52 protein-coding genes (1 of these 52 running past the window's edge) are annotated in these 56,458 nt (G+C 73.4%); 27 read left to right on the plus strand and 25 right to left on the minus strand.

All coding sequences use genetic code 11. The annotated features are described in order from the left end of the window. Positions 1 to 558 carry the 5' portion of a peptidyl-tRNA hydrolase gene (locus ACH4LD_RS05735; protein WP_398054378.1) on the minus strand. Its footprint begins 162 nt before the window's first position, so the window shows 558 of its 720 coding nt (coding positions 1-558); the start codon lies at positions 556 to 558; its stop codon lies beyond the left edge, outside the window. 146 nt (positions 559 to 704) lie between these two features. On the opposite strand from ACH4LD_RS05735, the gene ACH4LD_RS05740 reads away from it, so the two are divergent. The 3 genes from ACH4LD_RS05740 to ACH4LD_RS05750 all read left to right on the plus strand — a co-directional run bounded on the left by ACH4LD_RS05740 (position 705) and on the right by ACH4LD_RS05750 (position 2,808). Then, positions 705 to 1,145 carry a DUF6086 family protein gene (locus ACH4LD_RS05740; RefSeq protein ID WP_398054377.1) on the plus strand — a complete coding sequence of 147 codons (441 nt, stop codon included), beginning with the start codon at positions 705 to 707 and terminating at the stop codon, positions 1,143 to 1,145. Positions 1,146 to 1,228: 83 nt separating this feature from the next. Beyond that, entirely contained in the window at positions 1,229 to 2,140 is a 912-nt protein-coding gene (locus ACH4LD_RS05745) for an ATP-binding cassette domain-containing protein (RefSeq protein WP_398054376.1), read from the plus strand. Continuing rightward, on the plus strand, positions 2,137 to 2,808 hold the full coding sequence (locus tag ACH4LD_RS05750; RefSeq protein WP_398054375.1) for an ABC transporter: 672 nt from the start codon (positions 2,137 to 2,139) through the stop codon (positions 2,806 to 2,808). Before ACH4LD_RS05745 ends, ACH4LD_RS05750 begins: the two co-directional genes overlap by 4 nt. Here ACH4LD_RS05750 and ACH4LD_RS05755 read toward each other — a convergent pair. The 9 genes from ACH4LD_RS05755 to zapE form a co-directional block, all read right to left on the minus strand. Continuing rightward, positions 2,800 to 2,979 (minus strand): hypothetical protein, encoded by a 180-nt coding sequence (locus ACH4LD_RS05755; RefSeq protein ID WP_398054374.1) that lies wholly within the window; start codon positions 2,977 to 2,979, stop codon positions 2,800 to 2,802. The genes ACH4LD_RS05750 and ACH4LD_RS05755 overlap by 9 nt on opposite strands. Positions 2,980 to 2,996: 17 nt before the next feature. After that, on the minus strand, positions 2,997 to 3,836 hold the full coding sequence (locus ACH4LD_RS05760) for a polysaccharide deacetylase family protein (RefSeq protein ID WP_398054373.1): 840 nt from the start codon (positions 3,834 to 3,836) through the stop codon (positions 2,997 to 2,999). A 95-nt stretch (positions 3,837 to 3,931) separates the two neighbouring features. After that, the gene (locus tag ACH4LD_RS05765) at positions 3,932 to 5,455 is read right to left on the minus strand and encodes an FAD-dependent oxidoreductase (RefSeq protein WP_398054372.1); all 1,524 of its coding nucleotides are present in this window, start codon (positions 5,453 to 5,455) and stop codon (positions 3,932 to 3,934) included. 260 nt (positions 5,456 to 5,715) lie between these two features. Continuing rightward, on the minus strand, positions 5,716 to 6,573 hold the full coding sequence (locus tag ACH4LD_RS05770) for a PPK2 family polyphosphate kinase (RefSeq protein ID WP_398054371.1): 858 nt from the start codon (positions 6,571 to 6,573) through the stop codon (positions 5,716 to 5,718). Between the two features lie 41 nt (positions 6,574 to 6,614). Beyond that, entirely contained in the window at positions 6,615 to 7,484 is an 870-nt protein-coding gene (locus ACH4LD_RS05775; protein ID WP_398054370.1) for a slipin family protein, read from the minus strand. Positions 7,485 to 7,587: 103 nt separating this feature from the next. Further along, on the minus strand, positions 7,588 to 9,066 hold the full coding sequence (locus ACH4LD_RS05780; RefSeq protein WP_398054369.1) for a SulP family inorganic anion transporter: 1,479 nt from the start codon (positions 9,064 to 9,066) through the stop codon (positions 7,588 to 7,590). An 8-nt stretch (positions 9,067 to 9,074) separates the two neighbouring features. After that, positions 9,075 to 9,653, minus strand: coding sequence for a carbonic anhydrase (locus ACH4LD_RS05785; protein ID WP_132783188.1), 579 nt, complete (start codon positions 9,651 to 9,653; stop codon positions 9,075 to 9,077). A gap of 78 nt (positions 9,654 to 9,731) precedes the next feature. After that, the gene (locus ACH4LD_RS05790; protein ID WP_398054368.1) at positions 9,732 to 10,112 is read right to left on the minus strand and encodes a hypothetical protein; all 381 of its coding nucleotides are present in this window, start codon (positions 10,110 to 10,112) and stop codon (positions 9,732 to 9,734) included. Between the two features lie 225 nt (positions 10,113 to 10,337). After that, positions 10,338 to 11,441: a cell division protein ZapE gene (gene zapE / locus ACH4LD_RS05795; protein WP_132783186.1), complete on the minus strand. Its 1,104-nt coding sequence runs from the start codon at positions 11,439 to 11,441 to the stop codon at positions 10,338 to 10,340. Positions 11,442 to 11,478: 37 nt separating this feature from the next. On the opposite strand from zapE, the gene ACH4LD_RS05800 reads away from it, so the two are divergent. From ACH4LD_RS05800 to ACH4LD_RS05835, 8 genes are all read left to right on the plus strand, one after another. Continuing rightward, entirely contained in the window at positions 11,479 to 12,432 is a 954-nt protein-coding gene (locus ACH4LD_RS05800) for a pyrimidine reductase family protein (protein WP_398054367.1), read from the plus strand. A gap of 164 nt (positions 12,433 to 12,596) precedes the next feature. Further along, positions 12,597 to 13,070: an indole-3-glycerol phosphate synthase gene (locus ACH4LD_RS05805; RefSeq protein ID WP_207928202.1), complete on the plus strand. Its 474-nt coding sequence runs from the start codon at positions 12,597 to 12,599 to the stop codon at positions 13,068 to 13,070. 158 nt (positions 13,071 to 13,228) lie between these two features. Next, complete coding sequence (gene murC, locus ACH4LD_RS05810) at positions 13,229 to 14,620, plus strand: UDP-N-acetylmuramate--L-alanine ligase (protein ID WP_398054366.1); 1,392 nt, start codon at positions 13,229 to 13,231, stop codon at positions 14,618 to 14,620. Between the two features lie 15 nt (positions 14,621 to 14,635). Next, on the plus strand, positions 14,636 to 15,043 hold the full coding sequence (gene msrB, locus ACH4LD_RS05815; RefSeq protein ID WP_398054365.1) for a peptide-methionine (R)-S-oxide reductase MsrB: 408 nt from the start codon (positions 14,636 to 14,638) through the stop codon (positions 15,041 to 15,043). Between the two features lie 72 nt (positions 15,044 to 15,115). Beyond that, entirely contained in the window at positions 15,116 to 16,411 is a 1,296-nt protein-coding gene (locus ACH4LD_RS05820; RefSeq protein WP_398054364.1) for a PP2C family protein-serine/threonine phosphatase, read from the plus strand. Between the two features lie 253 nt (positions 16,412 to 16,664). Continuing rightward, entirely contained in the window at positions 16,665 to 17,798 is a 1,134-nt protein-coding gene (locus ACH4LD_RS05825; RefSeq protein WP_398054363.1) for an ABC transporter ATP-binding protein, read from the plus strand. Further along, complete coding sequence (locus tag ACH4LD_RS05830; RefSeq protein WP_103811593.1) at positions 17,795 to 18,448, plus strand: ABC transporter permease; 654 nt, start codon at positions 17,795 to 17,797, stop codon at positions 18,446 to 18,448. The genes ACH4LD_RS05825 and ACH4LD_RS05830 overlap by 4 nt, the downstream gene beginning before the upstream one ends. Further along, complete coding sequence (locus ACH4LD_RS05835) at positions 18,445 to 19,113, plus strand: ABC transporter permease (RefSeq protein WP_103811594.1); 669 nt, start codon at positions 18,445 to 18,447, stop codon at positions 19,111 to 19,113. Before ACH4LD_RS05830 ends, ACH4LD_RS05835 begins: the two co-directional genes overlap by 4 nt. 3 nt (positions 19,114 to 19,116) lie before the next feature. Here ACH4LD_RS05835 and ACH4LD_RS05840 read toward each other — a convergent pair whose 3' ends face one another. The 4 genes from ACH4LD_RS05840 to ACH4LD_RS05855 are packed head-to-tail and all read right to left on the minus strand — an operon-like array spanning position 19,117 to position 23,380. Then, complete coding sequence (locus ACH4LD_RS05840; RefSeq protein WP_103811595.1) at positions 19,117 to 19,719, minus strand: ATP/GTP-binding protein; 603 nt, start codon at positions 19,717 to 19,719, stop codon at positions 19,117 to 19,119. Beyond that, complete coding sequence (locus ACH4LD_RS05845; protein ID WP_207928230.1) at positions 19,706 to 20,122, minus strand: DUF742 domain-containing protein; 417 nt, start codon at positions 20,120 to 20,122, stop codon at positions 19,706 to 19,708. Before ACH4LD_RS05845 ends, ACH4LD_RS05840 begins: the two co-directional genes overlap by 14 nt. Before the next feature lie 28 nt (positions 20,123 to 20,150). Next, on the minus strand, positions 20,151 to 20,627 hold the full coding sequence (locus ACH4LD_RS05850) for a roadblock/LC7 domain-containing protein (protein WP_103811597.1): 477 nt from the start codon (positions 20,625 to 20,627) through the stop codon (positions 20,151 to 20,153). Continuing rightward, a complete protein-coding gene (locus ACH4LD_RS05855) occupies positions 20,624 to 23,380 on the minus strand; it encodes an ATP-binding protein (protein ID WP_398054362.1) in 2,757 nt (918 codons plus the stop codon). The genes ACH4LD_RS05850 and ACH4LD_RS05855 overlap by 4 nt, the downstream gene beginning before the upstream one ends. 289 nt (positions 23,381 to 23,669) lie before the next feature. Here ACH4LD_RS05855 and ACH4LD_RS05860 point away from each other — a divergent pair, with 289 nt between their 5' ends. Together ACH4LD_RS05860 and ACH4LD_RS05865 are read left to right on the plus strand one after the other, a co-directional pair. Beyond that, entirely contained in the window at positions 23,670 to 24,632 is a 963-nt protein-coding gene (locus ACH4LD_RS05860; protein WP_398054361.1) for an ABC transporter substrate-binding protein, read from the plus strand. Positions 24,633 to 24,812: 180 nt separating this feature from the next. Further along, positions 24,813 to 26,798 carry an aromatic amino acid lyase gene (locus tag ACH4LD_RS05865; protein ID WP_398054360.1) on the plus strand — a complete coding sequence of 662 codons (1,986 nt, stop codon included), beginning with the start codon at positions 24,813 to 24,815 and terminating at the stop codon, positions 26,796 to 26,798. Between the two features lie 166 nt (positions 26,799 to 26,964). On the opposite strand, the gene ACH4LD_RS05870 is transcribed toward ACH4LD_RS05865, so the two are convergent. Continuing rightward, entirely contained in the window at positions 26,965 to 27,420 is a 456-nt protein-coding gene (locus ACH4LD_RS05870; RefSeq protein ID WP_132783178.1) for a TerB family tellurite resistance protein, read from the minus strand. 181 nt (positions 27,421 to 27,601) lie between these two features. Here ACH4LD_RS05870 and ACH4LD_RS05875 point away from each other — a divergent pair, with 181 nt between their 5' ends. Beyond that, complete coding sequence (locus tag ACH4LD_RS05875; protein WP_132783177.1) at positions 27,602 to 27,970, plus strand: metalloregulator ArsR/SmtB family transcription factor; 369 nt, start codon at positions 27,602 to 27,604, stop codon at positions 27,968 to 27,970. 351 nt (positions 27,971 to 28,321) lie between these two features. Further along, positions 28,322 to 28,501: a Sec-independent protein translocase subunit TatA gene (tatA, locus tag ACH4LD_RS05880; protein WP_103811603.1), complete on the plus strand. Its 180-nt coding sequence runs from the start codon at positions 28,322 to 28,324 to the stop codon at positions 28,499 to 28,501. Positions 28,502 to 28,527: 26 nt separating this feature from the next. Here tatA and ACH4LD_RS05885 read toward each other — a convergent pair whose 3' ends face one another. The 3 genes from ACH4LD_RS05885 to ACH4LD_RS05895 form a co-directional block, all read right to left on the minus strand. Next, positions 28,528 to 29,520, minus strand: coding sequence for a sporulation protein (locus tag ACH4LD_RS05885; RefSeq protein ID WP_398054359.1), 993 nt, complete (start codon positions 29,518 to 29,520; stop codon positions 28,528 to 28,530). A 288-nt stretch (positions 29,521 to 29,808) separates the two neighbouring features. Then, positions 29,809 to 30,270, minus strand: a complete 462-nt coding sequence (locus ACH4LD_RS05890; protein WP_398054358.1) for a DUF6114 domain-containing protein — start codon at positions 30,268 to 30,270, stop codon at positions 29,809 to 29,811. Further along, the gene (locus tag ACH4LD_RS05895; protein WP_398054357.1) at positions 30,264 to 30,959 is read right to left on the minus strand and encodes a DUF6230 family protein; all 696 of its coding nucleotides are present in this window, start codon (positions 30,957 to 30,959) and stop codon (positions 30,264 to 30,266) included. The genes ACH4LD_RS05890 and ACH4LD_RS05895 overlap by 7 nt, the downstream gene beginning before the upstream one ends. A gap of 637 nt (positions 30,960 to 31,596) precedes the next feature. Between ACH4LD_RS05895 and ACH4LD_RS05900 the strand changes: the two genes are divergently transcribed. Then, positions 31,597 to 32,247 carry a Tat pathway signal sequence domain protein gene (locus ACH4LD_RS05900; RefSeq protein ID WP_103811607.1) on the plus strand — a complete coding sequence of 217 codons (651 nt, stop codon included), beginning with the start codon at positions 31,597 to 31,599 and terminating at the stop codon, positions 32,245 to 32,247. Positions 32,248 to 32,265: 18 nt separating this feature from the next. Here ACH4LD_RS05900 and ACH4LD_RS05905 read toward each other — a convergent pair whose 3' ends face one another. Next, positions 32,266 to 33,228: a lytic polysaccharide monooxygenase gene (locus ACH4LD_RS05905; protein ID WP_398054567.1), complete on the minus strand. Its 963-nt coding sequence runs from the start codon at positions 33,226 to 33,228 to the stop codon at positions 32,266 to 32,268. Between the two features lie 442 nt (positions 33,229 to 33,670). Here ACH4LD_RS05905 and ACH4LD_RS05910 point away from each other — a divergent pair, with 442 nt between their 5' ends. Next, on the plus strand, positions 33,671 to 34,318 hold the full coding sequence (locus ACH4LD_RS05910) for a ScbR family autoregulator-binding transcription factor (protein WP_132783172.1): 648 nt from the start codon (positions 33,671 to 33,673) through the stop codon (positions 34,316 to 34,318). A 22-nt stretch (positions 34,319 to 34,340) separates the two neighbouring features. Next, entirely contained in the window at positions 34,341 to 35,561 is a 1,221-nt protein-coding gene (locus tag ACH4LD_RS05915) for a damage-control phosphatase ARMT1 family protein (RefSeq protein ID WP_398054356.1), read from the plus strand. Here ACH4LD_RS05915 and ACH4LD_RS05920 read toward each other — a convergent pair. Continuing rightward, a complete protein-coding gene (locus tag ACH4LD_RS05920; protein ID WP_398054355.1) occupies positions 35,538 to 36,803 on the minus strand; it encodes a cytochrome P450 in 1,266 nt (421 codons plus the stop codon). The genes ACH4LD_RS05915 and ACH4LD_RS05920 overlap by 24 nt on opposite strands. Continuing rightward, positions 36,800 to 37,600 carry an alpha/beta fold hydrolase gene (locus tag ACH4LD_RS05925; protein ID WP_398054354.1) on the minus strand — a complete coding sequence of 267 codons (801 nt, stop codon included), beginning with the start codon at positions 37,598 to 37,600 and terminating at the stop codon, positions 36,800 to 36,802. Before ACH4LD_RS05925 ends, ACH4LD_RS05920 begins: the two co-directional genes overlap by 4 nt. Before the next feature lie 152 nt (positions 37,601 to 37,752). On the opposite strand from ACH4LD_RS05925, the gene cyc2 reads away from it, so the two are divergent. From cyc2 to ACH4LD_RS05950, 5 genes are all read left to right on the plus strand, one after another. Beyond that, the gene (gene cyc2, locus ACH4LD_RS05930; RefSeq protein ID WP_398054353.1) at positions 37,753 to 39,906 is read left to right on the plus strand and encodes a germacradienol/geosmin synthase Cyc2; all 2,154 of its coding nucleotides are present in this window, start codon (positions 37,753 to 37,755) and stop codon (positions 39,904 to 39,906) included. A 115-nt stretch (positions 39,907 to 40,021) separates the two neighbouring features. Next, positions 40,022 to 41,896 (plus strand): O-aminophenol oxidase PhsA, encoded by a 1,875-nt coding sequence (gene phsA, locus ACH4LD_RS05935; protein WP_398054352.1) that lies wholly within the window; start codon positions 40,022 to 40,024, stop codon positions 41,894 to 41,896. A 141-nt stretch (positions 41,897 to 42,037) separates the two neighbouring features. After that, positions 42,038 to 42,601, plus strand: a complete 564-nt coding sequence (locus ACH4LD_RS05940; RefSeq protein WP_398054351.1) for a PDZ domain-containing protein — start codon at positions 42,038 to 42,040, stop codon at positions 42,599 to 42,601. A 211-nt stretch (positions 42,602 to 42,812) separates the two neighbouring features. Continuing rightward, entirely contained in the window at positions 42,813 to 43,940 is a 1,128-nt protein-coding gene (locus ACH4LD_RS05945; RefSeq protein ID WP_398054350.1) for an aminopeptidase P family protein, read from the plus strand. A gap of 52 nt (positions 43,941 to 43,992) precedes the next feature. Next, positions 43,993 to 44,928: a phosphotransferase gene (locus ACH4LD_RS05950; protein ID WP_398054349.1), complete on the plus strand. Its 936-nt coding sequence runs from the start codon at positions 43,993 to 43,995 to the stop codon at positions 44,926 to 44,928. An 88-nt stretch (positions 44,929 to 45,016) separates the two neighbouring features. Here the strand turns inward: ACH4LD_RS05950 and treZ are convergent, their stop codons facing one another. Next, on the minus strand, positions 45,017 to 46,762 hold the full coding sequence (gene treZ, locus ACH4LD_RS05955; RefSeq protein WP_398054348.1) for a malto-oligosyltrehalose trehalohydrolase: 1,746 nt from the start codon (positions 46,760 to 46,762) through the stop codon (positions 45,017 to 45,019). 177 nt (positions 46,763 to 46,939) lie between these two features. Here treZ and ACH4LD_RS05960 point away from each other — a divergent pair, with 177 nt between their 5' ends. Together ACH4LD_RS05960 and ACH4LD_RS05965 are read left to right on the plus strand one after the other, a co-directional pair. Next, entirely contained in the window at positions 46,940 to 47,491 is a 552-nt protein-coding gene (locus ACH4LD_RS05960) for an FHA domain-containing protein (RefSeq protein ID WP_398054347.1), read from the plus strand. A gap of 110 nt (positions 47,492 to 47,601) precedes the next feature. Next, positions 47,602 to 48,015 carry an SSI family serine proteinase inhibitor gene (locus ACH4LD_RS05965; protein ID WP_398054346.1) on the plus strand — a complete coding sequence of 138 codons (414 nt, stop codon included), beginning with the start codon at positions 47,602 to 47,604 and terminating at the stop codon, positions 48,013 to 48,015. Positions 48,016 to 48,500: 485 nt separating this feature from the next. On the opposite strand, the gene ACH4LD_RS05970 is transcribed toward ACH4LD_RS05965, so the two are convergent. Both ACH4LD_RS05970 and lpdA read right to left on the minus strand, forming a co-directional pair. After that, the gene (locus ACH4LD_RS05970) at positions 48,501 to 49,751 is read right to left on the minus strand and encodes a M14 family zinc carboxypeptidase (protein WP_398054345.1); all 1,251 of its coding nucleotides are present in this window, start codon (positions 49,749 to 49,751) and stop codon (positions 48,501 to 48,503) included. A 137-nt stretch (positions 49,752 to 49,888) separates the two neighbouring features. After that, the gene (lpdA, locus tag ACH4LD_RS05975) at positions 49,889 to 51,382 is read right to left on the minus strand and encodes a dihydrolipoyl dehydrogenase (RefSeq protein ID WP_398054344.1); all 1,494 of its coding nucleotides are present in this window, start codon (positions 51,380 to 51,382) and stop codon (positions 49,889 to 49,891) included. A gap of 100 nt (positions 51,383 to 51,482) precedes the next feature. Between lpdA and ACH4LD_RS05980 the strand changes: the two genes are divergently transcribed. Beyond that, positions 51,483 to 52,409, plus strand: a complete 927-nt coding sequence (locus ACH4LD_RS05980; protein ID WP_398054343.1) for a LysR substrate-binding domain-containing protein — start codon at positions 51,483 to 51,485, stop codon at positions 52,407 to 52,409. A gap of 232 nt (positions 52,410 to 52,641) precedes the next feature. Next, a complete protein-coding gene (locus ACH4LD_RS05985) occupies positions 52,642 to 53,397 on the plus strand; it encodes a dienelactone hydrolase family protein (RefSeq protein WP_398054342.1) in 756 nt (251 codons plus the stop codon). Positions 53,398 to 53,545: 148 nt separating this feature from the next. Here ACH4LD_RS05985 and treY read toward each other — a convergent pair whose 3' ends face one another. Then, complete coding sequence (gene treY / locus ACH4LD_RS05990) at positions 53,546 to 55,915, minus strand: malto-oligosyltrehalose synthase (protein WP_398054341.1); 2,370 nt, start codon at positions 55,913 to 55,915, stop codon at positions 53,546 to 53,548. Positions 55,916 to 56,458 lie beyond the last annotated feature (543 nt).

The raw sequence follows: 56,458 nt of genomic DNA on the forward strand, positions 1-56,458 counted from the left end.
GGTGCGGGCGGTGTCCGGCAGGGCCCACCAGGCCAGTTGGGCGCCGTGGCCGGCCTGGGCCATCGCCTTGCCGGCCGACATCTCCAGGTCCGGGTTCAGCCAGAGCACCGGCCGGTCGGCCGGATCGGCGGGAGCCGGCGGTTCGGGGTCGTCCAGTTCGGTGCCCGACACCTGGAGCTTCGCCAGGTCCTTCGGCCAGCCGTCCAGCGGGATCGGCGGGAAGACCCGGACCTCCGCGGAGGCGCCGTTCACCGTGATCCCGGGCAGCGCCTCGGCGCGCCGCCACTCGGCGCCCCGGGCCCGGCGCACCACCTTCCGGATCCGGGCGTCCTCCCAGTCGCGCACCGCCTCGGCCCACTCGCCGTCGCCGTGCGCCCGCTCGTCGCCGAGCAGGGTCAGGACGGCTCGGGCGGCGGTCTCCAGCGCGTCGGTACGGGCCGGCGGGGCGCCCCGCTCGATCCGCACCACGAGCGGCAGGACGAACTGGGGCGCCTCGTCACGCGGATCGCGTGCGGGCTGGACGGGGCTGTCGGCGGCGGGGGCGGGAACGTGGCTCACGGGAGCCCAGCCTACGAAGCCCCGGGCGGACCGATCAACGCGAGGGCCGGGCGAGGGGCCCGCGCGGCGAATTCCGGGCTTGCCGGTGAACCGGCTGGTTACCCTCAGCCCTCTTGACCGATTGAGGCGATCGGAGGGGGAGTGCCATGAGTCGGTACGTCGACATCGGCGACGAGACGCTGTGGAATCCGTCCAACGGGGCCGCCCGGCTCTTCCTGCGGCAGGTGGAGGTCTTCGAGGCCGAGCTGGAGCTGCCGTCCGGCATCGGGCCGATGCGCGACGACGAGTGCCAGATCGGTCCGGACGCCTTCGGGGTCTTCGTGCACGCCCTGCTCGCCCGGCACCGGCGGACCGGCCGCACCATCGTCCTGGCCCTCTCCGAAGGCTTCGTCGGCACCGTCGTCGCCCTCGCCCAGCGGGCCGGGACCGACATCGACCGGGGCCCGCTCGAAGCCTCCCCGGACGGTCCGCTGTCCGACGTGCGGGTCCCGGCCACCGGGGTGTCCGTGCCGCCGGGGGGCGGAGGACCCTGGGCCGCGGCGGTATGCACCAGGGCTGCCGAACCGAGCCGGGGCATGGCCCGTTGAGCACGGCCGGCGCCGTGAGCGCCGTACCGGAACGGCCACCCGGAACGGCCACCCCCACCGGATCCCCGCGACAGGATGACCCCATGCACCGTGATCTGCGCCTGACCGGCGTGGGCCGTCGCCACGGCCTCCGCGGCCCCTGGGTACTGCGAGGCGTCGACCTCGTCATCGCCCCCGGCACCCTCACCCGCATCGAAGGGGCGAACGGCAGCGGCAAGTCCACCCTGCTCCGGCTGCTCGCCCGGCTCGACGCGCCCAGCGAGGGCCGGATCAGCGGCCGTCCGCGCACGGCGTACGTGCCGGAGCGGTTCCCCTCCGCACTGCCCTTCACGGCCGCCGGCTATCTGACCCACCTCGGCACCGTCCACGGCCTCGGCCGGGAGGCCGCCGCACGCGCCGCGGACACCTGGCTGGAGCGGTTCGGGGCCGGCGCGTACGCCGGTACGCCGATGGCGCGGCTGTCCAAGGGCGGCAGCCAGAAGGTCGCCGTCGCGCAGGCCCTGCTGGCCGAGCCGGAGCTGCTGGTGCTGGACGAGGCCTGGACCGGCCTCGACGCGGTGGCGCGGGCCGAGCTGGAGCGGGCGGTGGCCGAGCGGACGGCCGCCGGGGGTGCCGTGGTCTTCGTGGACCACGACCCGCGCCGGCTCGCCGGGGCGCCGGACGCGGCCTACGCGGTCGTCGACGGGGGCCTGGAACGCCGTACCGGCCCCCCGAGTGCGCCTGCCGGACCGGCCACGGTCGTCACCGTACGGGGGGCGCCGGGCGGGCGGCTGCCGCCGGACGCGGTACGGATCGCCGTGTCCGCCGAGGAGACCGCCCCCGGCAGCCACCGGCTCGCCGTCCCCGCGTCCCACTCCGACATCCTGCTGCGCACCCTGCTCACGGCCCGCCCGCCCTGGCATGTGGTCAGCGTCGACCCACCGTCCCCGGACCCGCTGTCCCCCGACCCGCTGTCCCCCGACCCGTTGTGCCCCGACTCCGGAAGCCGCCCATGACCGCGCTCCTGCGCTACCAGGCCGACCTGCTGCTGCGCTCCCAGCGCTGGCTGCCCCCGGTGATCCTGTACGTCGCGTTCCTGGGCGTCGGCGTGCAGAGCGGCCAGCCGGTGCTGGGCTCGCTCGGCTACACGGCCGCCGGTCTGCTGCCGGTGGCCGCCTGGCTGGTACGGATCTGTGTCACCGCGGAGCCGCCCGCGGCCCGGGCCTGCGTCGCCGCCGCCCGCGGCCCCGCCCGCGCACACCTCGCCTGCCTGCTCACCGCGCTGCTGGTGGCCGTGCTGCTCGGGGTGGCGGCCATCGTGGTGGTGACGCTGATCAGCGACCCGGCGAGCAACGGCCACCGGGTCCACGTGCCCCGGCTCCGGGCCGCCGCCGCGGGCCTGCCGGCCGCCCTCGCCTGCGCCCTGCTCGGTACGGCCGTCGGTGCGCTCACCAGCCGGCCGGTGCTGCGTTCCAGGGGGCGTGCGGTACCGGCGATGCTGCTGGGTGCGCTGCTGGCGGTGGTGTCGGCCGGTTCCCCGGCGCAGGCGGCGGTCGGCGGACTGGTCACCGGCTCGCAGACCGGCCGGGCACCGGTGCCGCTGCTGCCGCTGGCGGGCGCGGCCGTGCTCACGGCCGCCGCCTTCGCCGCGGCCGGCCGGCTCGTCACGCGTCGCTCACCCTGAGCAGGCGGTGCGCTGTGCCTCCTGCCACTCGCAGACGGGGCACAGCGTGATGCCCTTGTACGACTCCGGGTACTCCGTCGGCTCCCGGCACAGCACGCACTCCGCGTACGGCGGACCGTCGGCCTTCGCCGGCTTCAGCGTCTCGACGATCGTGCAGTAGTCCTCGCTCATGCCTTCAGCGTAGGACGTCAGCGGCCGTTGCCCGCCTGGCCGATCAGCTCGGAGACCTTCACGAAGCGGTAGCCGCGCTCGCGCAGCTCCGGTACGACCGTGCGGACGACCCGCTCGGTCGTCGGGGCGGCGCTGCGGGTGCAGTGCATGACGACCACCGAGCCCGGCTTCACCCCGTCGAGCACCTGCTTGACCACCGCGTCGGCGTCCGTGGCGAACGCGTCCCCGCTGACCACGTCCCACTGGACCGCGGTCACCCCGAGCCCGCTCAGCGCGCGCAGCGCCCGCTGGTCGTAACAGCCGCCGGGGAAGCGGAAGTACGGCAACGCGTGGGGCACGCCGGCCGAGCGGAGGGAGGCGTACGCCCGCTGGACCTCCGCCCGCATGGCGCCGGCGTCGGCGTCGACGGTCGGCAGGCCGTAGCAGTCGGCGGTGAACGCGTAGTGGCTCCAGGAGTGGTTGGCCACCTCGAACTGCGGGTCGTGGCCCAGGGCGCGGGCCTCGGCCGGGTACTGGTCGGCCCAGCGGCCGGTCATGAAGACGGTCGCCGGCACCTTCAGCGTGCGCAGGGCGTTGATCAGCCCCGGGTTGTCGAAGTGCTCGCCGGAGGCCGCGCGGGGCCCCTGGTCGGCGGTCATGTCGGCGTCGAAGGTCAGCGCGACGGTCTTGCCCCGGGTGCGCGGGCCGTGCTCGAAGACCGGGGTCAGCCCGCCGGGGCCCGGCGCGAGCACGGGCGGGTCGGTGGGGGACGGGGTGGCGGGGGCGGCGGCGGGGTGCCCGTCGCCCGCGGTGCCGCAGGCGGTGAGTGCCGCGCCCAGGACACAGACGGCGGTGATGCAGCGTACTCGTGGGATCACGCTCTGAACATAAAGCTGAATGTCCGATTATGTGATTAATGCGACCCGCGACACGGCGGTACGGTCACCCGTACGGCGGCGGTTCCCCGCGTTCCTCACTCCAGCGCACGTTGCTCCATCGGTTTGACCGCCGGGCCCTGGATCACCGTGCCGTCCACGGCGAAGCGCGAGCCGTGGCAGGGGCACTCCCAGGCGCGCTCGGCGCGGTTGAACGAGACCAGGCAGCCGAGGTGGGTGCAGCGGGCCGACACGGCGTGCAGGGCGCCCTCCTCGTCGCGATGGACCGCCAGCCGATCGCCGCCGGACCGGACCAGCGCGCCGTCGCCCGGTTCCAGGTCGTCCACCGAGACCGGCGGTTTCAGCCGGTCGCCGACGAAGTGCCGGGCCACCTCGGCCTGGGTCTTCAGCAGCGACGGCGCCTCGCGCACCACCGACTTCAGCCGGCGCGGGTCGTACAGCTCCCGCCAGGCGATCTCCCGGCCGGTGATCAGCGCGCTCAGCAGCAGCCCGGCCATGATGCCGCCGCTCAGGCCCCAGCCGCCGAAGCCGGTGGCGACATAGGCGTGCCGGGCGCCGGGGTGCAGGGGGCCGACCAGCGGCACGGTGTCGGTGGACTCGTTGTCCTGCGTGGCCCAGGCGTGGTCCAGCTTCACCCCGGGGAAGTGCACCTCGGCCCAGCCGGCGAGCCGTTCGAAGCCCGCCTGCGGGTCGCCGGTGCCGGGCGTGAAGTGCTCACCGGTGACGACCAGCAGCCGCTGCCCGTCCGGGCCGTACGGCGCCGTGCGCACCGAGCGGGTGTTCTCGTCCGGCGTGATGTACATGCCGTGGGGGTCAGGCCCGTCGCCCAGCGGACCGGCGACGACCAGTTCCCGGCGCGGGGAGAGCCGGGTGAACAGCAGGGCTCGGTCGAACACCGGGTAGTGCGTGGCGATGACGACGTCCCGGGCCGTCACCGTGGCGCCGGCCTCCGTCGTCAGCCGGCACGGCTCGCCCTCCGTCATACCGGTGACCCGCGTCCGCTCGTACACCTCGCCGCCGCGCGCGAGCAGATCGGCGGCGACGGCCCGCAGGTACTTGACCGGATGGAACTGCGCCTGCCCGGTCACCCGGACCGCGCCCGCCACCGGGAACGGCAGCCCGGTCTCCGTGGTGAACACGGCAGGCAGCCCCGCCTCCCGGGCGGCGTCCGCCTCCGCGCGCACCTCGTCCACCCGTGACCGGTCCCGGACGTAGGTGTAGGCGTCCCTGGTCTCCCACTCGCAGTCGACGCCCAGTTCGGCCGCCAGCGCCGCCGCGTGCTCGATCGCCTCCGACTGCGACCGGGCGTACAGCCGCGCCCCCTCCGTCCCCCGGGTGCGCCGGAGCCGGTCGTAGACCAGCGTGTGCTGGGCGGTCAGCTTGGCGGTGGTGTAGCCGGTGACGCCGGCCGCGACCCGCCCCGCCTCCAGCACCGCCACCCGCCGCCCGGCCCGGGCCAGCTCATAGGCGGTGCTCAGCCCGGCGATGCCCGCGCCGACGACGGCGACGTCCACGTCGAGATCCCCGTCCAGGGCGGGACGGGACGGCCCCGGGGCGGTCCGCAGCCAGTACGAATCGGTGACCTTCCGCTGCTCGTGCATGCCCGCCGGGTACCCCGGCCGCCCCGGCTCACGTCTGGCCCCACCGCCGACCCGCCTGCGCGGGCATGCCGGCCGGGCCGATTTCCGCGCGCCCCGGAACCCCACCCCTGCCCACGTCCGCCGCCCCGCCCGCCCGGCTCACGTGTGCCTGCGCCGGAATCCCGCCCCGGCCTTCGTCCGCCTGCGCCGAAACGCCTCGTCCGACATCCTCCCGCGCCGGAGCCCCCGGCTGAGATCCGTCCGCCGGTACGGCCGTCCGCTCACGTCTGCTTCAGCAGGCGCTCACGGCACTCCGCCACGTCGAAGTCCGCGTCCGGGTACCGCGGGTCCAGGTCCCGCAGCCGCTCCAGCAGGAGCCGGGTGATGGCCCAGTTGCGGTACCACTTGCGGTCCGCCGGGACCAGGTACCAGGGCGCGTACGGCGCCGCGCAGCGCTCAAGGGCCAGTTCGTACGCCTTCTGGTAGTCGGGCCACAGGGCGCGTTCGTCGACGTCGCCGGGGGCGAACTTCCAGTGCTTGTCGGGGCGGTCCAGGCGGCGCAGCAGACGGCGCCGCTGCTCGTCGTAGGAGAGGTGCAGGAAGCACTTGACGAGGGTGACGCCGTCCTCGGCGAGGGAGCGCTCGAAGTCGTTGATCAGGCCGTAGCGGCTGCCGATCTCGGCCGGCCGGGCGAGATGCCGGACCCGGGCGATGAGCACGTCCTCGTAGTGCGAGCGGTCGAAGATGCCGATCTCGCCCGGCTCGGGCAGCGCCCGCCGCACCCGCCACAGGAAGTCGTGCCGCCGCTCCTCCTCGGTGGGTGCCTTGAACGCGGTGATCCGGCACCCCGACGGGTTGAGCTGGCCGATCACGTGCTTGACCGTGCCACCTTTGCCGCTGGTGTCCATGCCCTGGAGGACCAGCAGCACCCGGCGGTGGTCACCCGCGGTGGCCGCCGCCCACAGCCGCTCCTGGAGCCGGGCCAGCTGCTTGCCCATGCGGTCCGCTTCCGCCCGTGCCGCCTGCTTGCCGTCCGGAGCCCCGGGAGTGGCCCGGGCGTCGTACCGGGACAGGTCGATCCGCTCGCCCGGTGACAGCCGCAGCAGGTCCTGGAGCTTCCTGGCCGGCTTGTTCCGCACTCGCGCTCCTTCCGTCCGGGCCGGGGTCGCCCGGGTGCTCGTCAGCCGGGATGCGGGCCGCCGTCGGTGTGTGCCGCGGGCTCCCGGTCCTGCACCTCCTCCTCCGGCTTCTCCGGCAGCGAGGGCTGCGAGGACTGTGAGGTCTGCGAGGGCTGCGCGCCCCGCTCCAGGAAGTGCAGCAGTTCCACCGGGATGGGCAGGACCAGCGTCGAGTTCTTCTCGGCCGACACCGCCATCACCGTCTGCAACAGCCGCAGCTGGAGCGCGGCCGGCGTCCCCGACATCTGCTGGGCGGCCTCGGCGAGCTTCTTGGAGGCCTGCAGTTCCGCGTCGGCGTTGATGATCCGGGCCCGGCGCTCACGGTCCGCCTCGGCCTGGCGGGCCATCGACCGCTTCATCGTGTCCGGAAGGGACACATCCTTGATCTCGACCCGGTCGACCTGGATGCCCCAGCCCACCGCCGGACTGTCGATCATCAGCTCCAGGCCCTGGTTGAGCTTCTCGCGGTTGGAGAGCAGGTCGTCCAGATCGCTCTTGCCGATGATCGACCGGAGGGACGTCTGGGCCATCTGCGACACCGCGAACTTGTAGTCCTCGACCTTGATCAGGGCGCTCGTGGCGTCGACCACGCGGAAGTAGACCACCGCGTCCACCCGGACCGTGACGTTGTCGCGGGTGATGCCCTCCTGGGCCGGGATCGGCAGGGTCACGATCTGCATGTTGACCTTCTGCAGCCGGTCCACGAAGGGGATGATCAGGGTCAGGCCCGGCGCCCTCACGTCTCCTGCCACCCGGCCGAGCCGGAACAGCACACCGCGCTCGTACTGCTTGACCACCCGCGCCGCCATCGCCAGGTACACCACACCGGCGGAGCCCGCCGCCGCCAGGGTCACCAGAAGGTCCTCGACCATGGTGACCTCCTCATCCAGAGGCCGGTTTGTCTGCTGTTGCCACGATAGGCCCGTGGGGCCGGGATGCCGAGAGGTCTCGGCGCCCCGGCCCCACGGGCGGGCGTCAGGCGGCCGTGAGCAGCTTCACCGGCTCCGTGCCCGCCGCGCTGTGCCGCGCGGCCCAGTTCTCCAGGGCCGTACGGCAGGCGTGGTCCAGGTGGTGCAGCCCGGACAGGTCGAGCCGGACCGGGCGGTCCTGGGGCAGCGACTCCAGGCTGTCGAGGATCTTCGGCAGCCGCAGGAAGGTCGCGTTCCCGGACAGGTGCGCCTCGATCGGTCCCGCGCCCTTGTCCACGATCTCCAGCTTGACGTGCGAGGCCTCCCAGGCGGTCTTCACCACCGCCAGCGCGAGGCCGATGAGCACGCCCTCGAACATGCTGACCGCCACGATGGAGACGGCCGTGGCCGCGAGGACCAGCGCCTCCCCGCGGTGCTCGCGCCACAGCACGGTCAGCGCCCGCACCGGGACCAGCTTGGCGCCCGCGTGGATCAGGATGCCCGCGAGGGCCGGGATCGGGATGTAGGCCAGCACGCCGGGCAGCAGCGCCGCGAACAGCAGCAGCCAGACGCCGTGCATCACCCGGGAGGCCTTCGTACGGGCACCGGCCTGCACATTGGCCGCGCTGCGCACGATCACCGCGGTCATCGGGAGCGCGCCGAGCACCCCGCACACCATGTTGCCGGCGCCCTGGGCGACGAGCTCCTTGTTGTACTGGGTGCGCGGACCGGAGTGCAGCCGGTCCACGGCCGCCGCGCTGAACAGCGACTCCGCGGAGGCGATCAGGGTGAAGGCGACGACCGTGCCCAGCAGCCCCACGCCGGCCAGCTCGCCGAAGGCGCCCAGCGGCGGGGGCTGGACCGAGCCGAGCAGGCCCTGCACCTCGACGGTGGCCACCGGCAGGTCCAGCGCGAACGCGGCCAGCGTGGCGAGCCCGACCGCGGCGAGCGGGCCGGGCACCGCCCGCACCTTCGCCGGGGTGTGCTTCCACAGCAGCAGCACCGCGATCGTGCCCGCGGCCACCGCGAGCGAGGCGAGGGCGCCGGTGTCGCCGAGGGCGTCCAGGAACGCGCCGGGCACCCCGGCGATCTTGCCCAGACCGGAGTCCGGGGCCTTCGCCGCCAGCGCCGGATACAGCTGCCCGGCGATGATCACCAGACCGATTCCGGCCAGCATGCCCTCGACGACGGAGACCGAGATGGCGCGGAAGTAACGGCCCAGCCGCAGCAGGCCCATGGCCACCTGGAGCGCTCCGGCCACGAGAACGATCACGCCGAGCACCGGCAGCCCGAACTCCTTGACCGCCTCGAAGACGAGCACGGTCATGCCGGCCGCCGGTCCCGACACCTGGAGGCTGCTGCCGCGCATCAGCCCGGTGACGATGCCGCCCACGATGCCGGTGACCAGGCCGAGTTCGGCCGGCACCCCGGAGGCGACGGCCACGCCCACGCACAGTGGCAGCGCGACCAGGAAGACCACCAGGGAGGCGGCGAAGTCCTGCCTGAGGTGGGGGAAACGGGATATGAGGGTGCGGTTGTCGGTCATCGGCGCGCTCACAGGGCCTCGAAGGTGTCGGTCTGCGGGCGGTGCGTCCGTACGGCACCGGTGTGCACCTCGTAGTACCAGGCGTGCAGGGCCAGCTGATCCTCCTTCAGTCTGCGCTCGACGCAGGGGTACGAGCGCAGTCGCAGCAACTGGGTCAGTACGTGGCTCTGCACGCCCTCGGCGACCTCCGGGTCCTCGGCCGCGCCGGCCGGGCGCGGGGTGGCGGACGCCAGCCAGTCACGCACGGCCGGTACGGCGGTCAGGTCGTCACCGCGCACCAGCGCGCCGACGGCGCCGCAGTGCGAGTGGCCGCAGACCACGATGTCGCGGACGCCGAGCACCTCCACGGCGTACTCGATGGTGGCCGCCTCGCTGGTGGGGTGCTCGGAGGCGTGGGGCGGGACGATGTTGCCCGCGGTGCGCAGCTCGAACAGCTCGCCGGGGCGGGCGCCCGTGATCAGGGCCGGGACGACCCGGGAGTCGGAGCAGGTGATGAACAGCACCTGCGGGGACTGGCCTTCGGCGAGTCTGGCGAACTCCTCAGGGCGCTGTCCGAAGGTGCGGGCGTTGTCGATGAGGGGCTGCATGTGTGGGTTCCTCCTGGCGCGCCTGTCCGGCGCGTCGGACTTGAACGACGGTTGTGGGGGGAGAGAGCTGCCCGTCCGTCAGCAGCGGAAGACCTGGAGCGCTGCCGGCGCGTGGGCTCTGGAGGCTCTCGGGGTGGGGTGGTGCGGCCCGCCGGAGGGCTCCGACGGGCCCGTCTCGGCCGTCCGGCCGGATATGAGGGTGCGCTCCTGCGCGCAGCCGGAGGCCGGGCCGCGCTGCCGGTCGCGGACGTGCGGGATGCCCGGGGGGTCGCCTGGGCGGCCGGGGGCGCGGACCTTGTCCGCCGCCCCTTCGCGTACCGGCAGTGCGGAGGGGGTGGTTCCGGTCTCGGCCTTGGCCAGCACCTGACCGAACGTGTGCGCGGGTGCGAAGGATTCCGCGGGAGCGAAGAGAGGGAAGGCGAGGAGTGTCACGCCGAGGAGGGTCAGCAGCGTCCGCACGGTCGCACCTCGGAACATGAGCCCCCCTCCGCCGTGTTCGCGTTTCTTGTCCAGACCAAGGGTTGGTCAATGGATGGTCAAGAAACACGTTAACCCTGCAGAGTCCTTTGCAGGGTTAACTGCGCGTTAAGCGCGCAAGAGAGCGTGAAAAGTGCGGGTGGCGTGGCGTGAACCCGCCCTTGACCCGCAGTGACTTGATCGACTATTGGACGGCCGGCGTGACGGCTAGGCGCCGACCAGTCCCTTCGCGTCCCGGGCCAGCGCGGTGAGCCGGGATATCGCGCGGAAGTACTTCTTGCGGTAGCCGCCGTTCAGCATCTCCTCGCTGAACAGCCGGTCGAACGGCAGCCCCGAGGCCAGCACCGGGACCTCGCGGTCGTAGAGCCGGTCCGCGAGCACCACCAGGCGCAGCGCCGTCGACTGGTCGGGCACCGGCTTCACACCGGTCAGGCACACCGCCCGCACCCCGTCGGTGAGCGCGCCGTACCGGCTCGGGTGCACCTTCGCCAGGTGCTCCAGCAGATGCGCGAAGTCGTCCAGCGAGGCGCCCTCGGTGGCGAACGCCGTCTTCATGACCTCCTCGTCCGAGAAGGGTGCCGGGGCCTCGGGCAGGCCGCGGTGCCGGTAGTCCTCGCCGTCGATGCGCAGGGTGCGGAAGTGGGCCGACAGGCCCTGGATCTCGCGCAGGAAGTCGGCGGCGGCGAAGCGTCCCTCGCCGAGCTTGCCGGGCAGCGTGTTGGAGGTGGCGGCGAGCGCCACGCCAGCCTCGACCAGCTTGCCGAGCAGCGTCGACACCAGGACCGTGTCACCGGGGTCGTCCAGCTCGAACTCGTCGATGCACAGCAGCCTGTGCTCCGAGAGCGTCCGCACGGTCTGCTGGAAGCCGAGCGCGCCGACCAGGTTGGTCAGCTCCACGAAGGTGCCGAACGCCTTGCGGGACGGCTCGGCCGGGGTGGCGTGCCACAGGGAGGCGAGCAGGTGGGTCTTGCCGACGCCGTAACCGCCGTCCAGGTACACCCCGCGCGGGCCGGCCGGGGCCTTGGGCGCCTTGGCCCGGCCGAAGCCGAAGAGGCCGCGCTTGCCGGCGCCGGAGGCGTGCGCCCCGCCGAGCCCGGCCGCGAAGCCCTCCAGGACCCGGACGGCCTCGGTCTGGCTGGGCTGGTTCGGGTCCGGGATGTACGTGGCGAAGCGGACCGAGTCGAAGCGCGGCGGCGGCACCATCTCGGCGACCAGCCGCTCCGCGGGCACGTGCGGCTCGCGGGCACACAGGGACAGGGGGCCGGCTTCCGGCAGCGGGCTGGAACCGGGGGCGGCGGTGGAGGACGACACAGTTCTCCATGCTAAGCGCCGTGTCACACTGCACGGCATGCGACGCCTGTTCCCTGTGACCGAAGAAACAGCAGCCCAGGCCCCCGCGGGGGGTGCTCGGAGCGCCGGCCCGGGACCGGTGGGGGAGGTGAGCCCGGCAGGTCAGGGCGGTGCCGCCGGCGAGGTCGGTGGTACCGCGGGGGCCGGTGCGCCGGGCGGTGCGGCGGGTGGCGGGGTCCGCCCGCCCGTCGGGGGGCCCGCCGGGGCCGCCGCGGTCGTGGACCGGGAGTGGAGCCTCGCCGAGCTGGCCGCCGCGTACGCCTACCCGGAGCCCGCGCCGGGCGCCCCGCGGCCGTGGCTGCGGGCGAACATGGTCTCCTCGCTCGACGGCGCCGCCCAGCACGAGGGCCGCTCGCAGCCCATCTCCAGCGCCACCGACATGCGGATCTTCGGCACGCTGCGGGCGCTCGCGGACGTCGTCGTGGTCGGGGCGGAAACGGTACGGCAGGAGGGGTACCGGCCCGCCCGTGTGCGGGACGAGTTCGCCGGGGCCCGCGCGGCCGCCGGACAGACGCCGGTCCCGGCGATCGCGATCGTCACCGCGAGCCTGGAGCTGGACTTCACGCTGCCGCTGTTCACCTCGCCCCTGGTGCCCACGCTGATCCTCACCGGCGCCGCGGCCGCCCCCGACCGGATCGCCGCCGCCGAGCGGGCCGGCGCCCAGGTGGTGATCGCCGGCGAGGGCATGGGCGTCGAGCCCGCTCGGGCGGTCCAGGCCCTGGCCGGTCTCGGCCACACCCGGCTGCTCACCGAGGGCGGGCCCCGGCTGCTCGGCCAGCTCATCGCCGCGGAGGTGCTGGACGAGCTGTGTCTGACGGTCTCGCCGACGCTCACCGCGGGGAACGCGCAGCGGATCGCCGGGGGGCCGTCGGTGGCCGTCCCGCACCGGTTCGAACTCGTGTCCCTGCTGGAGCAGGACGGATTTCTGTTCGGTCGTTACTGTCGGTCCTGACGCCATCGTTGGTGCTGATGTCACCGTCAGTCCCGATATCGGCGGAATCGACCGTTCCGGTCAGCTTCCGGCAGACGGACTCGGTCCGGCAGTACCCGTGCGATCACGGGGAAGGATGGTTTCCGCACGGGCCCTGCCGGGCCCTCGGAGGAGAGAGGCGCCTGGTGTTCACAAGCGTTCTGATGATCGAGAAGGCCCTGACGTCCGCCGACGTGGAGTTCGTCACCACCTTGCACGGGGACGAGTCCGTCTCCTTCCACGTCCTGCTCCAGCCGCGCGGCGAGCAGGCGGACCGGCTGCTGCGGGCCATCGACGACATCGCGCTCGGCGAACTCGACGAGGCGGTGCGGGAAGGCGAGACGCCGGAGGGGCAGGAGGCCCGGAGCGTGGGGCAGCAGGCCCTCGACGTGTCGCTCCAGGCCCTGCGCTCGGCGGGGAGCCCGGCGGAGGGGCGGCTGGTCGAGGACCACCCGTTGGACGCGCTGAAGTCACTGGTGGCCGAGGTGGGCGCCGACGAGGTGATCGTGCTGACGGACCCGCACTACGTGGAGGAGTTCTTCCACCGGGACTGGGCCTCCCGGGCCCGGCACAAGGTGGGGGTTCCGGTGCTGAAGCTGTTCTCGCACAGCAAGGCGTAGCCGCTCCGCCGGACCGGGGCAGCCGCGACGCCGGGCCGGCCGGTGAGCGCCGTCGGGGTCGCGGCGCGTTCGCGGGGCGCGGGTGCGTGCGAGGCGCCCGGTGCCCGAGCGCATAGGCTAGGCCTGCTCTAGCCCGTACCGTCTCTGGGGAGAAACGCATGGCACCCGGCCTTCCTGACGCCATGGACCGACCGCACTTCATCGGCATCGGCGGCGCCGGGATGTCGGGGATCGCCAAGATCCTGGCCCAGCGCGGGGCCGAGGTGGCCGGCAGCGACGCCAAGGAGTCGGCGACCGCGGAGGCGCTGCGGGCGCTGGGCGCGACCGTGCACATCGGGCACGCCGCCGAGCACCTCGCCGACGACGCCAGCTGCGTCGTCGTGTCGTCGGCCATCCGGAAGGACAACCCCGAGCTGGCCCGCGCCGCCGAGCTGGGCATCCCGGTGGTGCACCGCTCCGACGCGCTGGCCGCGCTGATGGAGGGGCTGCGGCCGATCGCCGTGGCGGGCACGCACGGCAAGACCACCACCACCTCCATGCTGGCGGTCTCGCTCACCGAGCTGGGCCTGAAGCCGTCGTACGCCATCGGCGGCGACCTGGACGCGCCCGGCTCCAACGCGCTGCACGGCGACGGCGACATCTTCGTCGCCGAGGCCGACGAGTCGGACCGCAGCTTCCACAAGTACGCGCCCGAGGTCGCCATCGTCCTCAACGTCGAGCTGGACCACCACGCCAACTACGCCTCGATCGAAGAGATCTACGAGTCCTTCGAGACGTTCGTGGACCGGGTCACCGAGGGCGGCACGCTGGTCGTCTCCGCCGACCACGAGGGCGCCCGCGAGCTGACCCGGCGCGTGCGGGGCCGGGACGTGCGGATCGTGACCTACGGTGAGGCGGCCGACGCCGACGTCCGCGTCCCGGCGGTCGTCCCGCAGGGGCTGAAGAGCCGGGTCACCGTGGTGCTGGACGGGCAGGAGCTGACCTTCGAGGTGTCCGTGCCGGGCCGCCACTACGCCCTGAACGCGGTCGCCGCCCTCGCCGCCGGCGCCGCCCTCGGCATCCCGGCCGCCGAGCTGGCGCCCGCGCTCGCCGCCTACACCGGCGTCAAGCGGCGTCTCCAGCTCAAGGGCGAGGCGGCCGGCGTCCAGGTGATCGACTCCTACGCCCACCACCCGACCGAGATGACCGCCGACCTGGAGGCCATGCGCGCCGCCGCCGGTGACGCCCGCATCCTCGTCGTCTTCCAGCCGCACCTCTTCTCCCGCACACAGGAACTGGGCCAGGAGATGGGGCAGGCGCTGGCCCTCGCCGACGCCTCGCTGGTCCTCGACATCTACCCGGCCCGCGAGGACCCGATCCCCGGCGTCACCAGCGAGCTGATCATCGAGGCCGCGCGCGCGGCCGGCACCGACGTCACGGCCGTGTCCGACAAGGCGGAGATCCCCGCCGTGGTCGCGGGAATGGCGAAGCCCGGTGATCTCGTTCTCACCATGGGCGCGGGAGACGTGACAGACCTGGGCCCGCTGATCCTGGACCGCCTGTCGCAGTAAAGGGGCTGAGAACTGATGTCGTACGACGTCGAGAAGCCGGACGAGCAGTGGCGCGCGGAGCTGACCCCCGCCGAGTACGCGGTACTGCGCCAGGCCGCCACCGAGCCGGCCTTCACCGGTGAGTACACGGACACCAAGACCAAGGGCGTCTACTCCTGTCGGGCCTGTGGCGCCGAGTTGTTCACCTCCGACACCAAGTTCGAGTCGCACTGCGGCTGGCCGTCCTTCTACGACCCGAAGGACACCGACGCCGTCGAGCTGATCGAGGACCGCTCGCACGGGATGGTCCGCACCGAGGTGCGGTGCGCCCGCTGCGGCTCCCACCTCGGGCACGTCTTCGAGGGTGAGGGGTACGCGACCCCCACCGACCAGCGGTACTGCATCAACTCCATCTCCCTGCGGCTGGAGCCCCAGGAGGGCTGACGTCTCTGCGCCGGGGCGGCCGGGGCTGGTGCCCCGGTCGCCTCGATTTGAGATTCTGTGAGGGTGTTGGGTGTGGCGCGGTGGATCCGTTCCCGTCGCAGGCCCCTGCCCGTCGAGCGGGCCCGCCGCCGGGACGGCGGCGGCCCCGGCGAGGCCGAGCAGCCCGCGCGGACCGGTGCGCGGCCGGCCGACCTGCGGGAGACCCTGGCCGGGATCGGTACGACCCTCGACGCGGCCACCACCCGCACCGAGCTGACCCGGGCCGCCGTGCGGCTGGCCGGGGGAGCCGCCGCTGTGATGGGCCGCACCCGGGACACCGTCTCCGAGTACGCCGCGGTCACCGGGGACGCCGAGCTGCTGCCCGACGTCCGGTGGGCCGCCGCTGCGGCCCGCGAGGCGCACGTCCCGGCCGCCGGCGCGGCACCGGAACCCTGGCTTGAGTACGCGGGCACCACCCGGGGCGCCGGTCTGTGCGTCCCATTGACCAGCGGGGACGAGGTGTACGGGGTCCTGGTGTGGGCGCGGCCCGGGGGAGCGCTGCGGCGCGCCGAGGCCGAACTGCTCGCCCTGCTCGCCGAGCGCGCCGCCTCCCACCTGCGGCACGCCCGCGTCCACGAGCAGGTCAGCCGTACCGCCGGTGACCTCCAGCGCGCCCTGCTCGCCGAGCCCGGCCGGCCGCACCCCAACCTGGACGTCGCCATCCGCTATCTGCCGGTGGGCCTGAGCACCCTGGTCGGCGGCGACTGGTGTGAGACCGTCCGGCTGCACTTCGGCCGGACCCTGCTGGTCGTCGGCGACGTCATGGGGCACGGCCTGGAATCCGCCGTCGACATGAGCGCGTACCGCTCCTCCCTGCGCTACATCGCCTCCGCCGACCTCCCCCCGCACCGGGTGCTGCGGCAGATGGACGACATCGCCTCCAAGGAGGCCGAACGCAGGCCCGCGACCTGTCTGCTCGCCCGCGTCGATCCCGGCCGGGGGCAGGTCACGCTCGCCAGCGCCGGTCATCTGCCGCCCGCGCTGATCAACCGGGACGGCGCGACCAGTCTGCTGCCCGTGCCGGTCGGGCCGCCGCTGGGCACCGGGCTCGGCGGGTACGAGTCGGCCACGCACCGGCTGGCGCCCGGCCAGACGCTCGTGGCGTTCACCGACGGGCTCGTGGAACACCGCGGCGAGGACATCGACCGCTCCCTGGCCCGGCTGGCCGCCCTGCGCTTCACCGCCACAGACCCCCTCGACGCGGTCCTGGACACCATCCTCAGCCGCCTGGACGCCCGCCACGCCGAAGACGACGTAGCGATCCTGGCGGCGCGCCCGCACACGCGCCAGGGGAGTCCGGCGGGGGCGGGGACGGGGGTGCGCGGGTGACGGGACCGCCCGAAGGGGTCCTCGGCAGGCCGAGTCCGGCGAGGTGTTCCATGACCCCGCCGTGCCGCCCCGACCGGGCCATGATGCAGGCGGCGCAGCACAGACAACCGGCCATACGGCAGCGCCGGTTGCCCATCACCGTCAACGAGTGGCGGGCACGTCGGCCATGGTGCCGCCAAAGTGCTGAAACACTGTCGGTCTAGACTCTCCCCGCATCAGCCCAGGATCGGTCGCCCGAAGGGTACGCGGCGTTTTGATACGGATAGATTCAGTCACGAAGCGGTATCCGGACGGTACGGTCGCGGTCGACCGGCTGTCGTTGGACATACCGGACCGCGCGATCACCGTCCTCGTCGGGCCCTCCGGCTGCGGCAAGACGACGACCCTGCGGATGATCAACCGGATGGTGGAGCCCAGCGAGGGCAGCATCCTCCTCGACGGCCAGGACATCCGGCAGCAGCCGGTCAACACCCTGCGCCGGTCGATGGGCTACGTCATCCAGAACGCCGGGCTGTTCCAGCACCGCACGATCATCGACAACATCGCCACCGTGCCCCGCCTGCTCGGCTGGACCAAGCAGCGGGCCCGGGCCCGGGCCGCCGAGCTGATGGAACGGGTGGGGCTCGACACCGCGCTGGCCAAGCGGTACCCGTACCAGCTCTCCGGCGGCCAGCAGCAGCGCGTCGGCGTGGCCCGCGCCCTCGCCGCCGATCCGCCGGTGCTGCTGATGGACGAGCCGTTCTCCGCCGTCGACCCCGTCGTCCGCAAGGGGCTCCAGGACGAACTCCTGCGCATCCAGGACGAGCTGGGCAAGACCATCGTCTTCGTCACGCACGACATCGACGAGGCGATCAAGCTGGGCACCAAGGTCGCCGTGCTGCGCACCGGCGGCCGGCTCGCCCAGTTCGCCCCGCCCGCCGAACTGCTCAGCGCGCCCGCCGACCCCTTCGTGGAGGACTTCCTCGGCGCCGACCGCGGCATCCGCCGGCTCTCCTTCTTCCCGTCCGCCGGGCTGGAGTTGCAGACCGGTCCCGTCGTCCCGATCGACGCCGACGCCGGCAAGCTCGCCGCCCGGGCGGCCACGGCCCCCTACCTCCTCGTCACCGACCTCGACGGCAGGCCGCTCGGCTGGAGCGCACCGGACCGGCTCACCGCCGGCGCCGTCGACCGGGACGAACTCCTGGACCACGGGCGGCCGTTCGTGCCCGGCACCGACTCGCTGCGCACCGCGCTCGACGGGGCCGTGCTGTCGCCGACCGGCTGGGCCGTCGCGGTGGACGGCGAGGGACGCGCGGTCGGTGTCGTCTCCCAGCAGGTCATCGGCGAGGCGATCCGCGCGGCCCACAGCCAGGTGGCGGAGCACGCCGACGCGAAGGCCGGGCGATGAGCGGCTTCTTCGACCTCCCGAGCGACCTCCAGCACAGCTACCTCGGTCTGATCGGGCTGCATCTGCGCGAGGCCCTGCTGCCGGTGCTGGCCGGACTGCTCGTCTCGCTGCCGATCGCCCAGCTGTGCGTGCGCTTCCGCTGGATCTACCCGCCCGTCCTCGGCATCACCACCGTCCTCTACGCCATCCCGTCCCTCGCCTTCTTCGTCGTCCTCATCGACTACTTCGGGCAGAGCGAGACCACGGTGATGATCCCGCTCGCGCTCTACAGCCTGGTGGTGCTCGTCCCGGCGATCGTGGACGGCGTCCGCTCGGTGCCGCCGGAGACCCTGGCCGCCGCCCAGGCCATGGGCTTCGGGGCCGTACGCCGGTACTTCCAGGTGCAGTTGCCCATCGCCGTACCCGCGATCATCGCCGGGCTGCGGGTGGCCACCGTCTCCAGCATCTCCCTGGTCAGCGTCGGCATGCTCATCGGCAACCAGGGCGCCCTCGGCAACATGCTCTACGACGCCCAGACCTACCACCGGCCCGCCCTCGCCGTGAACTCCGTCCTGACCATCGCGGTGCTGGGCATCCTCGCCGACGCCGTACTGGTCCTCGTCCGCCTCCTCCTCACCCCCTGGATGCCGCGGAAGGGTGCCGCCCGGTGAACGTCCTGAACTTCGCGCACGCCTTCTTCAGCGACAGCGCCCACTGGCACGGCTACGACGGCATCCCCACCCGGTTCGCCGAGCACATCAAGTACTCCCTGGAAGCCCTGCTGATCGCCACCGCGATCGGGCTGCCCGTCGGCCTGCTCACCGGCCACACCGGGCGCGGCGGCAACGCCCTCGCGCTCATCGCCACCGCCGGCCGCGCGCTGCCCAGCTTCGGCCTGCTCGTGCTGATGTTCATCTGGATCGGCTTCGGTCTGCTGCCGGTGATGATCCCGCTGGTCGTGCTCGCCGTACCGCCGATCCTGGTCACCACCTACGAGGCGGTCCGTTCTGTCGATCCCTCCCCGGTGGACGCGGCCCGGGGCATGGGCATGCCCGAGGCGCGCGTGCTGCTCCAGGTGGAGGTGCCGGTCGCGCTGCCGCTGATCCTCAGCGGCCTGCGCACGGCGGCCATCCAGATCGTCTCCACCGCCACCATCGCCGCCTACGTCAGCCTCGGCGGCCTCGGCCGCTACATCATCGACGGCCTCTACCAGAAGAACTACGAGAAGGTCGTCGGCGGCGCCACGCTCGTCGCCGGTCTCGCCCTCGCGACGCTCGCCGTGTTCTGGGCGGCGTCCCGCATCACGGTGTCGCCGGGGGTACGCCGCAGCGCCTGACGGTCACCGCTCGGTGCGGGCCAGCGCGAGTTCGAGTACGACGAGCAGCGCGTCCCGCACCGAGCCCCGCTCCCGGGCGTCGAACACCACGACCGGCACACCGTCGGAGACGTCCAGCGCCCAGCGGACGTCCTCCAAGGCGTGCTCCACCCGGCCGTCGAAGGCGTTCACCGCGACGGCGAACGGGATGCCCTTGTGCTCGAAGTAGTCCACGGCCGCGTAGCAGTCGTCCAGTCGGCGGGTGTCGACGATGACGAGCCCGCCGACCGCCCCCTCCACGATGTCGTCCCACATGAACCCGAACCGTTCCTGCCCGGGCGTGCCGAACAGGTACAGCTTCAACGTCGGGTCGATGGTGATGCAGCCGAAGTCCATCGCGACGGTCGTCGTGGTCTTGCACGGGGTGTGCGTCAGGTCGTCCACACCCGCCGCGACCTCGGTGATCGACGCCTCGGTGGTCAGCGGCTCGATCTCCGAGATCGCGCCGACGGCCGTGGTCTTGCCCACGCCGAAACCGCCCGCGATCACCATCTTCACCGGCAGCGGCGGCCGCACCGCCGCGGGCGCGGCCGGGCCCCGGGCCAGGAGCGGTTCAGTCGGTGTCACTCGGTACCCCTCGGGAGTCGGGGATGGCCCGCAGGCCATCGATAACCCTGCGCAGGACGGACGCGTCGTGGGTGGCCTCGGCGTCCGGCACGTACACCGCCAGCTGGCCCGCCTCGCGCAGGTCTTCGGCCAGGACGCGGACCACGTTGAGATGCAGCCGCAGCCGGGCCGCGAGTTCCGCGATCGACTGCGGCAGCCGGCAGGCGGCGACGATGTCGTGCTGCTCGAAGGAGAGCCGGCCGAGCGCGTCGAGACCGTCGGCGGTGGACACCACCTGGGTCTCCACGGGCAGCGCCCGGCCGGAGGCGGCGTCCGCGACCCGGCCGGCGGTGACCAGGTACGGCCGTACGGCGGGGACGGGGCCGACCGGGTCCGGGCCCGGGGGCGGAATGCCGTCCGCCATACCGTCCGCCATGGAAACCTTCTCCTCCTCAGCGGGCCGCCGCCGCGCCCACGCTGTTCTTCAGCTCCAGCACGAGCTGCGGGCTCAGCGCGGCACCGGCGCGGTTGGCGAACAGCGTCATCTCGTAGGCGATGTTGCCGAGCTTCGCCTCCTTGTCGGTGACGACGCCGAGCACGGCGCCGCTGCCGATCGCGGAGACGATGACGTGACCGCCCTCCAGATCGATGATGACCTTGTTCAGGCCGCCGAGGCCGTAGTTGCCGGAGGCGCCCGCGGCCAGGCTGGTGATGCCGGACACGATCGCCGCGAGCCGCTCGGAGTCGGCGTGCTCGCGCAGCTGTGACACCGCGATCAGCAGGCCGTCCGAGGACACGGCGATGGCGTCGACGACGCCGGCGGTCTCGGTCGCGAAGCGGTTCAGCAGCCAGGTGAAGTCGGCCGCGGCTGCCTGCAGGTCGGTCGGCGTGGTGCCGCCCGTCGGGCTGTCACCTGTCGACGTGCTCACTGCTCGGCTCCTTCCGGAAGGTGGTTCGGGTCGTGCGGCGGGGTGGTCGGGGGTGTGGGGGCGGGGTGCTGTGGGGGGTCGGTGGCCGGGTTGCCGTCGCCGTCGGGCGGGGCGCTGTCCGGGCGGGGCCGGTGCGGTGGCCGCGTGGCCCGCGGGGTGGCGTCCGGCTGGGACGTGCGCGTGGCTCCGGTGCTGTCGGGGCGGGCCCGGTGCGGTGCCGCCGTGCCGCCGTCGGGGCTGGACCGGTGTGGTGCTGTCGGTCCGTCGTCCGGGCGGGGTCGGTGTGGTGCCGTCGGTCCGTCGGCCGGGCGCGCCGCCGTGGCCGTGCCGCTCCCGTGCGGAGCCGTACCGGTGCTCACCGGGAGGGTGAAGCTGCCCGTGTCGCTGTCCCGCCGGGCGCGTTCCACCGCGTCCTCGAACTCCTCCAGCGCGCTGCGGACGGCCTCGGCGTCCAGCGGCCGGGCGGTCTTCGGCACCGTCGGCGCGGCGCCGGCGGTGGTGCGCAGCGTGGCCCCGCGCACCCGGCGGCGCAGCGGGCGCGCGGTGTGTTCCGCGTCGCCGGGCGTCTGCTCACCCGAAGGGGCCTGCGCGTCGGTGCCCTGCGGTGCGCGGTGGGGGACCCGGCGGGGGAGCGGGCCGCCGTGTTCGGCGCGGGCGGGCTCGTCCGGGGCGGTGCCGTCGGCCGATGGCTTCTCGTGGGTGGTCTCCGGCGGCAGCGCGCCCCGCGCGGGTACCGGGCCGGACACCCCGGCCACCGGCGCGGGCGCCGCGGTCACCGGAGCCTCGGCCGCCGCGCCCGGCGCCAGCAGCAGCGAAGCCGGCAACGTCACTTCGGCCGTCACACCGCCGCCCGGCGTGCGGGTCAGTTCGACCGTGATCTCCCAGCGGCGGGCCAGCGCGCCCACCACGAACAGGCCCAGCACCTTCGTCGGCACCAGGTCCAGCCGCTCCCGGCGGATCAGCCGGGCGTTCTCCTCGGCGAGCCGCTCGGCGCTCATGCCGAGGCCGTGGTCGGTGATCACGACATGTGTGCCCTCGGCGCCGGAGCGGACGGTGACCTCGACGGGGCTGCCCTCGGGCGAGAACGACACCGCGTTCTCCAGCAGTTCGGCCACCATCAGCGTGAGGTCACCGATGACGTCCGGCTCCACCAGGGCGTCCGACGCGGCGTACAGCCGTACTCGCTGGTAGCCCTCGATCTGCCCGAGCGCGGCCCGTACGACGGTGGACAGCGCCGTCGGGCCCGCGTCCAGCACTGTCTCGCGGATGCCGGCCAGCAGCATCAGGCTGTCGGCGTTGCGGCGCAGCCGCACGGCGATGTGGTCGATGGAGTACAGCCGCTCCAGCAGCGCCGGGTCGGTCTCCCCCCGCTCCACCGCGTCGATCAGCGCGAGTTGCCGGGTGGTCAGGTTGCTGACCCTGCGGCCCACGTTGCCGAACATCTCCGCGGTGTTGCGCCGGCTGAGCACCTGGCGCTCCAGCAGCGCGGCGGCGGTGGTCTGCACCCGGTTGAACGCCTCCGCCAGGTCGCCGATCTCGTCGCGGGCCGTGACCGGCATGTCCCGCAGCCGGGGCGGTCCGTCGTCCTCGGCGTCGTCGTCGGCCACCCGGGCCAGCTCGCGCCCGGCGACCTCGGCGACCTCCCGCGCGGCTCCGGTGAGCGCCTGCACGGGCCTGACCACCGAGCGGCGCACCAGCACCGCGAAGGCGATCCACAGCGCGAAGGCGATCAGGGCGCCGCTCAGCAGCAGGCCGGCCCGCCAGCGGGCGCCGTCGGCGGCGCCGTCGGCCCGGTCGGCGATCTGGCCGATCAGCGCGGTGGTGATCTTCAGCCGGGCGGCGGCCTGTTCGGGGTAGGCGGGGTAGTCGGTCAGCGCGTCCTGCACCGCCCGGCGCAGCCGTCCCTTGTCGTTCGTCTCCAGCCGGCCGACGCCGACCTGGAGTTCGGCGTACGCCTCGGCGATCTCGCGCTGTGCCTGCGTGTGCTCGATGCCGGAGAACCGCTCGGCCTGCGCCTCGGTGGCGAACCGGGTGAAGCGCTCGGCCTGGTGGGTGTACAGCTCGTACGCGCCGACCGCGCTGGTGAACTCGATCTGCGCGTTGGTGTCGCCCGTGGTGGCGGCGAACACATTGGTCTCGAAGGCGCCGTGGGCGGCGTCCGCGCGCAGCAGGGAGTCCAGCAGGCTGCCGGTGAAGGTGTCGGCGAGGTCGGCGTCGCGGTCGAGGCCGAGGCCGTCGATCAGGCTCTGGGCGGCACCCGCGTAGGCCGGGTCGATGTTGTCGGCGGGCAGGTACGACTGCTCCACCGAGGTGCGCAGGCTGGTGAGGCCCTCGACCCCGCGCAGCGCCTGCGCCTCGCCCTCCGGCACCCGGTCCCCGAACGCCTCGCGCACCTTCGCCACCTGGGAGTCCACCGCGTGCTGCGCCGCGCGGTAGGCGGACGTCGACGGCTTCGCGTCCCCGGACTCGTAGCGCGTCGAGAGCAGGATGGCCTGCTGGTGCTCGGCCTCCACCCGGTCCACCAGCCGCGCCACTTGCGCGCTGTCGCGCACCAGCCGGGCCGCCGAGGCGGCGCTGGACGACTGCCGCACCAGGTCGGTGAAGAGGTACGCCAGCAGGACCGCGATGACCGCGAGGGGAATGCCGACCAGCAGATTGAGCTTGCGCCTGAAGGGCCAGCGGTCGGCGAAACCCCGTGCGCCGCCCCGCGTGGGGGCGTGCCGGGCGGGCGCGTCCACCTGGTTCGTGGACACCGGGCCTCCTTCATGGGTGTCTTGTCCGGAGGAGCCGTCACTCCCGGACCTGAGGGCTGTGTCGCCCTCGGAACGCCTGCGTCACGACACCGAAGCGGGCCCCGCGCACCGCTGTGGTCGATACCAACTCGGGTGAGACTACAGGCCTCTTGAGGTGTCGATCAGCTCACCTTTCATCAAGAATCCGTTACAAAGAGAATGCTCTGTGTGCACGAGTGACCGCAGATCGAGGCCAATCGGTGATCTGATGCCCTTGACTGACCGAGAACTGGCTGGATTGGATCAGCGCGTGACTTCCACGACCCACATCAGCAGGTCCATCCGGAGGAACCGAGGCGCGGCGGCGGTCGCCCTCGCGGCGGCTACGGCTCTGCTGGCGGGCTGTTCCTCCAACGACGGCAAGTCCGACAATCCCCTGTCGGACGACAGCAAGGCCGGCGGCGACACCGTCGTCGTCGGATCCAACAACTTCCCCGAGAGCACCCTGCTCGCCGACATCTACGGCGAGGCGCTCAAGGCCAAGGGGATCAAGGTCACGTACAAGCCGAACATCGGCAGCCGCGAGACCACCTACGGGCTGATCAAGAACGGTTCCATATCGGTCCTGCCCGAGTACAACGGGGCGCTGCTGGCCTACCTCGACCCGAAGGCCGCCCCGAAGACCCTCGCGGAGACCACGGACGCCATCAACGCCAAGCTGGACTCCAAGCTCACGCTGCTCGACCCGGCGTCTGCGCAGGACAAGGACTCGATCACGGTCAACGCGGCCACCGCGAAGAAGTACCAGCTCACCGAGAAGTCGTCCATCGCCGACCTCAAGGACGTCGCCAAGGACCTGGTCATCGGCGCCTCGCCGGAGTTCCAGACCCGGCAGCAGGGCCTGGTGGGCCTGAAGTCCGTCTACGGCCTGGAGTTCAAGTCCTTCAAGGCGCTGGACGCGGGCGGCCCGCTCACGCTGGCGGCGCTGAAGAAGGACGCCGTGCAGGCCGCGGACCTCTTCACCACGGACCCGAACATCTCCAAGGAGAAGTTCGTCGTCCTCCAGGACCCGAAGAACCTGTTCGGCTTCGAGAACGTCCAGCCGCTCACCTACAAGGGCGCGCTGTCCAAGGAGGGCGTCGCCGCGCTCAACGCCGTCTCCGCCAAGCTCGACACCGCGACTCTGCTGGACCTGGACACCCAGGTGCAGGCCCAGAACAAGGACCCGCTGGACGTCGCCAAGGCGTGGCTGAAGTCGGCGGGGCTGGGCTGAGACCGGACCACGCGTAGGGGCCGGGACAGCCGGAACGGCCCAGGGGGCTCAGACCGAAGAGTACGACCGGAACGGACCGGAGCAACCGGAACGGACTGGAGCAACCGGAACGGCCGGAACGGACTGGAGCAACCGGAACGGCCGGACGACCGTAACGACCAGGAACTGTCAGGAACGACCGTGGACCTGCCCACGCGGGTGCCCTCGCAGTCAGGGGACACCCGCGTCCCGCTCGACGGCGGCGGCCTCACCCTCCCCGCCCTGATCCGGCTCGCGGACGGTACGGCCGTACCCGCCGTCGACCCCGGCGCCCTGGACCGGGTCCGCCGAGCCCGGGAGGCGGCCGACCGGCTCGCCGCCACGGGCCGCTGGTACGGCCGTGGCACCGGCGTCGGCGCACACCGCTCGGTCGCCGTCGACCCGGCCGAGGAGACCGCCCACGGCCTGCGTCTGCTGCGCAGCCACGCGGGCGGGGCCGGTCCGCTGCTGCCGGCCCGCACGGTTCGCGCGATGCTCGCGATCCGCGCCAACCAGCTCCTCGCCGGCGGCTCCGGCATCCACCCGTCCTTCGTCACCGCCCTCACCGACGCCCTCCGCCTCCGCGTGCACCCGGCGGTCAACGAGTACGGCGGCGTCGGCACCGGCGACCTGACGGCCCTGGCCCAGACCGGCCTGACCCTCCTCGGCGAACGCCCTTGGCTGACACCGGACGACTCGACGCCCCCACCTCACCCGGACGGAACCGTGCCGGTGGGGGAGCGGGCGGGGGTCGGCTCGGGGGCCGGGGCGGAACTCGGGGTCGCGGAGGCGCCGGGTGCTGCCTCGGCGGGTGGTGGCGTGGGCACTGCGGAGTGGGCGGCGGTGGCACCGGGGGCTGGGCCGGTGGAGGTGCAGGCTGGGGGCTCGGCGGGTGGTGGCGTGGGCGCGGCGGAGTGGGCTCCGGTCGGATCGGGCGCCGGGCCGGAACTCGGGGTCGGCGAGGCGCCGGGTGGGGGTGCGCTCAGTGCGGAACGGTCGCCGTCCGGCGACATGGCCGTCGATGGCGTCGGTGCCGTCGGCGTCGGGGCCCTCGGTGCCGTCGGCGTCGGGGCGGAACGACCGGCCCCGGCGGCGGCGGACCTGACCGAGGTGGTCGAGGCCGCGCACCTCGGCGAGGGCCGTCCCCGGGGCGTCGGCGAGGGAGACCGGACCGCCGGTGAGCTGCCCGCTCCGGTCACTCTGCGGGCCGGCGACGCCCTCGCGCTGCTCAGCAGCAACGCCCTCGCCCTCGCACAGGCCGCCCTCGCCGGACACGAGACCGAACTGCTGCTACGGGCCACGCACGTGGTCGCGGCACTGTCCCTCGCCGCCGTGTCGGGCTCCCCGGAGGCGTACGCGGCGCCGGTGCACGCCCTGCGGCCCTACCCCGGCCCGGCCCGTGCCGCCGCCGAGGTACGGCGTCTGCTCGGCCTGCCCGACGACCCGGCGACGGGCGTCGTGGACGGGCTTCCCGCAGCGGACCGGCGGATCCAGGACCCGTACGGATTCCGCGCGTTCCCGCAGGTGCACGGCGCTGCCCTCGAAGCCTCGGCCGCGCTGCGCCGGATCGTCGAGACCGAGATCAACTGCCCCTCGGAGAACCCCGTCCTGACCCCGGACGGCCACCTCTACCACCACGGCGGCTTCTTCGCCGCCCCCCTCGCGCTGGCGCTGGACGGCCTGAACCTCGCCCTGCTGAAGACCGCGCAGCTCTCCGCCGCACGCCTGTCCGCGCTGAGCCGCCCCGACCTCACCGGCCTGCCCGCGTTTCTCGCCACCGGCCCGGCCGGCAGCTCCGGCACGATGATCCTGGAGTACACCGCCAACTCGGCGCTCGCCGAGCTGCGTTCCAGCGCCGCCGCGCCGGCCTCGGCCGGGCACGCGGTCCTCTCCCACGGCCTGGAGGAGGCCGCCGGCTTCGCCGGACAGGCGGCCCGCCAGACGGAACGGGCCCGCGCCGCCTACGCCACCGTCCTCGCCTGCGAACTGGTGTCCGCCGTCAGGGCCCTGCGTCTTCACCCGGAGCCGCCGGCCCTCCCCGCCCTCACCCTCGCCGCAGCCGTTCTCCCCACCGGCCTGGAGGACCGCCCGCTGAGCGGCGACATCGAGACGGCTACGGAACTCCTGCCCCGACTCGCCGAGTTCTGAGCGCCGAGTTCTGAGCGCCGAGCTCTGGGCGAAAGACAGTGCGGGCGGGAGCGGCGAGCGGGGGAGTGGTGAGCGCGGGCATGCTGAGCTGCGTGCGATGTGGGCGTGGACGAGGGCGCGGCCGAGGTCTCCGCACGTGCCCTCATCCACCCGCTCCACGGGGGACTCAGAGATCGAACTCGTGCGGCGGCAGGTCCAGCGCGTAGCACGCCTCACGCACCACGGCCTGCTCGTCCTTGTCGAAGTCGCCGTCCGCGCCGCCGATGACGATGCCGATCTGGATGACGGCCCGCGCCTCGGCGGGCTTCTTCTTCGCCTTGGCGACCTCCTGCAGCACGCTCACCTTGCCGAAGGCGAAGTCCCTCGTCAGCTTGTCCAGGTTCTCCTCGAAGCGCCGGCGGAGGTCGTCCGCCGGGAAGTTCTGCAACACCTCGTTGGTGGCGATGAGCTGAGCCACCCGCTGCCGCTCCGAGGGATCCACCGTCCCGTCGGCGGCGGCCACCAGCGCGCACATCGCCATGCTCGCATCGCGGAACGCGCCGCTCTTCAGGTCGTTCTTCTTCGCCACCAACTGCGTCTGCATCTGCGACGCCGAGTCCTTGATGCGGTCCCACAGGGCCATGCGCACTCCTCGATATCGTCCGCCGGGTGCTTCCGGCAGCCCGACAGTAACTTCTACAGCAACGTAGAAACTAATGGGGCGGCCGGGAAGTTCCGGAGATCTACACTGAGTCCGCGGACACGGCGTACACAGCCGGTACACAGCAACGAACCCAGGACGAACCCAGCGGAGGAAGGCGACAGTGGCGACATCGCCCGGCACGGGCCACCAGAACCCCTCCGCCGAGGTGCTCGCCGAGGCGGCCGCCGCCTTCAGCCTGCTCGCCGCGCCCGCCCGGCTGCACATCGTGTGGGCGCTGACCCAGGGCGAGAGCGACGTGACCGGCCTCGCCGAGCGGGTCGGCGGCGCCCTGCCCGCCGTCAGTCAGCACCTGACCAAGCTCAAACTCGCCGGCCTCGTCCGCTCACGCCGCGAGGGCCGCCGCCAGGTCTACTTCGTCGACACCGCGGAACAGGCCGCCGTGGTGGACGTCGTACGCCTCCTCGTCGGCCGGCTCGCCGAGCGGCAGGCACCCGCCGCCGTTCCGGCCCGCCGCCTCCACGGCCTCTGATCCGGGGACCGGTACCGTCCGCCAAGAGCTCCGGCGTCCGGACACCGGCCCGCGCGCCATCACCGCCGCCGAGGCCGACGCCCAGGCTCAGGTCCAGGCCCTAACCCAGACCCAGACCCAGGCCCATGCCCAGGTCATGTTGTTGTTGCTACGCAGCGGTCACCGGACACCGGCGACCCTGACGGCCAGGCGGCCCGACCCGGTCGGCTCGGCGGCGGACCTGCTCACCGCTGTCCCCTTTGCCCCGCTGGCGGGTGCGCGCTTTCCCGCCCCGAGGCCGGGTTGTACAGTTGCGCAACATGGCAAGCGTTGCCGCAAAGTGAGACAAGCGAGACAAAGAAGGGGGCGGTCATGCTCCGTAACGGACTTGAGCCCTGGCATCTGCTGATCGTCGCGGTCGTGTTCCTCCTGCTGTTCGGGTCCCGGAAGCTCCCCGACACCGCCCGGGCGCTGGGCAAGTCCATGCGCATCCTCAAGAGCGAGGCCAAGGCGATGAAGGAGGAGGACGGTACGCAGGGCTCCGCCGGCTGAGCGGCCCCCCTCCTCCCGCTTCTCTCCTAGCCTTCGTCGCCTTCGTCCTCCTCTCCCTCGAAGAAGTCCCCGATCTCGTCGACGACTTCCGCGGCCACCATGCCGCCCACGACACCCACGGCGAGGCCCGCCGCACCGGCGGCCACGGCCGTGCCAAGGCCCGGGCCGGAGTGGTGGGCGTCGGTGGAGTGGAGACCGGGCTGGTGCGCGCCGCCGTGGCCGTACGCCGCATGGCTGTCGTAGGCGTCGCGGTGCTCGGTCACCTGGCGGATCCAGCCGTCCACCTCTCTCTGCCAGTCGACGGTCGGCGCGTCCTCGTGACGCACGGTGAAACGGGTCAGGGCGTCGTGTCCCGATGACCACAGGCCGCCGCGCTTGTCCGCCTCCAGGACCACCTCCACGCCCAGGGGAGAGGCGAGGAAGGTCAGCTCGATCTCGCTCACCGCGTGCGTGTACCGGGGGGCCGGGGTCAGCTCGATCTCCTGGTAGAACGGCAACTGCTGGCCCGTACCGCCGATGCGGCCGTACTCCAGGTCGGCCGAGCGGAAGCCGAAGCCCAGTGCGCCGAGGGCCTCCAGCACGGCCTCCTGCACGGGCAGGGGGCGGACGGCGAGCGGGTCCAGGTCGCCCTTGTCCCGGGCGCCGGCCACCGCGACCTCGGTGCGCACGCCCAGCACGATGCCGAGCGGCTGCCCGTACAGTTCGGTCACCGGGGTCTCCCAGGGGAGCGGGACACTGAACGCCAGCTCGCGCTCCTCCTGTTCGCCGAGTCGGAAACCGCCGCCGACGGTGAACCGCTCGAAGGCGACCGCGCCCTCGCTCTCGCCCTCCGCGTGCTCCGCCTCCACGCGGGCGATCAGCTCCAGGCCGATGTGTTCCACCTCCACGGCCGTCGCACCGCCCCGCAGCAGGACACGGCCCGACAGGGTGCCGCCGGGCAGTGCCGCGCCGCCGTCCAGCACCGTGTCCACGGAGGGGCCGCCGACCCCGATCGCGCCCAGCAGCCTCTTGAACACCATGCCGTAGCTCCTTCGTTCATCGCGTCACCCGGACGGCTCCACCGCCGTCCGACTGCCCGATGAACTCCCGGCGAGCGCAAAGAAGTTCCCAAGTCACCTGTTCGGGGGACCCTTGGCCTGTGATCCGGCCCGGTTCCGGCCCCCTCCGCTCCGGGGAACCAAGCAGGGGCCCGGCCCCTCGCCACCGAGGGGCCCGGCCGAAGCCACTCGCCCCCCAAGCCCCAGCGTCAAGGACGGCCCGGCGCACACCGAGCCGCACCGGGCCGGCACCGTCGTCCACGCCCCGGATCACGCCGTGCCCGCGCCCTCCGACGTCAGGGTGTGCGCCTCGGCCCGCTGCTGCCTCCGGCGTTTGCGGCGGCTGACGCGTGGTTCCTGGTCCGGGAGCCAGCCGAAGGTGAGGCAGCTGCCGATGGCGCCGAGGAGCAGGCCGATGAAGAAGCCGCCCAGGTTGGAGGTGAGCCAGCTGCCCAGGGAGAGCAGGATGCCGGTGATGGAGTAGAAGAGCCGCTGGGAGGGGTTGAAGAGGATCAACAGGCCCAGCAGCACCATGAGGGTCGGCAGCAGATAGCCGGCCAGGCCCTGCATACCGATGTGCAGGACGACCTTCAACGAGGCCTTCTCGGTGAGCAGGATCTCGCCGCCGCCGAGGGCGAGCAGCAGCCCGCCCCAGAACGGCCGGCGGGCCCGCCATCCGCGGAAGGCGAGCCTCGGTCCTGGACGTGGACGGTCCGGCACGGCGATCAGCAACCCGAGTCACTGAAACGCAGTTTGAGACCCGGCAGCTTGAACACACCGGCCGTCGTGGCGTAGTTGGTCTGCCGCAGGTTGGCGATCCGCACGGTGTCGGCCTGCTGGCTGAAGACGCCGATCGGACCCTTCACACCCGCCTTGTTCAGCGTGCTGGCGTCGTTGCCGATCTCGATGTTGTTGAACGCCGCGTCACCGGACAGCTCGGTGGAGTCGGTGGTCAGGTCGGTCGCGCTGACCTTCTCGGATCCGCCGCCCGCGGTGATCAGCAGGTTGGTTCCGCCCAGGTCGACGCTCTGGCACAGCTTGGTGAGCGTGGCGTGCTTGATCGCGGAGGTGACGATGAGCACCTGGCCGCCGGTGTCCCCGGCGTTGGGGCTGCCCTCCGCCATGTTGTCGAGCCCGCCGAACTGCTCGAATCCGGTGCCGTTGAGTTCCGTGGCGGTGACCGTGAACGGCATGCCGGAGATGGAGAACTGCACACCCAGGGCTCCCTGCGCGGTGAGGACCGCGAGGCCGGCGGCGACCAGGGTGGCGGGCACCGCCATCACGGCGGCCCGGCGGGCCCGGACGCGCCCGCGTCTCTCGCCGGCGGTGCTCCCGGTGGCGTTCTGGGCTTCGGGCGGGGTGTCGCTTCCCGGGCTGTCGGGGGTGTTGCCGGTGGACGGGACGTCCGGGGACGAGGCCATGTCTGCTCCCATGAGCGCGGATCAATGCGGGTTGGGCTTCAGTGGCGCGGTGTCCTGGCGCGGACAGCGGATGCCGCGCACGCCTCCTCGCAACTCCCGGCGGGCGCAAGGGCTTTCTCGTTACGCGGCAGTAGCCTTCGAGGAAGTTACCGCCGGTTACATTCAGGGGTCAAGGGAGATGTGGAAAAAGGGTGTCGGATGTGCGCGGACCGCAACCGGCCTGGTTCAACTACCCTTCAACCACTTGACCCTGACGGTTGATCAGGTCTACAACTTCCCCTGTTTCCACGGATCCGTGGCGCCGGATCCGCAAGCGGCAGCCGTCGCGTCAGGCGTGGCACCCACCGCGTCCCTCAGACGGCACAGGCCGCGTTCCCGGCCCTGTCACGGCAACCGCTCCATCTCTCAGTGCGGCCCCGGCACGGTCACTTCCCTCTTGCTCCGTGTCGGGCCGCCCCTGTACCCGGCCCGGCCGGAGGTCTTCCCCCGAGGCCTTCGGCCGGTGCCCGGTGTGCCGCCGTCGCGGGTCCGCCGCGTACGGAGAAGGCGTGACGGCCCCGCGCCGGCGGCAACCGTACCGATCTCCACCCCCCACCTCACCTCATCTGTCCCCCCACTTCGGAAGAGAGGCACCCCCATGCGTACGCGTTCCCTCCTCGCTCTTGCCGGCACCGCGACGGCGCTCGCCCTCACGTGGGCCACCCCGGCCTCCGCGGCCGGCACGGTCCTCACCACCGGCAGCACCGGCGGCACCGCGGTCGCCGTCGGCGACACCCTCACCGCGCCGCTGGCCTCCGGCACCTCCGCCACCTTCTACTCCAGCGCGACCGGCACCAGCGGGATCAAGTGCACCGGCTCCCAGTTCACCGCCAAGGTCACCGGCAACCCGACCGCACCCGGCACGGCCACCGAGTCCGTCACCGCGCACACCTTCGACAACACCACCTGCACCAGCAACGTCACCGGTGTCCTCGGCGTCAACGGCATCACCATCAACAACCTGCCCTACTCCGCGACGATCACCTCGGGCGGCACCCTCACCGTCTCGCCCGCGAGCGGCTCCGTCATCCAGGCCACCGTCCAGCTGCGCACCCTGCTGGGCACCGTGACCTGCGTGTACCAGGCGCCCAGCCTGACCGGTAAGTCCGACAACGCCGACAGCAGCATCACCTTCACCAACCAGCAGTTCACCAAGACGTCCGGCTCGTCGCTGTGCTTCGCCAACGGCTACTTCACGGCGAAGTACGCTCCCGTCACCGACGCGGGAGTCCGGGTCTACGTCAACTGACCGACCGGATCGTCTGCTTCAGCGTCGTCGTGGACGACGCAGCCGCACAGTGAGGGCGGCGCCCCCGGTGAGCAGCAGCACCGCGGCGGCGCCGCCCGCCAGCAGTGGCGCCGAGGGGCCCGACCCGCCGTGCGCGGTCTCTGCGACCGGGGTTCCGTCGCGCACGGCGGCCCCGGCCCGGCCGCCCACGTCGCCGGACCGGTCGGTCGGACTCGCCACCGGGGAACCCGTCACCGGTGAACTCGGCTTCGGTGGAGCCGGTGTGGCCGAAGAGCCCGGTGAGGACGGCGAACTCGCCGTCGGTGCGGGCCGGGCGGACCTCGCCGCGCCGGCGGCCTTCCCGTGCTCCGGGAAGACCACGTCGGAGCACGCGTAGTACGTGTCCGGCGTGCTGCTGTTCTGCCAGATGGTGTAGAGCACGTGTCGCCCCGACCGGTCCGTGGGGAGCGTCGCGTTCACGCGGTACGCCCCGTTCCGCAGCGGCGGGTCCGTGACCTCGGCGAAGGGTCGCGCGGGCAGGTCGGACCAGGTCAGCGGCCGCGAGGGGTCGTAACCCCGCTTGGTCAGGTACAGCTTGAACGTGCCTGTGTGCGCGATGGTCGAGGCGTAGGTCAGCGTCAGGTGGCCGCCCGGTGTCAGCCGCGTCGCCGGCCAGTCCCGCCGGGCCAGGTCCAGGCCCCGGTACGCCGGCAGGTTCCCGCTGCACAGTCTGCCGTCCGGAATCACCTGCCGGTCGCGGCCCGCCACCCCCGCCACACGCAGGTTGTCCCAGTTGGTGAACGGACCGCCGTTCGCCGCGATCGCCGCCCGGCAGGCCGGTGTCCGCGCGGCGGCCCCCTCGGGTGAGCAGGCGTAGACCCGGCTGACCGGGTCCGTGGGGGCCCCGTGCGCCTGAGCGGGCCCCGCCGCCCACGTCAGGAGCAGGAGCGGTGCCGTCGCGGCGGCCGTCCTGACGCTCAGGCGGGCGGTCGTCCGAGTCATCCGAGTCATCGGGGCGTCTCCTCGGCGGGCGCGGGATCGGTGTCTGCGGCGTCCAGTACGGCCCCGCCGGCCGCCGCGTTCAGCCGGTCCGGCGCACCCGCGCGCGGGGGGCGTGAAAGCACCGACCGGTTCGGCTGTTTTGCGCCTGCTTCCACACCCCATTGAGGAGTCGGCCGTCCGCCTCGTATCGTGGCGATCATGGGGCGGCACCCGTCGCCCCGGGGCTCCCGGACACCGGCCGGCGACGAAGGGGAAACCATGAGGTCTCGCCCGTTGAAGAGGTGCGGAGCACCCGGCCGGCGTCGAGCGGAGCGATGACACGTGTCGTACCGCGCGCGTGGTCCGCCCGGACTCCCGTTGCCGATCGGTGAGTTATCGTATGCAATGAGTCAGAAACAAACCGCATGGCCTGTTCTTTTTGGGTGCGAGGAGGGGGTCCAGGATGCCAAGGCAGTTACGTGCCGAACAGACCCGGGCGACGATCATCACGGCCGCCGCCGATCTGATCGACCGGCACGGATACGAGTCCACCAGTCTGAGCGACATCGTCGCACACGCGAAGGTCACCAAGGGCGCCCTGTACTTCCACTTCGCCGCCAAGGAGGATCTCGCCCACGCCATCCTGGAACTCCAGGCCAAGGCGGCGCGGCAGCTCGTGGCCGACGTCGAGAGCCGTGGCTGCTCCTCGCTGGAGGCCCTGATGCGCACCACGTTCGGGATCGCCCGGCTCGCCGTGGAGGACCCCGTACCGCGCGCCGGGCTCCGCCTGGCCACCGCGGACATCGCCGTACGGCCGCCGCTGCGGCACCCGTTCACCGAGTGGCTCGACTTCGCCACCCGCAAGTTCACCGGAGCCATCAGGGAAGCCGACGTACACGGCGATCTCGACGTCGGTGTCGTCGCCCACTCCCTCGTCTGCTTCTTCATCGGCACCCGGGTCGCGGGCCGCTCGCTCGAACCGGTCGGACGGCTGCCGCGCAGGGTCGCCGAGATGTGGCACCTCATGGTCCGCGGACTCGTCCCGGTGCACCGCCGCCCCCGCTACGTCACCCTCGCCACGCAGCTGGAGCGGGAGATCCGCACCGCCTGACGCCCGCGATACGGTGACGGACATGCCCGACATCCCCTTCGCACCCGTGATCCTCGGCAACGAACCCGGCTCGTTCCCGCACAGCGTGCTGGCCGAACGGCACCCCGCGATCATCCGGCAGGTGAGGGACGCCTTCCCGTACGGTCCCGGGCAGCACAGGGCGCTGGACGAGCTGCTGAAGAGCTGCACCGAGGGGACCCTCGGACCGCTGCCCGCCGACGCCCCGGACCGGGACCGGTGGCACGACTGGGGCCTCGCCGAGTACGCCGGCCGGTCCTGGTACGAGGTGCCCTGGCTGTGGGCCGAGAGCTACTTCTACCGCCGGCTGCTGGACGCCGTCGGCTGGTTCGGGCCGGGCGCCTGGCAGGGCATCGACCCCTTCCGCCCCTTCAAGCGCGCCGAACTCGACGCCCCGGAGACCGACGAGGAACTGGCCGCCCTGGACGGCCTGCGGGACCTTCCGGGGGACGAGCGGGCAGACGCCCTGCTGCACGGCTCGCTCTGGGGCAACCGCGCCGACCTCGGCTTCCGTCTCTCCGCCGCGGGCGCCCAGGCCCGCGAACCCGCCCCCGCACTGGTCGCCGACGACAGCGAGACCCTGTGGTCGTTGCTGCCGCCCGCCGGAACCGGCACGCTCGTGCTCGTCGCGGACAACGCCGGCCGCGAACTCGTCCCCGACCTCCTGCTGATCGCCCATCTCCTCGCCGAGGGCCGGACCGCGCGGGCGGTGCTGCACGTCAAGCCGTACCCGTACTACGTCTCCGACGCCACCACCGCCGACGTCGTCGACGCGCTGCACCGGCTGCGCGCGGCCCACGGGACGGCCGCCGAGTACGGGCGCCTGCTCTGGTCGGCCATGGCCGACGGCCGGCTCACCGTCCGCGCCCACCCCTTCTCCTGCGCCCCGCTGCCGTACGCGGCGATGCCGGACGACCTGCGCGCGGAGTTCGCGGCGGCCACGCTGACCCTCGTCAAGGGCGACCTCAACTACCGGCGTCTGGTGGGCGATCGGCTCTGGCCGCCCACCACGCCCTTCCGGGAGACGACCGCGTACTTCCCCGGCCCGGTCGCCGCCCTGCGCACCCTCAAGTCCGATGTGATCACCGGCCTGTCCGCGACGACCGAGACCGAACTGGTGGCGGCCGAGGGGCGGAGCTGGCGGACCAGTGGCACGCACGCGCTGATCCAGGCCGACCCGCAAGGCGACGGGAAGCACGCGTCAGGTGATGTGCACCGGCAGTGACTTCAGGCCGTTGATGAAGTTCGACACCAGCCGCCCGGGCGGCCCGGCGAGACGCGGCGGTCCGGGCAGGACGCGCAGCACCTCCTCGTGCAGCAGCCGCAGTTGCAGCCGGGCGAAGTGAGCGCCCAGGCACACGTGCGGGCCGTCCCCGAAGGACACGTGCGGATTGGGGGAACGGGCGAGATCGAGCCGGTCGGGAGCGGCGAAGACGCGCTCGTCACGGTTGGCCGAGGCGTGGAACACCACGACCTTGTCGCCCGCCCCGATCGCGCGGCCCGCCAGCTCGGTGTCCCGCACGGCCGTCCGGCGGAAGGTCAGCACGGGCGGATGCCAGCGCAGCAGCTCGTCGACGGCGGACGGCACACCCACCTTCCCGGCGCGCAGTGACGCGTACGTCTCCGGGTGCTCCGCCAGCGCCAGCAGCCCGCCCGGGGCCGCACCGCGCACGGTGTCGTTGCCCGCCACGGTGAGCAGGAAGAAGAACATCTCCAGCTCGGCCTCGGCGAGTTCGGCGTCGTGGGCGAGCGTCGTCATGATGTCGTCCGCGGGGTACCGCCTCTTGTACGCGGCCAGCTGCCCGGCGTAGGCGAACATGTCCGCCAGCATCGCCGGTGACCGCGGATTCACCGGTCTGCCCTCCCCGTCCAGCACCGGCGGACCGGCCTCGTCCGGGTCCTGGTAGCCGATGACCCGCTGCGTCCAGCGCAGCAGCAACCGCCGGTCGCTCTCCGGAACGCCCAGCAGATCCGCCAGGTTCAGCAGGGCGTACTCGTCGGTGACGGCGGACACCAGGTCCACCGTGCCGTCCCCCGCCCGCGCCGCCTCCAGGGCGCCCACGAGCAGCGTGCGCGCCCGCTCCCGGGCGACCGCCGCGAACCGGTCCACGCGCCCCGGCGTGAAGGCACGGCTCACCAGCCGCCGCAGCCGTCCGTGCCCCGGCGGGTCCTGGTTGAGCATCATCCGCCGGATGAAAGGCAGGTCCTCGGGGGCCGGGTCGCGGATCTGGGTCGCGCCGACGTACGACGAGTACGTCCCCGCGTCCTTCAGTACGCGTACGACATCCGCGTGCCGGGTCACCGCCCAGAACCCGGGCCCGGCCGGCCAGCCCAGCACCTCCGGTTCCTCCTGCCAGGCCACCGGATGGTGGTCGCGCAGCACGCGGTAGTCGTCGTGGGGCACCCCGGCGGCGTACCGGCGCGGATCGAAGACGTCCGGGACCGGCGGCGCGTCCCGCACGCTCACGCCGCCCCGCCCGCCCGGGTGCCGCCCGGGCCGTCGGCCCGCAGGAAGTCCTCGACGGCACGCACCAGGTCCAGCGGGGTCTCGTCCATCGCGTAGTGACCGGCGCCCGGCAGTACGGTCAGCTCCGCGCGCGGGTACCAGGACAGCCAGGTCTGCCGCATGACCTCCGCGGACAGCGCCGGGTCCAGCGCGCCGGCCACGGCCAGCGCCGGTACCTCGCTGCCCACGACGTCCGCGGTGAAGTCCTCGCCCGCCCACGAGTCCAGCCAGGCCCGGAACGCCTTGGGGTCGCTGCGCTCCAGCGAGCGGGCGACCATCCGGTCCAGCCAGGCGGCGGGCCGGCGGCCCCCGGTGGTGAGGTCGATGATGGCGCGCCGGTTCTCCGCCCGGTGCGCCGCGTCCGTGAACAGTGCCGCCTGCTCGCCGGCCAGCGGCATTCCGGAGGCGGGCACGGGGGAGACACCGGCGATCCGGCGCAGGCGGTGCGGGGCGACGGCGAGCAGTCGCTGCGCCACCGCGCCCCCCATCGAGTGCCCGACCACCGAGAACCGGTCCCAGCCGAGCCGGTCCGCCAGCTCCACCAGGTCCACGGCCGCCTCGGCCGTCGTGTACGAGCCCGTGGCGTCCCGGGCCTCGCCGTAACCCCGCAGGTCCACCAGCGCATAGCTGAAGGACGTGCGGTCCAGGTCCGGCAGGACGGCCGCGTAGGCGGACCGGTCGGCGAACCAGCCGTGCACGGCGAACACCTTGTGGGCGCCGTCGCCGTGCACCTCATGGGGCAGCACGAAGGAGGTCATGCGCCTACCGTGGCCCCCGCGCGCGGACACGGCAAGGGAACCAACGCCACAACCGCCCACCGGAGTTCCAGGTTTCGCGAGCGGTTCACGCGATGGTGTGATCATGTGCCGCCGACTGGATGGGCGTCCGGGGCCGCGGGTAGGGCCCGGCCATGACGCAGCCGTTCGAACTCCCGCACTTCTACATGCCGTATCCCGCGCGGCTCAACCCGCACCTGGACGAGGCCCGGGCCCACTCCACGCAGTGGGCACGCGACATGGGCATGCTGGAAGGCTCCGGGATCTGGGAACAGGCCGACCTGGAGGCGCACGACTACGGCCTCCTGTGCGCCTACACCCATCCCGACTGCGACGGGCCCGCTCTCTCCCTGATCACCGACTGGTACGTGTGGGTGTTCTTCTTCGACGACCACTTCCTGGACATGTTCAAGCGCACCCCGGACCGGGCCGCCGGAAAGGCCCACCTGGACCGTCTGCCGCTGTTCATGCCGCTCGACCCCGCCACCCCCGTGCCGGAGCCGGAGAACCCGGTGGAGGCCGGGCTGAAGGACCTGTGGGCGCGGACGGTGCCGGCGATGTCCGTCGACTGGCGGCGCCGCTTCTCCGTCGCCACCGAGCACCTGCTCAACGAGTCGATGTGGGAGCTGTCCAACATCAACGAGGGGCGCGTCGCCAACCCCGTCGAGTACATCGAGATGCGCCGCAAGGTCGGCGGCGCCCCCTGGTCGGCGGGGCTCGTGGAGTACGCGACCTCGGAGGTGCCCGCCGCCGTCGCCGGCACCAGGCCGCTGCGCGTCCTCATGGAGACCTTCTCCGACGCCGTCCACCTGCGCAACGACCTGTTCTCCTACCAGCGCGAGGTCGAGGACGAGGGCGAGAACAGCAACGGCGTGCTGGTCCTGGAGAAGTTCTTCGGCTGCACCACCCAGGAGGCCGCCGACACCGTCAACGACGTCCTCACCTCGCGGCTGCACCAGTTCGAGCACACCGCGTTCACCGAAGTCCCCGCCGTAGCCCTGGAGAAGGGCCTCACCCCCGCCGAGGTCGCCGCGGTCGCCGCCTACACCAAGGGCCTCCAGGACTGGCAGTCCGGCGGCCACGAGTGGCACATGCGCTCCAGCCGCTACATGAACAAGGGCGCGCGCTCCAGCTCGCCCTGGCAGCTCCCCAGCGGCCCCGGGACCTCCGCCGCCGACGTCGGCGCGCTGCTCGCCGCGGCCGCACAGGACCGGCTGCGCGCCTACTCCCACGTGCCCTACCAGAAGGTCGGCCCGTCCCGCGTTCCCGACCTCTACATGCCCTTCGAGCTCCAGCTCAGCCCCCACCTGGACCGGGCCCGCGGCAACCTCGTCGACTGGTGTCACCGGATGGGCGTCCTCCAGGAGGGCGTCTGGGACGAGGACAAGCTCGCCGCCTACGACCTCGCGCTGTGCTCAGCCGGCCTGGACCCGGACGCCACCCCGGAGGCCCTCGACCTCAGCGCGCAGTGGCTCGCCTGGGGCACCTACGGCGACGACTACTACCCCCTGGTGTACGGCCACCGCCGGGACCTCGCCGCCGCCCGGCTGACCACGGCCCGCCTGTCGCAGTGCATGGCGGTGGAGGGCGCGCCGACGATCGTTCCGGCCGACGCCATGGAACGCGGGCTGATCGACCTGTGGACGCGCACCACGGCCGAGATGACCGCCGACCAGCGGCGCACCCTCAAGACAGCTGTGGACAAGATGACCGAGAGCTGGGTCTGGGAACTGTCCAACCAGATGCAGAACCGCATCCCCGACCCGGTCGACTACCTGGAGATGCGGCGCTCCACCTTCGGCTCGGACCTCACCCTGAGCCTGTGCCGGATGGGCCACGGCCCCGCGATCCCTGCCGAGGTGTACGCCAGCGGTCCGGTGCGCTCCCTGGAGAACGCCGCCATCGACTACGCCTGTCTCCTCAACGACGTCTTCTCCTACCAGAAGGAGATCGAGTACGAGGGTGAGATCCACAACTCCGTCCTGGTCGTGCAGAACTTCTTCGGCGTGGACTATCCGGCCGCGCTCGGCGTCGTCCACGACCTGATGACCCAGCGCATGCGGCAGTTCGAGCATGTGGTCGCCCACGAACTGCCGGTCCTGTACGACGACTTCCAGCTGTCGGCGGAAGCCCGCACGCTCATGGACGCCTATGTGCAGGACCTGCGGAACTGGCTGGCGGGCATCCTCAACTGGCACCGGGAGGTCGACCGGTACAAGGCCGAATGGCTCGGCCGCCGCGCCCACGGCTTCCTGCCCGGCCGCACCCCCGCCCTGTCGCTGGGCTGACGGTCCCGGAAATCCCCGCGTGCGGAATCGGGCATTCAGGGAACTTCGGTGAGTCCTCGGGAGTCTTGTGGAGCAAGGGGAACAACAGAGCCAGAACACACGGGGGTGTTCGACCTTGACCGAGACCATCGAGAGGCTCACCGGACCGACCGCGGGCGAGCAGGCACCGGCGGCCCGCGAACTGACGCCGTACATGGCGCCGTTGACCGTCCCGCCGGTCCTGCGGCCCGCCGCGGACGACGTCCTGCGCGAGACCGGGATCGCCCTGCGCCCGACCTGGGTGCGCCTGCACCCGCAACTGCCGCCGACCCTGATGTGGGGCTACGACGGACACGTGCCGGGCCCGACCATCGAGGTGCGCCGGGGACAGCGCGTCCGCATCGCCTGGACCAACCGCATCCCCAAGGACAGCGAGTACCCGGTCACCTCTGTGGAGGTGCCGCTGCGCACGGACGGCCGCCCGCAGGCCACCACCGAACCGGGCCGCGAGGGCGTCGAGCCGAACAAGGACGTCGCCGCCCTGCCCGCCTGGTCGGTGACCCATCTGCACGGCGCGCAGACCGGCGGTGGCAACGACGGCTGGGCGGACAACGCCGTGGGCCACGGCGACGCCCAGCTCTCGGAGTACCCGAACGACCACCAGGCGGTGCAGTGGTGGTACCACGACCACGCCATGAACATCACCCGGTGGAACGTGATGGCGGGCCTGTACGGCACCTACCTCGTCCGGGACGACGAGGAGGACGCCCTCCACCTGCCGTCCGGCGAGCGGGAGATCCCGCTCGTCGTCGCCGACCGCAACCTCGACACCGACGAGGACGGCCGCCTCAACGGCCGGCTCCTGCACAAGACGGTGATCGTCCAGCAGCGCAACCCGGAGACGGGCAAGCCGGTCTCCATACCCTTCACCGGCCCGTACACCACGGTCAACGGCCGCATCTGGCCCTACGCCGACGTGGACCCGGCGTGGCACCGGTTCCGGCTGGTCAACGCCTCCAACGCGCGCATCTTCGAACTCGTCATCATCGACGAGGACGACCGGCCGGTGCCGGGAATCGTCCACCAGATCGGCAGCGACGGCGGACTGCTGCCGCGCCCGGTGCCGGTCGACTTCGACGCGGAGCTGCCGGCCCTGACCGCCGCGCCGGCCGAGCGGTTCGACCTGCTGGTGGACTTCCGCGGACTCGCGGGCCGGACCCTGCGGCTGGTCAACAAGGGCCCCAACCAGCCGGCGGGGGTGCCCGACCCGGCCGGAGACGTGCCCTGTCCGGCCGTACTGGAGTTCCGGGTCCGGGAGAGCTGCGCGGAGGACACCTTCGAACTGCCCGAGGTGCTCTCCGGTTCCTTCCGCCGCCTCACCCACGACACCCCGCACGGCCACCGGCTCGTCCTGCTCACCCCGCCCGCCACCAAGGGGGCCGGCGGCCACCCGGAGATCTGGGAGATGACCGAGGTCGAGGACCCGAGCGGCCTGACGTTCCCGGCCGAGGGCATCGTGCAGGTCACCGGACCCGACGGCACCACCAAGACGTACCGGCGCACCGCGCGGACGTTCAACGACGGGCTCGGCTTCACGATCGGCGAGGGCAGCCACGAGCAGTGGAGCTTCCTCAATCTCGCGCCCATCGTGCACCCCATGCACATCCACCTGGCCGACTTCCAGCTGTTGGGCCGGGACGCCTACGACGTCTCCGGCTTCGACCCGGCGGTGGGCGGCACCCGTACCCCGATCCGGTACGACGCCGCCCGCGAGATACCGCTCGCGCCCAACGAACGGGGTTACAAGGACGTCTTCCGGGTGCCGGGCAACCAGATGCTGCGGGTCATGGGCCGCTTCGACGGCGCGTACGGCCGGTTCATGTACCACTGCCATCTGCTGGAGCACGAGGACATGGGCATGATGCGGCCCTTCGTCGTCATGCCGCCCGAGGCCCTGAAGTTCGACCATGGCGGCGCGCACGGCGGCCACGGCGAGGGCCACACGGGCTGACAGGGCGGGCCGAAAGGGTGTGCTGAACGGTTGGCGTGACAGCTATGAGTACCCTCCGTCACCCTCCGGGCAGTCTCACCCTTTCGTGTCTCGTCGCGCCCCACCGCCCCGGGTAGAGCACCAGCCGGAGGCGAGCGAACCATGGAACACACTGCGTTGCGTCCGAAGCCGATGCCCGGTCAGGACCGGCGGGAGGACGACACCCCCGACCCCGCCCGCCGCCCGCACGCCGCGCCCCGGCGCGGGCGGCGGCTGCGGACCCTGCTGTGCGGCCTGTGCGCGGGCACCGTGCTGGTGCTCTCCGGCGTCGGCATCGGCACGGTCGGCGCCACGGTGATCAGCATGAGCAGACTCGCCGAGCTGCGACGCCAGGCCCCACCGCCCGCGCCGGCGCCCTCGGCCAGGGCCACGCCCCCGCCGGCGCCCGTCGCGGCCCCGCCCGGCCCGGTCCTCGGCGTGGAGGCGGTCGACGCGGAGAAGGCGGGCGCACTCGTGGTGGGCGTGCACGTGCCCGGCCCCGGCTACGCGGCGGGCCTGGTCCGCGGGGACGTCGTACTCCAGTGGGGCGGGGCCCGTGTGGACACCGCCGCCGACCTCGCCCGAGCCGTCGGACGGGCCCGTCCCGGCAAGGCGGTGCTGCTCACCGTGCGCCACGCGAGCGGCGGCTACCAGCAGTTGGCGGTGACCCCGGGAGTGGTGACCTGACCCGGCCCGGGACCGCCGCCGGTCCCGGTCACGCCAGGAAACCCCTTGGTCACCATCCGTTGCGCACGTCATCATGGACCCATGCCGAGTGCCCCCTCCACGGACCGCGGGACGCCGGTCCGCGGGACCGGCTCGCGTGGGCCGGTGCGGGCGGGCAGGATGCTGCCCGAGACGCCATCGCCCCGTTTCCTCACCCGCCCCGGAGGCCCGGATGACCGGTAGTACGCCCGCGCCCTTCACCGCCGCCGACTACAGGGCCCGCATGGAGCGTGCCGTGCAATCCGCCGGCGACGCCGGCCTCGCGGGGCTGCTCGTGGCGCCGGGACCGGACATGGTGTGGCTCACCGGCTACACGCCCACAGCGGTCACGGAGCGGCTGACCCTGCTGGTCCTCGCACCCGGCCGGGGCCCCGTGCTCGTCGTGCCCACCCTGGAGGCCCCGGACGCCGAGCAGGCGGCCGGCGCCGCCGCGCTGACGCTGCGCGACTGGACCGACGGCAAGGACCCCTACGCCGTCACCGCCGGCCTCCTCGACGACCGCGGTCGGTTCGGCATCAGCGACAACACCTGGGCCATGCACCTGCTGGGCCTCCAGCGGGCCCTGCCCGGCACCTCCTACGCCTCCCTCACCGACGCCCTGCCCATGCTGCGCGCGGTGAAGGACACGGCCGAACTGGAACTCCTCGCCGCCGCGGGCGCGGCCGCCGACCTGGCGTTCGAGGAGATCCGCAAGGTCCCCTTCGCCGGCCGCCGCGAGTCCGACGTGGGCCAGGACCTCGCCGGCCTGCTGCGCCGCTTCGGCCACTCCCAGGTCGACTTCACGATCGTCGGCTCCGGCCCGAACGGCGCCAACCCCCACCACGAGGTCGGCGACCGCGTCATCCAGCCCGGCGACATGGTCGTCCTCGACTTCGGCGGCCTGAAGGACGGCTACGGCTCCGACACCACCCGCACGGTCCACGTCGGCGAGCCGACCGAGGAGGAGCGCAGGGTCCACGACATCGTGCGCGCCGCCCAGGAGGCCGGTTTCCAGGCCGTACGCCCGGGGGTGGCCTGCCAGGAGGTCGACCGCGCCGCCCGCGCGGTGATCACGGACGCCGGGTACGGCGAGTACTTCATCCACCGCACCGGCCACGGCATCGGCGTCACCACGCACGAGCCGCCGTACATGATCGAGGGCGAGGAGCAGCCGCTCGTGCCCGGCATGTGCTTCTCCGTGGAGCCCGGCATCTACCTGCCCGGCCGCTTCGGGGTGCGCATCGAGGACATCGTCACGGTCACCGAGGACGGCGGCCGCCGCCTCAACAACACCACCCGTGAGATGGTCATAGTGGAGTGAGAGACCCGAGGAGACCCACTCCGACGACACCCGGAACGGCGACGTGCGATCCATGACCCAGGCACCGACACCCACCGCGGACACCGTCCGCAGACTGGTCCGCTCGCTGCTCAAGGAGGGCGGCGACGGCACGCGGGGACCCGATGTGCGGCCCGTGACCGAGGACAGCGAACACACCTGGTGGGTCGGCAGCCGCCATGTGCTGCGCCTCGCGCCCGACCGCGAGGCATCCGTCCGCCGCCGCCGCGAACTGCGCCTGCGCGAGCTGGTCCGCCCGCAGGTCCCCGTCGCCGTCCCGACCAGCGTCGCGCACGGCGACTGGGCGCCCGGCCTCGCCTACACCCTCGACACCCGGGTGCCCGGCGGCACGGCCGACGAGTACGACGTCTCCGCCGTCGGCGAGGCCGACCTCGCCGGGCTGCTCAGCGGGCTGCGTACGGTGCCCGCCCGCCAGGCCGAGGCGCTCGGCGTGCCGCGCACCGCCCCGCGCTCGCTGGAGGCGCTGCGCCGGATGGCCGTCCACGCGGCCGAACGGCTCGCCGCCGCCGACGAGTTCGACGCGGCCCGGCTGCACCAGCTGACCCCGCCCGGCGCGGCCCAGCTCGCCGCACAGCCCGGTTCCGCCGTCCTCACCCACCACGGGCTCACCGGCGCGCATGTGCTGGTCAGCGCCGACGGACGGGTGCGCGGCATCCTGGACTGGACCGCGGCGTCCCTCGGCGACCCCGCCGAGGACATCGCCGGACTCGCCGTCGCCGTCGGCTCCCCGCCGGCCGTGCGCGCCGCCACCCTCGCCGGCTACGGCGCCCGCCCCTGCCTGCGCGGCCTCTGGCTGGCCCGCTGCGACACCGTCATCCGCCTCACCGACCGCCTGGACGGCCGTACGACCGGCTCCCTGCCCCTGCTGCGGACCCAGCTGCGGCGCGCCTGGGAGCCGATCCTGCTGGAGCGGGTGACCGACCTCCAGGAGGACGAGCCGGAGCCCTGACGGGACCGCAGGGGGCCGTCAGGGCGGCACGAGCCGCCCTCCGGCCGCGGGGTTCCCGGGCCCCTCAGGGCCGTGCCCGCACCGTCTCTCAGGGCTGCGTCAGCACCACGCACGACTCACCGGGCACCTGGAGCAGCCCGTCCGCGCCCGGCGCCTCGACCGGGTCCCAGGCCGCGAGGACCTCCACCCGGCCGGTGCCCAGCGGGATCGCCGCCGGCTCCTTGCCCAGGTTCACCGCCACCCGTACGTCGCCGCGCCGGAAGGCCAGCCAGCGGGCGTCCTCGTCGTAGGCGACCTTCGTGTCCGCGAGGTCCGGGTCGGTGAGGTCGGGCTGGACGTGGCGCAGCGCGATCAGCTTCCGGTACCAGGCCAGCACGCGCGCGTGGGGCTCGCGTTCCGGCTCCGACCAGTCCAGGCAGGACCGCTCGCGGGTGGCCGGGTCCTGCGGGTCGGGCACGTCCTCCTCGGCCCACCCGTGCGCGGCGAACTCCCGGCGCCTGCCCTGCCGTACCGCCTCGGCCAGCTCGGGGTCGGTGTGGTCGGTGAAGAACTGCCAGGGCGTGCCCGCCGCCCACTCCTCGCCCATGAACAGCATCGGCGTGAACGGGGCGGTCAGGGTCAGCGCGGCCGCACAGGCCAGCAGACCGGGGGAGAGGTGCGCGGAGAGCCGGTCACCCTGGGCGCGGTTGCCGACCTGGTCGTGGGTCTGGCTGTAGCCGAGCAGCCGGTGCCCGGCCACGCGCGCGCGGTCCAGCGGCCGGCCGTGACGGCGGCCCCGGAAGCTGGAGTACGTGCCGTCGTGGAACCAGCCGCCGGTGAGCGTCTTGGCGAGCGCGGCGAAGGGATCACGCGCGAAGTCGGCGTAGTAGCCCTGGGACTCACCGGTCAGCGTGGCGTGCAGGGCGTGGTGGAAGTCGTCGTTCCACTGCGCGTGGAGTCCGAGGCCGTTCTCCGCGCGCGGGGTGATGAAGCGCGGGTTGTTCATGTCCGACTCGGCGATCAGGAACAGCGGCCTGCCCACCTCCTCGGCGAGGCCGTCGACCGCCGCCGACAGCTCCTCCAGGAAGTGGCACGCGCGTGTGTCGTACAGCGTGTGCACCGCGTCCAGCCGCAGACCGTCGATCCGGTAGTCCCGCAGCCACGCCAGCGCGCTGCCGAGGAGGAACGCCCGGACCTCGTCCGAGCCGGGCGCGTCCAGGTTCACCGCCGAACCCCACGGAGTGGTGTGCGTGTCCGTGAAGTACGGCCCGAACCGCGGCAGATAGTTCCCGGTGGGCCCCAAGTGGTTGTGCACGACGTCCAGGACGACGCCCAGACCGAGTTCGTGCGCCCGGTCCACGAAGCGTTTCAGGGCCTCGGGACCGCCGTACGGCTCGTGCACCGCCCACAGCGACACGCCCTCGTACCCCCAGCCGTGCCGCCCTGGGAAGGGGCACAGCGGCATCAACTCCACGTGCGTCACGCCCAGTTCCACCAGGTGGTCCAGGCGGGCGGCGGCGGCGTCCAGGGTGCCCTCCCGGGTGTACGTGCCCACGTGCAGCTCGTACAGCACCGCGCCCGGCAGTCCGCGCCCCGCCCACGGCGCCCGCCACGCGTACCGCTCGTGGTCCACGACCGCGCTCAGCCCGTCCGGACCGTCCGGCTGGCGGCGCGAGCGCGGGTCGGGCAGCACGGGGCCGTCGTCCAGCGCGAACCCGTACCGGGCGCCGTCCCCGGCCTCCGCCTCGCCCGTCCACCACCCCCCGCGCGCGGGATCGCGCGCCAACGCGCGCGCGGTGCCCTCGCAATGGAGCGTCACTCGTTCTGCCTGCGGTGCCCACACCTCGAACTGCACGGACGGTTCCCCTTCGTCTGCTCACCGTGATGTCCCGCGTCTCCATCGTGCCGCCCCGGACGATCGATCCGCTCTCGAATCGGCCCTTTGCCGGCAGGTGTCGCGGAAGTACCCACGGACCGGCACCGATTCCCTGATTTCTGGACACCCGGGGTTCACTGCCCGACAATCACCAGCGTGACGTCGTCCTTCGAGTTCTCCACCTACCCCGCGCGCCTGTCCGACGCGGAGCGCGACCAGGCGCTGCGGGTGCTGCGCGACGGCGTCGCCATGGGCCGGCTCTCGCACGACACGTTCGTGCGCCGCATGGAACTGGCGCTCGTCGCGCGCCGCTCCGACGAACTCGCCGCCCTCGTCGCCGACCTGCCCCGGGAGAACCGGTTCTCCCGCGCGGTCCTCGGCACCGTGGAGGCCGTCTCCGGGTTCACGGTACGACTGCGGCGGGCCTGGCAGGCCGAGCGGCTGCCCAAGCTGCTGCTGCCGCATCCGGCGCACACCCATCCGCTGCGCATCGGCCGCGACCCCGCGAACGGGCTGCGCCTGACCAACGAGACCGTCTCCCGCGTGCACGCCGAACTCCGCCACCAGGGCGGCCTGTGGGTCCTCAGGGACCTCGGCTCGACCAACGGCACCACCGTCAACGGCCGCCGGGTGATCGGGGCGGTCGTCGTCCGCGAGGGCGACCAGGTCGCCTTCGGCAGGATGGCGTTCCGGCTCGCGGCGAGCTGAGCCCTGCCCGGCCGGTCCCGTTCGAACGGGCGCGCAGCCACGCGCGTGTGCGGTACCGATCGGGTGAGCCGCACTGCGGAAGGCGGGCCGCCGTGCCGATGCAACGGGACATGACGTACATCACCAGAGCGGCAGCGGCGGCCGGCGCCCTGCTGACCGCGGCCGGCCTCCTCACCGCGGGCCCGGCCCAGGCGGCCCCCCGTGACGCCCTCCCGGGTAACTGGCTCCACCTCACGGTCACCAAGGGCGACGCCCGGTCCGGCGACACCCGCGACACGCTGCTGCTGTGCGACCCGCCCCAGGGCCATGCGCGCGCCTCCGAGGCCTGCGCGGAACTGGCCGCCGCCGGCGGTGCCATCGACCGCATCCCGGCCGAGCAGGTCTTCTGCCCGATGATCTTCGCGCCGGTGACGGTCCACGCGCGCGGGCGGTGGGACGGGCGGCCGGTCGACTTCCAGGACACGTACACCAGCGCGTGCGTGATGCGGGCGCGGACGGGGTCGGTCTTCGCCCTGGACGGCTGACGGGCGGCGCGATGAGCAGGGGGCGGCGCGCCGGGGGAGGGGCGTGAGCCGACGCGGGTCCGGCGCGGACGGCGCCCGGTGCACGCTCCCGTTCGCTCCGCGCGCGGGCTTGCACGCCCGCTCGGCGCGTCGGCTCAAGGCGCCTGCCACGCCTGCCCCCGCCTTAGGGTCAGGGCGTTCGCCTCTGCCCTCGCCTTAGGTTCAGGGCGTTCGCCTCTGCCCTCGGCTCAGGGCGTTCGCCTCTGCCCCTCGGCTCAGGGCGTCCGCCCCCTAGGCTCAAGGCGTCCGCGCCCGCCCCCTAGGCTCAAGGCGCCCGCCCCTGCCCCTCGGCTCAGGGCGTCCGCCCCCTAGGCTCAAGGCGTCCGCGCCCGCCCCCTAGGCTCAAGGCGCCCGCCCTTGCCCCTAGGTTCATGCCGCCAGTCTGGTGTGCCCACCGGGCGCTTCTTCCCCGTGCGCCGGCTCCGCGTATCCGCGCCGCCCTCGGCTCACGCCGCCTGGTCGCGGGCCTGCTGGGCCGCCACCAGTACCGTCCGGGACTGGTGCTCCACCTGGTGCTCCAACGGCACCCAGCGGGCCCGGAAGCGTTCCGCGAAGGCGTCGCACCAGGTGGCCACGAGTTGTTCCAGACGCGGCGCCGCCCGGTCGTCCGCCTCCCGCAGCACCCGCAGCAGCATCGCCGCCGCCCGCAGCGGCAGCCGCCGTCCGAACGCGTCGACACTGCCGACGTACGCCATCGTCGTACCCGCCGGGGAGGTGTGGGTCCAGTCCTCCGCGAGGCCCGGGATCAGCTCCAGGGCCCACTGCGCGGCCCGCAGCAGGGGCCCGTCCGCGCCCTCCAGCCGGGGCCGCGCCTCGGCGAGGATCCGCTCGACCTCCCGGGAGTCCCGCAGCAGCCGCGTGGCCAGCCGCCGCATGGCCGCCGCCGGTGCCGGGTGCGGCGCCGGGTCGTCCACCAGGTCGCTGGCCCACATCGGCACCTCCACCACGGCCGTCAGACCGCCGTACCGGTGCGCGTGGTACCAGGTGCTGTGCCGGGCGTCGTCCGGCAGGCTCGGGTAGGCCACGCCCGTCTCCGGGCCGGGCATCACATGCACACCGGGACCGGAGGCCGGCCAGCCCGCCGCGTCCGAGGCCCCCGTCTCCACCGGGATGTGCAGCTGCGCCGCGGACTTGGCGAACGGTTCGGCGAGACCCGGCACGTCCTTGGTCAACTGCACCCAGCTCCCGCCCAGATCGGTGCCGTGCAGGGTCACCTGGAGATAGGGGCGCAGTTCGTCTATGACCCCGGTCAGCGTCCGTGTCTCGGGCGGCAGCCGGTCCGGCGGCAGCACCGACGGCGACCACTCCGGCTGCTCCGCACCGGTCGGCCGGTAGAAGCCGAGGTGGTAGTCGAGCAGGCTGCGCGGCGCCGGGGTGACATGCAGGCTCGCGCCGTCCGGGTCCGCGCACAGCAGGAAGTGCCAGGAGGTGTCTGCCCGCAACTCGCGTTCCGCCAGCACCCTTTCGGCGAGCACCCGCAGGGTGGAGCCGCCCGTCGGCTCGTTGGCGTGCGCGCCCGCCACCACGAGCACCGCGCGGCGGGCGTGTCCCACCGACAGCAGGTGCAAGGGTCTTCCCGCGCGCGAGACGCCCACCTGACGCAGCGCGCACAGCCCGGGTTCCTGAGCCGCCAACGCCTGAGCGGCGGCGACCAGTTCGGGAACGCTGGGATAGCGCAGCTCCGGCAGAGGACTCACCCCCGACTTGTCCGCCCGGCTTCGCACCTCCCAGTCCCGCACGCGAAGGGTGAACTGTCAAGCATCCGGCGGAGGAGGCTCCCGGGGGCGCCCGGACGCGGGGGCCCGCCCCCGCCCGGGCCCCGCGTTCCGTGGGCTCACTGCTGGTGCAGGCCGCGTCCCGCCAGCGTCAGGAACACCTCGCCCACCGCCTCCGACAGGGTGGGGTGCGCGTGGACGTGCCGGGCCACGTCCGAGGGCTCGGCGTCCCAGCCGACGATCAGCTGGCTCTCGGCGATCATCTCCGACACGTTGGGGCCGACCAGGTGGACGCCGAGCACCTGCCCGCCGCCGGCCTCCGCCACGACCTTCACCATGCCGCCCTGGCCGTGCACCATCCCCTTGGCGACGGCGGTCAGCGGCATCGTGTTGACGTCGACCTCGTGCCCACGCGCGCGTGCCTCGGCCTCGCTCAGCCCCACCGAGGCGGTCTGCGGCGAGGAGTACGTCACCCGGGGCACGGCCGCGTAGTCGACCGGCGGCGACTCCAGCCCGGCCACGGTCTCGGCCACCAGCAGGCCTTCCGCGAACGAGGCGTGGGCGAGGCCGAGCGACGGCGGCGGCAGCAGGTCGCCGACGACATGGACGCCGGGCACGGCCGTCTCCAGCCGGTTCCAGTCCGCCGGTACGACGAACCCCCGCTCGTCCGTCGTCAGCCCGGCCGCGTCCAGGCCGAGGCCCTCGGTGACGGGAGCCCGGCCCACGGCCACCAGCAGCCGCTCCGCCGTCACCGTCCGGGTCTCTCCCCGGGCGGTGCGCACGCGCGCGCGTACGCCGTTCTCCAGCAGCTCCGCGTCCAGCAGCCGCGCGCCCGCCTGGACATCGATCCCGCGCTTCTTCAGACCACGCGTCAGATGCCGGCTGACGTCGGCGTCCTCCAGTGGCACGATCCGGTCGGCGGCCTCCACCAGGGTGACCTCGGCGCCCATGGACCGGTGGAAGGAGGCGTACTCCACCCCGATCGCGCCCCCGCCCAGCACCAGGACCGACGCCGGGAGCCCCGGCGCGAACAGTGCGTCGTCGCTCGTCACCACGCGCCGTCCGTCCGGATCGAGCCCCGGGAGCGTGCGCGGGCGGGAGCCGGTCGCGAGGACAAGCGCACGGCGCGCGATGAGATCGTGCACGCCGGGCGCGCTCTCGGTACGCACGCCGGGCGAAGCCTCCGTAAGCGCGCCCGGCGCACGGTTCGTACCCACGCTCTCGACCCGCACCGTGCGTGCCCCGGTCAGCCGTGCGCTGCCTCGCACGACCCGCACGCCCGCGTGCGCGAGATGCGCCTCGACCCCCTTGTGGTTGCGCGCGACGATGTCGTCGCGCGTGGCCGTCAGCGCTCCCCAGTCGACGGAGTCCACGGTCGCCTTCACGCCCCAGCGCTCGCGGGCCTCGGAGATCCCGTCGACCAGCTCGGCTGCGTGCAGCATCGCCTTGCTGGGGATGCAGCCCCGGTGCAGGCACGTTCCGCCGACCTTGTCGCGTTCGACGAGGGTGACGTCCAGGCCCAGGCCGGCCGCGCGCAGGGCGGTGCTGTAACCGCCGGTGCCGCCGCCGACGACGATCACGTCGGATGTGGTGATGCCCGTGTCGATGGTCATGGCATCCACCCTCCGTCCACCCCTTGTCATGAGTCCAAGGCAATGTTCTTGTGGACTCCATGCACGATCTTCATGCCAGGACGGGGAAAGGTGCGGGGACGTGAGCCTGCGCCAGATGGAGTACTTCGTGACGGTCGTCCAGGAGGCGTCGTTCACGCGCGCGGCGGACGCCCTGCACGTCACCCAGTCCGCGCTCTCCCACCAGATCAAGGCACTGGAGAAGTCGGTCGGCGGCGCACTGCTGGAGCGCCTGCCCCGGGGCGTGCGCCTCACCCCGATGGGCCGTGCCTTCCTGCCGCACGCCGAACTCGCCGTCCGCAGCGCGACCCAGGCCCGCCGTGCGGCCCGCGCGACCGCCGGCGCCGAGGGCGGCGAGCTGCACGTCGCGGCCCTCCACTCCATCGCGGTCGGCCCCCTGCCCGACGTCTTCGCCCGCTGGCGCGCGGCTCACCCCCGGGTCCTGCTGCGCCTGCACGAGTACGCCACCACCGAGGCCCTGGAGGAGGCGGTGCAGCGCGGCACCGCCGACCTCGCCGTCGGCCCCGAGCCGGCCGGGTGGCCCGGCACCGTCGTGCCCGTCGGCGAGGAGGAGGTCGTCCTCGTCGTGCCCTTCGACGACCGGCTCGCGGGGCGTACGACGGTCACCCTCCCGGAACTCGCCGACCACTCCTGGGTCCGCTGCGCCATGGAACCCGTCGTGCACGGCGAACGCTTCCTCGACCGGGCCTGCGGGAACGCCGGGTTCCGGCCGCGCACCGCCGTGTGGACCGAGCACACCTCCACGGCCGTCCGCATGGCCGCCGCCGGCGTCGGGGTGTGCGCCGCGCCCGCCCACATCGTGCGGGGCGCCGTCGGCGAGGACTGCGTCGTCCTCACCCCGGACCCGCCCTGGAAGCGCCCCCTGACCGTCTACGCGCGCGTGCCGCCCACGGGCGCCGCCGCGGCCTTCGTGGACCTCCTGCGCGCCGCCTGGCCGCCCCCGAGCTCCCACGGCCAGCACGGGGACTGCGGGCCGCCCGCGGCGTGACGGCGTGCGGGACGCCGCGCGCGGGGGCAGCGGTGCGCCGGGCGGCTGGGCTCGGGGTGTGACCGAGACACGCGGCGGGCTCGACCAGGCCGCCTGAACCGTGAGGTGCCTGGCTGGTGACACCCCTCCAGTGGGCCGGGCCGGTATACGCCAGAATCCTGCAACCCGGGGCGTTCTGCCAGCCGCAGAACACCGGCCGGACCGGGCTCGACGATCACTACAGTCCGGACTCATGACAACGATCACGACGCGCACGGTCGAGTATCCGGCCGACGGTCTGACGATGGTCGGGCACCTCGCGCTCCCGGCCGGTGTCGACCGCCGGCCCGCTGTGCTGCTCGGGCCGGAGGGCATGGGGCTCAGCGACGTCGAGCGCCGTCGGGCCGATGCTCTCGCCGAGCTGGGATATGTGGCGCTGGCCTTCGACCTTCACGGCGGGCGCTATGTGGCTGACCCCGAGGAGATGCTGGCCCGTTGCATGCCGCTGCTCGCTGATCCCGACCGGATGCGTGGCATCGGCCACGCGGCGCTCGACGTGTTGCGCGCCGAACCGCGGACCGACCCCGACCGGATCGCCGCCATCGGCTACGGCACCGGGGGCGCCGTCGGGCTGGAACTCGGGCGCGACGGCGTCGACCTGCGCGCGATCGGGACGGTCAACGCGCTGACCACGGGCCGACCGGGCGAGGCGGCGCGCATTCGCTGCCCGGTGTGGGCCGGGGTCGGGTCGGAAGACCCGATCATGCCGCCCGCGCAACGGAACGCGTTCACCGCCGAGATGCAGGCCGCCGGCGTCGACTGGCGCCTCGTGGTCTACGGCGGCGCCTTGCACGCCTTCCACCACCCGCCGGTCGACCACCCCGTGGTCCCCGGCGTCGGCTACCACCCACGGCACGCGCAGCGAGCCTGGCGCGACATCGTCGACCTGCTCTCCGAGTGCCTGCCCGTGACGGAGGATCCGGCCAGTCCGAGCTCGGCCACCCGCTGACCAGTGCTTACCGGTCGCTACGGCACATGTCTGGCGTGTTGGCGCACGACCACCCGCCGCACGACCGCCCGCCGCGCGGCCGTCCGGCGGGCGACCCTCCGCCGCGCAGCCCTGCGCCCCACCCGCCCGCTGGGCCGGCCCGGCGCCCTCAGTCCTCCGCCACCCGTTCCAGCAGTGCCACCGGCAGTCGGTCCAGGAGCTCCGCCACGGACGCCTGGCCGGTGAACTCCCGGCCCGGGACGAGGACGTCCGCCCAGCGGCCCGGCGGGAGCGGCAGACGGGTGTCCCGCCACCCGCCCGCCTCCGCGAGCCGCAGGGACAGCCGGGTCACCACCGTGACCACCGACCCGGAGCGGGCGAACGCCAGGCAGTGGTCGGCCGCCGGGCCCTCCGCCGTCAGCGGGTCGTACGACGCGCCCGCGCCGAAGGCCTCCGGACGCCGGGCACGCAGCCGCAGCGCCGCCGCCGTCAGCGCGTCCTTCTCGCCGGGCGCCTCCGGCGGGAACGCCACCGGCCGCCGGTTGTCCGGGTCCACCAGCGCCCGGTACTCGCCCTCCGTGCCCTGGTACACGTCCGGCACCCCCGGCATCGTCAGATGGACCAGCGCGGTGCCGAGGACATTGGTCCGCACGTACGGCTCCAACGCCTTCCGGAACGCCGCCACGCGCTCGCCGGGCGGCCCGCACGGCCCGGCGGCGACGAAGGACGCCACCGCCTCCTCGTACGGCGGTTCCTGCTCCGTCCAGCTGGTGTACATGCCCGCCTCGCGCACATGCTTCAGCAGCGCCTGCTGGACCCGTTCCTCCTCGGCCGGCCCCAGCCCGAAGACCGTCTGCCAGGCCGCCCAGGCCAGCTGTCCGTCCGGTACGCCCTCCTCGGGCAGGGTCACCTCGGCGAGCAGTTCCGCCCAGCGGTCCGGGCACTCGGTGAGCACGGCCAGCGCGGCGCGCACGTCCGCGCTGCGCTTGGTGTCGTGCGTGGAGACGACCGTGCCGGTGAGCGGCCAATCGCGCTGCACGCGCGCGCAGTACGCGTGGAACTCCTCCGCGGACACCCCCGGGCTGCCCGGGTCGCCGCCCACCTCGGTCGCCGACAGCAGCGGCACGTAGCGGTAGAACGCCGTGTCCTCCACCGACTTGGCACGCAGCGCCGACGCGGTCTGCGCGAACCGGGTGCGGAACTCCACCCGGTCGGCGTGGTCCGGCGCCGACGGGTCACCGGGCGGCTCGACCAGCAGCCGGCGCACGACGCCGACGGCCTCGGCCTCCTCGGGCACCACGAAGGCCAGCCGGGCCTCCTCGGCGGCCCCCTCGGTGATCACCGCGGACGCGTCACCGGAGGCGTACGGCCGGTAGACCCGCATCCGGACCAGCAGCTCCTCCACGGCCGTCCGCAGTGCCCAGGGCGCGCGGTCGCGCAGCGACAGGTCGGGCGAGGCGGCGCAGAGCCGGGCCGCCACCCGGGTGAGCCGGTCCGTCTCGGTGGCCAGCTCGTGCGTGAGCACCTTGTACGCCGCCCGCCGGACCGTGGCCTCCCAGTTGCCGCCCCGGTCGGTCTGCGGGGCCGCGAAGGCCCGGTAGCGGCCCAGCAGTTCGTACGCCCCGGTGCGGTCCGTGAACAGGCCGTCGACGTGCCGCAGGGCGTCGTAGCCCGTGGTGCCCGCGACGGGCCAGGAGGCCGGCAGGTGCTCGCCGTCGGCCAGGATCTTCTCCACGACCGTCCAGCGCCCGCCGGTCGCCTCGTGCAGCCGCGCGAGGTAGCCGTCGGGGTCGGCGAGCCCGTCGGGATGGTCGATCCGCAGCCCGTCGAACACGCCCTCCGCCAGCAGCCGCAGGATCGTGCCGTGCGTGGCGTCGAAGACCTCCGGGTCCTCCACCCGCACCCCGATCAGCTCCGAGATGCTGAAGAAGCGCCGGTAGTTCAGCTCCGTGCGGGCCAGCCGCCACCACACCGGGCGGTACCACTGGGCGTCCAGCAGCCGGGGCAGCGGCAGGTGCTCGGTGCCTGGGCGGAGCGGGAAGGCGTGGTCGTGGTAGCGCAGCACATCACCGTCGACCACCAGGTGCGCCGCCTCGGAGCCGACCGGGCCGCCGAGCACCGGCAGCAGCACCCGGCCGCCCTGCGCCTTCCAGTCGATGTCGAACCAACGCGCGTAGGGCGAGTCGGGTCCCTCGCGCAGCACCTCCCACAGGGCGGGGTTGTGCCGGGGGGCCAGTGCCATGTGGTTCGGCACGATGTCCACCACCAGGCCGAGGCCGTGCTCGTGCGCCGTGCGCGCCAGCGCGCGCAACCCCTCCTCGCCGCCCAGCTCCGCGCGCACGCGCGTGTGGTCCACGACGTCGTAACCGTGCGCGGAGCCCGGGACGGCCTCCAGGACGGGGGACAGGTGCAGGTGCGAGACGCCGAGCGACGCCAGGTACGGTACGGCCGCTTCGGCGGCGGCGAACGGGAACGCGGGCTGGAGCTGCAGCCGGTAGGTGGCCGTGGGCACCCCCGGTCCGGGTCGCGCAGAAGTCATGGGAAGCTACGTACCCCGCTCGCCGTCTTTCGTGTCATCGACCTGTGCCCGGATCACGCACGCGTGTCCGGCGCCGCGCGCTGGGGGCGGCGGGGAAGCGGGGCGGCGCGGTCCGTGGGACGCCCTCCGCCCCGTGACCGGCCTGCCGGGACCACCGCCGCCGCGCGGGCCCCTCCCGGGGCGACTGCCGGCGGCGACCGTCCGCTTCGGCTGCGTGCCGCCGTCCGCCCGCGCCGGCGGTTCCCCCGACACGACCCGGCCACCCGGTGGCGCGCCCGCGTTGGGCCAGGTGGCCGGGGGACCGCCGGTGCGGCAGCTCGTGGACCGGCACGGCCCGGCCGCCCGGCGGCGGCCCCGCGTTGGGCCAGGTGGCCGGGGGACCGCCGGTGCGGCAGCTCGTGGACCGGCACGGGCAGCGGAGGGCGGTGCTCGCCGACGCGCCCGCCGTGGCCCCTCTCGTCGCCGGACTCGCCCACCGGGCAGCCTGCGCCCGTCCTGGCCCTCTGGGACCGCCGTGGGCGCCATCGCGGCCCTCGTGGGCAC

Origin of the sequence: Streptomyces sp. NPDC017676 (assembly GCF_044329325.1) — a bacterium.
In the GTDB taxonomy this organism is placed as follows: domain Bacteria; phylum Actinomycetota; class Actinomycetes; order Streptomycetales; family Streptomycetaceae; genus Streptomyces.

Bases quoted from the DNA above. Each gene is read 5' to 3' on its own strand.
- ACH4LD_RS05885 (WP_398054359.1), bottom strand. From the start codon at position 29,520: ATGGTGTTCAAGAGGCTGCTGGGCGCGATCGGGGTCGGCGGCCCCTCC.
- ACH4LD_RS05925 (WP_398054354.1), bottom strand. From the start codon at position 37,600: ATGACCTCCTTCGTGCTGCCCCATGAGGTGCACGGCGACGGCGCCCAC.
- ACH4LD_RS05845 (WP_207928230.1), bottom strand. From the start codon at position 20,122: ATGGCGGACGGCATTCCGCCCCCGGGCCCGGACCCGGTCGGCCCCGTC.
- ACH4LD_RS05985 (WP_398054342.1), top strand. From the start codon at position 52,642: ATGACAACGATCACGACGCGCACGGTCGAGTATCCGGCCGACGGTCTG.
- ACH4LD_RS05755 (WP_398054374.1), bottom strand. From the start codon at position 2,979: ATGAGCGAGGACTACTGCACGATCGTCGAGACGCTGAAGCCGGCGAAG.
- ACH4LD_RS05830 (WP_103811593.1), top strand. From the start codon at position 17,795: ATGAGCGGCTTCTTCGACCTCCCGAGCGACCTCCAGCACAGCTACCTC.
- cyc2 (WP_398054353.1), top strand. From the start codon at position 37,753: ATGACGCAGCCGTTCGAACTCCCGCACTTCTACATGCCGTATCCCGCG.
- ACH4LD_RS05915 (WP_398054356.1), top strand. From the start codon at position 34,341: ATGCCCGACATCCCCTTCGCACCCGTGATCCTCGGCAACGAACCCGGC.
- ACH4LD_RS05965 (WP_398054346.1), top strand. From the start codon at position 47,602: ATGACGTACATCACCAGAGCGGCAGCGGCGGCCGGCGCCCTGCTGACC.
- ACH4LD_RS05910 (WP_132783172.1), top strand. From the start codon at position 33,671: ATGCCAAGGCAGTTACGTGCCGAACAGACCCGGGCGACGATCATCACG.
- treY (WP_398054341.1), bottom strand. From the start codon at position 55,915: ATGACTTCTGCGCGACCCGGACCGGGGGTGCCCACGGCCACCTACCGG.
- murC (WP_398054366.1), top strand. From the start codon at position 13,229: ATGGCACCCGGCCTTCCTGACGCCATGGACCGACCGCACTTCATCGGC.
- ACH4LD_RS05775 (WP_398054370.1), bottom strand. From the start codon at position 7,484: ATGGTCGAGGACCTTCTGGTGACCCTGGCGGCGGCGGGCTCCGCCGGT.
- ACH4LD_RS05940 (WP_398054351.1), top strand. From the start codon at position 42,038: ATGGAACACACTGCGTTGCGTCCGAAGCCGATGCCCGGTCAGGACCGG.
- ACH4LD_RS05900 (WP_103811607.1), top strand. From the start codon at position 31,597: ATGCGTACGCGTTCCCTCCTCGCTCTTGCCGGCACCGCGACGGCGCTC.
- ACH4LD_RS05750 (WP_398054375.1), top strand. From the start codon at position 2,137: ATGACCGCGCTCCTGCGCTACCAGGCCGACCTGCTGCTGCGCTCCCAG.
- tatA (WP_103811603.1), top strand. From the start codon at position 28,322: ATGCTCCGTAACGGACTTGAGCCCTGGCATCTGCTGATCGTCGCGGTC.
- ACH4LD_RS05905 (WP_398054567.1), bottom strand. From the start codon at position 33,228: ATGACTCGGACGACCGCCCGCCTGAGCGTCAGGACGGCCGCCGCGACG.
- ACH4LD_RS05780 (WP_398054369.1), bottom strand. From the start codon at position 9,066: ATGACCGACAACCGCACCCTCATATCCCGTTTCCCCCACCTCAGGCAG.
- ACH4LD_RS05765 (WP_398054372.1), bottom strand. From the start codon at position 5,455: ATGCACGAGCAGCGGAAGGTCACCGATTCGTACTGGCTGCGGACCGCC.
- ACH4LD_RS05950 (WP_398054349.1), top strand. From the start codon at position 43,993: ATGACCCAGGCACCGACACCCACCGCGGACACCGTCCGCAGACTGGTC.
- ACH4LD_RS05895 (WP_398054357.1), bottom strand. From the start codon at position 30,959: ATGGCCTCGTCCCCGGACGTCCCGTCCACCGGCAACACCCCCGACAGC.
- ACH4LD_RS05745 (WP_398054376.1), top strand. From the start codon at position 1,229: ATGCACCGTGATCTGCGCCTGACCGGCGTGGGCCGTCGCCACGGCCTC.
- ACH4LD_RS05870 (WP_132783178.1), bottom strand. From the start codon at position 27,420: ATGGCCCTGTGGGACCGCATCAAGGACTCGGCGTCGCAGATGCAGACG.
- ACH4LD_RS05785 (WP_132783188.1), bottom strand. From the start codon at position 9,653: ATGCAGCCCCTCATCGACAACGCCCGCACCTTCGGACAGCGCCCTGAG.
- ACH4LD_RS05740 (WP_398054377.1), top strand. From the start codon at position 705: ATGAGTCGGTACGTCGACATCGGCGACGAGACGCTGTGGAATCCGTCC.
- ACH4LD_RS05945 (WP_398054350.1), top strand. From the start codon at position 42,813: ATGACCGGTAGTACGCCCGCGCCCTTCACCGCCGCCGACTACAGGGCC.
- ACH4LD_RS05800 (WP_398054367.1), top strand. From the start codon at position 11,479: ATGCGACGCCTGTTCCCTGTGACCGAAGAAACAGCAGCCCAGGCCCCC.
- msrB (WP_398054365.1), top strand. From the start codon at position 14,636: ATGTCGTACGACGTCGAGAAGCCGGACGAGCAGTGGCGCGCGGAGCTG.
- lpdA (WP_398054344.1), bottom strand. From the start codon at position 51,382: ATGACCATCGACACGGGCATCACCACATCCGACGTGATCGTCGTCGGC.